The organism is Rhodococcus yunnanensis NBRC 103083 (genome assembly GCF_001895005.1).
Lineage (GTDB): Bacteria > Actinomycetota > Actinomycetes > Mycobacteriales > Mycobacteriaceae > Rhodococcoides > Rhodococcoides yunnanense.
On record NZ_BCXH01000021.1, the window covers coordinates 1 to 57,671 of the forward strand.

The window sequence follows — 57,671 nt, forward strand, 5'->3', positions numbered from 1 at the left end:
CTACCAAACACTCGTGACCTTCACTCCGCGAGAGGTCATGGAAGAGACCGGGCTGAACGAGGGTTCGGATCCGAACTCGTTGAAGGCCGGTGCGGCAATCGGATTGGATGCGAAGACTACGAAAACAGATCTGGAGCTGTACGTTTCCGAACACGAGTCGTCACTCGAGTTCCATGGCAGTTATGCGGCCGAACTGTTCTCGAAATCGCAGATCGATACGTTCTGCGACGCTCTGCGTGCAACGTTCGACTGGCTCGGATCCGCAGCACTGGACAGTCGGCTTTCGGACCTTCCGACGGTCGCGTACCGACCACAGTCCGTCGAATCCCATAGTGCCCGAGAACTGTCCGATCACATCGTGTCATCACTGCGTGCACACGAGGACCAGCGGGCGTTGACGTCGACCGGTGGCGATCGATGGACCTATGGTGATCTGGAAACACACATAGCTGCTTGGCAGTGGGAACTCGCTGCTGCGGGAGTTCGTCCGGAAAGCCGTGTGGGGATCATGTGCGATCGATCCCCGGAACTGGCCGCGCTGATTCTGGCAGTGATCTTGTCCGGTGCTGCCTACATACCGGTGGATCCGCATTATCCGGACGAGCGCATTGCCTTCGTCCTGCGTGACTCACGTCCCGATGTCGTTGTCACGAACGCCGAATATATCGGGCATGTAAGAGATCTCGTGTCCGTACCGATTCTCGCCGCCGAGCATCCACGCACCTCTCCCTCGAACGCAGCCCTCGAGCTCCGTGCAGTCGACGGTTCCGCTGCGGTGAACGTGTTGTACACCTCCGGTTCGACAGGAAAACCGAAGGGAGTGATCGGAACTCGGGCAGCGTTGGGCGCGCGTGTGGACTGGGCTGTGGCGCAGTGGTCAGTTCCGGCGGCGGACGGCGCCTGGCATCGTTCCGAGTACGACCGCCGAATCTGGAAAACCTCGACCAGCTTCGTCGACGGTTCGACCGAGTTGCTGGCAGCGATCTGTGCCGGAGCGTCGATCGTCGTTCCGACCGACGCGGAGGCACGTGATGTGCAGCGTCTGGCAGACCTGATCGAGGAACATTCGATCACCGAGATCACGCTCGTGCCGTCGGTGGCCTCGGCGCTCGTCGACATGGTGCCCGAGAAGTTGACGTCGCTGCGCACCTACGTCCTGAGCGGCGAGGCGCTGTCCGGTGCGCTTGCATCGAGCATCCTCGAGAGGGAGGACGTACGGGTCATCAACTCGTACGGCTCTTCCGAAGTTGCAGGCGACGTGAGCTTTTCGATACTCGACGGGAGCGAGGATGCAAACGTCTCAATCGGGTCAGCGCCCGAAGGCGTCGAACTGATCGTTCTCGACGGTCTGTTGCGGCCGGTGCATCCGGGTGTGATCGGCGAACTGTACGTATCGGGCGTGCAGTTGGCGCGCGGATACAACGACGACCAGCGCAACACCGCAGTGCGTTTCGTCGCACATCCCTACCGGCATGGGTCGCGGGTGTTCCGCACCGGTGATCTCGTGCGTGCCGGAACCGACGGACTTCTCCGGTACGTCGGTCGATCCGACCATCAGGTCAAGATCCGCGGTATGCGCGTCGAGATCGGCGAGATCGAATCGGTACTCACGAGCCTGGAGGTCGTGGCAGGTGCGGTGGTGATCCACGACGGCACCTCGACAACCGGACGGCTCGACGCTTACGTCGTGCGCGAATCGATGGAAGTGACCGCACAGGACGTTCGGGATCGCGCACGTGCCCTCCTGCCGGATCACATGGTCCCGAACATCGTGTTCGTGGACGTAATTCCGCTGACTCCCAATGGGAAGGTCGACCGGAAGGCGTTGCGACTGATCGAAGTCCAACTCCCGACCTCGCGCCCGCCGGAGACGGCACTCGAGCAGCGACTGGCCAAATTCTTCGGGGCCGGGTTGTCCGGTGCGGCGATCGGTGCGGAGGACGACTTCTTCGCACTCGGTGGCGACAGCATCTCAGCGCTTGCTGTTGCTCGTGCGGCGATGCGCGACGGGTTGGCAGTGACCGTCCGAGACATATTCGAGCAGCGGACGATCGCCAAGCTGGCCGACAATCTGGATCGCCGACGCCCGCCTTCGCGGCAGTGGGACTTCGAGCCCGGCATGCTGACCGCGCAACAGCGTGAAATTCTCGCCGGTGCGGCTCGTTACTGGACGGTCGTCGTCGGACTCGGTGCCGACACCGACCGCTCCAGGCTCGAAACCGCCTACGACAAGGTGGTCGGCGAGCAGGAGAGCCTGCGTCTGGTGGTGGTACCCGATCCACCTCGGCTGGACCTGTCCCGTGAGTCGGAGAGAACGCTGTCGTTCGGCGGGCGCGGTGCAGATCCACTCGAGATTCGCGCCGAACACGAACTCACCCTCGGCAGGACCGGACGGACGTCGGTGGCGTCGGTTACCGAGGACGGGTCGCACCTGGTGTGGACGATCCATTCGGCCGTCGTGGATTCCGACTCGTGGACTCTGCTGCTGACCACTCTGCGCGACGCGTACACGAGCGGAGAACTCGAACACCGCGACAGGACGGCCTATCCGTCCTGGATTGCGTTGCAGAACAGCCTTGATCAGGGTGTGGAGGTCGACGCCGCATACTGGTCCCGCGTTGCGGTTTCGTCGTCGGCATCGGCCGCATCAGGTGTGACGTCCACAGTTGCAGGACAGCTGAGCGTTGACCTCGTAGGCGACGTTGTCGCGGCAGCCGATGCTGCTGGGATCTCGCCGCGAGGTGTGTTGAGTTCGGCGTTCGCCGAGGTGCTCACCGGTGGCGCCACGCGTCCGCTGATGATCGCAACGAGCGGTCCCGTGCCGGAGGAAGGTGTCGAAGGGCTACGTGTCGTCGACACGGCAGGTAATTTCACTATCCGGTACGGGCTTGCAATCGCGAACACCGTCGAGAATCCGGGCGGTGGATGGTGGCGGATAGGACTTCTCGACGCCACCGTCACCGCGCATCGTCTCGGACTCGAACACAGCGGCGGGTTCGCATCCTTCGAGAAGGAAAACGAGCAGTACATCTACGACGGTGAATTCAGCTACGAGGAGATCGGCGAGCCGTCGGGATGGTCGATCGAGCATGCGATGGTCGGCGGCGTGCCGGATTCGTTCCACGGTTCGCCGCAGCTTGTCGTCACGGTGATCGACCGCGGCGGTCGGTTGTCTGTGGAGTGGGAGCTGACGGCGAATCATGATCTGACCGAATGCTTCACCGAGAAGTGGACGCACGCGTTGGAGGAACTGTGCGCCGACGTGATGGAACTCGGTAAGGACGCCGAAATAGTCGAAGGTATCGAACATCGGATCGTCTTACCACCGACACCCACGACGCACAGAGTCCGTAGTGAGGCGAAACATGGAGCTGTGGTGCCGTACACGGCCACGTTCTCTGCCTCGGGTGAACTGACTGCGACGATGGTGCGGACTCGCCTGCGCTGGGCGGCGCAGAAGTGGGAGGCACTGCGTTCGGCCGTGACAGTCAAGAATCAGCTCGTGTGGCTGTCCGAGATCACCCCGTTCGCGACCGGGTGGGTGTGCGATGTGGTTCGTGACGTGGAAGATGCCGCGTTGCAGAACAATTCGGACCTCGCGGTTCTCAACGTCGGGGATGGGCGAGGTATCACCGTCGATCTCGTGCGCGGTGACTCGGGCTCGTCGTTGATCGTCGCCGTCCACCCGTTGGTGGCGGATCGACGATCGCTCGACCAGCTGGGTCGCTATCTCGTCTCGGGCGAACGCGACGGGCTCGACTTCGAATCCAGCTTCGCCGAAGCGGTGCGTGCACTGGAGGACGTGTCGAAGTCCGCTGACACGACCGAGCGATTCGAGGAATACGCCGCATACCTCACTCAATACACGACCGAACGTCCTGCCTCGGTGGACGATTCGACAGTCGTCGGTCGTGCGACCATCGACTGGAGGAAGCTCGATCGGCAGCGACTGCTCGAGGTGACGCGTGAGGTCGTCGGGGGAGCGTTCGACTCGTCCGCGATCGAGGCCGAGTACACAGCTCCGGATGCACCCTTCGGATCGTTGACTCGAACATTCCTCTACGACCGAAGTGACGCACCGCAATCGATCACGGAGTACTTCGACATCTGGAAGTACCTGTCCAACAAGTCACGACGAACGCTGAAAAAGGTCGGGAGTCCGGTGCTGCTCGCGGAACTGTACGACGGTGATCGAATGGACTCCGGACGTGAGGGGCTCGAGCGCGGGTATCCGGTGATCGCGCGATTCCGGTATTCCGGAGACGACGTAGTCGAACTCGCCATCATCGGTGCCGGCGGCCGCGGCCAGGAAGTTCTGGACATGTGGGCTGCACGGCTACGAGAGTCGGCGATCTGATGCGCTGCCTCGGCGCGGGTGGCTGCCGCGGGTGGCTGCACTGTCGGACGTCGATCCCGGCGTTCGGGAGCCACATCGCGCAATTGTGGGCTGATACGATCGCACCGATTTCCGTGGGGGCCATATCGAGTAGCTTCCGCCTGAATTCTTGGGAGAATAATGTCGAACTCGTCGTGGCGGGGATATCTCTACGCCGAAGTCGTGTCCGTGCAACGACTCACGCCGCACATGGTGCGCGTGGTCTTCGGTGGGCCCGACATGGCGAACTATGTACCGTCGGGAGCTCCCGACGAGTGCATGGCCGTGTTCTTTCCTCGCGAGGGTGAGGAGCGGCCGCCGGCGATGACGGCGGATGCCGATGGCGTGTGGTGGTATCACGGCATCGCCGACCAGCCCGAATCCCGAAACTATTCGGTGCGCCGATTCGATCGTGATGCGGGCCGGCTCGTCATCGACTTCGTGGCGCACGAGGGTGGGCTGGCCGCGACCTGGGCGCTCGAAGCAAGGCCAGGGCAGGTGCTGCTGCTGGCAGGCGCTCGCTCGTGGTACGACAAACCCGAGGCCGCGGAATGGCAGTTGCTCGTCGCGGACATGACCGGGCTGCCTTCCCTCGGACGGATAGTCGAAGAACTGCCGGCGGGGGCGCGCGCACACGCGATCGTCGAGGTGTTGGAACCGAGCGACGTGCAACAGTTCGAAACGCGCGGTGATGTCACGTACGACTGGCGCGTGGGAACCGGCAACGGCGACTCGGAAAGCGTGCTCGCAGAAGCGGTGCGAGGTTACCCGTTGCCGGACGGTGACGGATACGTCTGGTTCGCCGGAGAGGCATCAGTTACTCGCGCAGTACGCAAGTACTTCCGCAAGGAACTCGACTACAGCCAGGAACGTTTCGAAATAATCGGCTACTGGCGAGCGCAGGCGGAGCGGTGGTTGGAGAAGTACAAGAAGCACGAGAGCTCGGCTCTGGCGGCATACAACGAAGTCATCGACAGCGGGGGTTCGGAGTTCGAAGCAGACGAGCAGTACGACGAGCTGCTCGAAGGCGTCGGCCTGTGAGCGGTTCGGTGTCCGTATCCAAACGAAAAGGTCAGGTGTCGTAGTGGCTGCAGTGATAGACCGTTCCACGTTGTTGAGTGATGTCGCGTCAATTCTCGAGGTGGACGTCCAGGAATTGGACGACGATACCAACCTACTCGACGCAGGGTTGGACTCGATTCGCCTCATGTCACTGGTCGAGAAATGGAAAAGCGACGGCGTGGACAACGTCGACTTTCTCGAACTTGCGGCCGATCCTGTTGTGGGCAGCTGGGTTTCGATCGTGGTTCCGGCGTAACGAGGGACCCACTTTCGGAGCCGACTAGCCTAAACTGGAGACATGTCCATTTCGGAGATTGCGCCCTATTCCCTGCCGGATTTCGCAGATATCCACCCGAACAAGGCGTCGTGGGAACTCGACTCCTCTCGTGCGGCGCTGTTGATCCACGACATGCAGAACTATTTCATCGATGCGTATCGAGTGGACGAAGAACCCATGGATACGGTGTTGCCCAATATCGTCGCCATACGCGCGGCGTGTTCCGAACTGGGTATTCCGGTGGTATACACGATGCAACCCGGTGATCAGCATCCGTCGCGACGCGGAATTCTCGCCGACTTCTGGGGCCCAGGGCTGGCAGTGGGGCGCGATACCGAGGTGGTCGAGCAATTGACCCCTCGTGAGACAGACATTCAGGTGACCAAATGGCGCTACTCGGCGTTCCAGCGGACCGACCTTCGTCAACTCCTCGGCCATCATGGACGTGATCAGCTGATCGTCACCGGGGTATATGCGCACATGGGATGTCTGCTCAGCGCGGCCGAAGCGTTCATGAGCGATGTCCAGCCGTTCTTCGTCGCCGACGCCACCGCAGACTTCACACGTGACGAGCATGCGATGGCACTCGATTACGCGGCCAAGCGCTGCGCGGCAGTCGTCACTTCCGAGTCGGTCGTATCGTCACTCACGCGCGCCGACGCAGTTCGAGGTCGCGCAGAGAGCTCACTGGTTGTACCCGCATACTGATTGAGGGTAGCCTACCCAGACTGACGAACGACGTCGAGGAGGAGCTGGGTCTGCCGACGCCCGACGCGGATCTCTCCCGACGTCGACATACATGAGCACGTGGACGAGGACGAGCAATGACCGACAAAGGTTTCTATTTCGCAGAGGTAGTTGCAACCGAGCAGTTGAGTACGCACATGGTGCGCGTCACGTTCGGCGGTAATGATGTAGCGCAGTACGTTTCGAACGGCGCGCCGGACGAATGCGTGACGATCTTCTTTGCGCGTGACGGCGAAGAACGACCTCCCGCCATGACCGTGGTCGACGGTCAGTGGTGGTACCACGACGTCGAGCCGGTTCCCGAGGGGCGAAACTACACAGTGCGCCGCTTCGACGCTGACGCAGGGCTTCTCGTCATCGACTTCGTCGCGCATGAGGGTGGTGTCGCGGCAACGTGGGCTCTGCAGGCTGCCGCCGGTCAGGTAGTGCTGTGGACCAGGCCGCGCTCCTGGTACGACATCCCGGACACAGCGCAGTGGCAGTTGCTCGTCGCGGACATGACAGGACTACCCGCTCTGGGGCGGGTGATCGAGGAGCTTCCAGCGGGTGCGAAGGTCCACGCGATCGTCGAGGTCCTCGAGCGAGGCGACATTCAGCAGTTCGAGACAGCAGGTGAGGTCACCTACGACTGGCGATTCGGTTCCGGCAACGGCGATTCGGCGAGTGTTCTGGAAGGCGTCGTTCGTGAGTACGTGCTTCCGGAAGGTGAAGGGTACGTCTGGTTCGCCGGCGAAGCAGCCGTTTCTCGGGCGGTGCGTAAGTACTTCCGCAAGGAACTTGGTTATGCGGTAGCGCATTTCGAGATCATCGGCTACTGGCGCGTCAACTCCGAGCAGTGGCTCGAGAAGTACAAGCAGTATCAAGAAGAGGCGATCGCGGTGTACGACGGTGCGCTCGAAGCTGGGCGCAGTGAAGCCGAGGCGAGCGAAGAGTTCGACGCTATGTTGGAGCGCGTCGGCCTTTGATGTCCCTGTGTCGCCACGGCTGCATACTCGACGGGTGAGTTCTTCTCTGGTCGAACCCGGTGTCCCGTTGGCGGTGCTGTGTGTCGTGATGGTGCTGTCGGCTGCGTTGGTCTATCGAATCTCGGCGATCGGCCGAGTGACCACCGTGCCGTCGGCCTCGCTACGAGGTTTCGCACAGTTGGCCGCGGTATCGCTCGTTCTGGCTGGGGCACTGGCTCATCTGTGGTCGTCGCTGCTGGTCCTGCTGGTGATGTTCGGGGCTGCGGCCTTCACGTCGATCCGTCGTTCCGAGGCAGGCAAGTCGGGGCTGTGGTTGGCGGTTCCGCTTGCGGCAGGCGTCGGTGTCGTGGTGCCTCTGTGTCTGATCACCGGAGTTGTGCCGCCGGAGGGCATCGCGATCGTTCCGGTCGGTGGCATCATCCTCGGAGGAACGATGACTGCGACGTCGCTCGCTGCTCGCCGCGCTCTCGACGCGTTGTCAGCTCGTCGCGGTGAAGTCGAGGCCGCACTCAGTCTCGGTCTCACCGAACGTGATTCACGACTCGAAGTCGTCCGTCCCACAGCAGGCGACGCGCTGCTCCCCGGCCTCGATCAGACCCGCACTGTCGGACTCGTGACGTTGCCCGGCGCGTTCGTCGGAGTGCTGCTGGCCAGCGGATCTGCCATTCAGGCCGGGGCAGTGCAAATTCTGGTTCTGACGGGTCTTCTGTTAGGTCAGACCCTCGCAGTCGTCCTCACCGTCGAATTCGTGTCGCGTGGGATGGTGCATCGGCGTTAGGACTTCGTGCTCCGGCCTGGCATGAGAGCCGCGACCGCCAGCATCAGGACAGCCGCACCGAAGACACCGACGAAGACCAGGTGGATGGCGTCGGACAGCTGACTCTGGTCGGGCTCGCCCTGGCCCGAGACTCGGGAGTTGACGATCGCCCCGAAGATCGCGACGCCGACGGCACTGCCGATCGATCGGGCGAACATGTTGGTCGAGGTCGCGACGCCACGTTCGGACCAGTCCACCGAGGACTGCGCCGCGATCAGGGTCGGGCTCGCGATGAGACCCATACCGAGGCCGACGACGAAGCACACCGCGGCGATCATCCAGATCCGGGAACCGTCGCCGATCAGTGTTGCCAACCCGGTGCCGACGACGGCGATGGACCCACCGGTCAACGCCGTCGCACGGAACCCGAACCGGAGATAGAACCTGCCCGACAACGACGCCGCGATGGGCCAACCGAGCGTCAGTGTCGCCAATGCGAACCCGGCCACGATGGCACCGGTGCCGAGAACACCCTGGACGAAGGTCGGAACGTAGGACGTCAGCCCCAACACGACAGCGCCGACGAGCAGGGAGACGAGGCTGCTGACGACGAGTACCCGGCGCGTGAACACCCACAGCGGAAGGATCGGCTCCGCAGCACGGGTCTGCTGCCACGTGAACAGTGCGAGGGAGACGACGCCGAGGGTGAAGATCCCGGTCGACATCCCCGACGCCCATGCCCAGGACTGTCCACCTTCGAGCAACCCGAGAAGCAGCGCGGCAGCTCCGACGGTCAGCAGCCCGGCTCCGAGATAGTCGATCCTTGGCTTCGAACGCGAGACAGGTCCTTCGTGGAACCTCCGAATCAGCATCCACGCAGCCAGCCCGCACAGTGGGATGTTGACGAAGAAGATCCACCGCCACGAGAGGAACTCGGAGAAGACGCCGCCGAGCGCAGGTCCGAGAACTGCGGACATCGCCCACACGCTCGCCAGATACCCCTGGGCTTTTGCACGTTCCTGCAGCGTGTAGATGTCACCGGCGATGGTGACCGACATCGGCTGGACGGCACCAGCGCCGAGACCTTGGACGGCTCGGAACGCGATCAGCGCGGGCATCGACCACGCCAGTCCGCACAGAATCGAGCCCAGCAGGAACACTCCGATGCCCCACAGCATGATCTTCTTACGTCCGAACAGGTCGGCCAGCTTGCCGTAGATCGGCACGGACACCGCCTGGGCCAGCAGATAGATCGAGAACAGCCAGGGGAACTGACCGAATCCGCCGAGGTCGTCGACGATCGTCAGAACGGCCGTCGCGATGATCGTCGAGTCAAGCGCGACGAGTGACGTGCTGAGCATCAGGGCGATGAGGACCGGCCCACGTTCGGAGCGGAAGCCTACATCCGCTACTTCACTGTTCGTTGCCATCACCAACCATTGTTGTCCCAGCGCCGAGACACGACGACGTCAGGCCCAGATAGGGTTGTGCTCGTGCGTCCACAACTCAGCAGCTACCAGCATCTGGCAGGCGGCAAGGTTCGCGATCTCTACATCGTCGACGAGTATCACCTTCTCCTCGTCGCGAGCGACCGCATCTCCGCCTACGACCACGTCCTCGACACACCGATCCCCGACAAGGGCCGCGTCCTGACGGCGATGAGCGTGTTCTTCTTCGAGGAACTGGGAGGTGTCAACCACCTCGCAGGAGACCCGCTCGACGAGCGGATCCCGCAGGAGGTGCTCGGACGCGCTCTCGTGGTGAAAAGACTCGAGATGGTGCCGATCGAATGCGTTGCACGTGGATATCTGACCGGTTCGGGGCTGTCGGACTATCAGCGCACCGGCGCGGTGTGCGGGGTGGCGCTGCCCAGCGGCCTGGTCGAGTCGAGCAAGCTCGACGAGCCGATCTTCACCCCTGCCGCCAAGGCTGCTCTCGGTGAGCACGACGAGAACGTCGATTTCGCTGCCGTCGTCGACAAGGTCGGCGACGAGCTCGCGTTCAAGCTCCGCGAGGACACCCTCGAAATCTACGTCAGGGCAGCGAACTTCGCGCTCGATCGTGGCATCATCCTCGCGGACACCAAGTTCGAGTTCGGCCTGGACGCCGATCGCAATCTGGTGCTCGCCGACGAGGTTCTCACGCCGGATTCCTCGCGCTACTGGCCCGCCGACGGATACACCGAAGGGAAGGTCCAGCCGAGCTTCGACAAGCAATTCGTCAGGGACTGGCTGACCGGTGAGTCCGGATGGGACCGCCACGGCGACACTCCACCGCCCGCGCTTCCGGACGACGTCGTCGCAGCGACGCGTGCGCGATACATCGAGGCCTACGAACGTATTTCGGGCCTGAACTTCGACGATTGGGTACACCCGTGACCATTGCTCCGCCGACTGCCAAGAAGGTCCCGCTCGAGCGGACCCACCATGGAGACACATTCGTCGACAACTACGAATGGTTGCGCGCGAAGGAAGATCCCGAAGTCGTCGCCTACCTCGAAGCAGAGAACGCGTACACCGAGCAGCAGACGGCGGGCCTCGAAGGACTACGCGGGAAGATCTTCGACGAGATCAAATCGCGCACCCAGGAGACCGACCTGTCCGTCCCGACGCGAATGGGCGACTGGTGGTACTACTCGCGGACTCTGGAGGGCAAGTCGTACGGCCTTCAGTGCCGTTGCCCCGTCGACTCTCCCGAGGACTGGACTCCGCCCGAATTGTCCGCGGACGCCGAGGTTCCCGGTGAGCAGATCCTCCTCGATTCCAACGTCGAAGCCGAAGGACACGACTTCTTCTCGCTCGGCGCGTTCTCGATAAGCCAGGACGGGAACCTGCTGGCGTACTCGACGGACACCGAGGGCGACGAGCGATACACCATGCGGTTCAAGGACCTCACCACCGGCGAACTGCTTCCCGACGCGATCGAGAAGACGGCTCCCGGCGCGACCTGGGCGCTCGATCACTCGCACGTCTTCTATCAGACGGTGGACGAGTCCTGGCGCCCCGATACCGTGTGGCGTCACAAGCTCGGGACTCCGACCGAGCAGGACGTCAAGGTCTTCCACGAGCCGGACGAGAGCTACTGGGTCGGCTTCGGATCCACCCGCAGCGAGAAGTATCTGCTCATCTGGGTCGGGTCGAAGATCACCTCCGAATGCCTCGTTCTCGAATCGGACGATCCCGAGGGCGAATTCCGCGTCGTGCTGCCCCGCGTCGAGGGTATCGAGTACAGCGTCGAGCACGCGGTGGTCAAAGGCGAGGATCGATTCCTCATCCTGCACAACGGCTCGGTCGACGGCTGGGGAACCGACGGGGAGAAGGCAGAGAACTTCCTCCTCGCGGATGCACCCGTCGACGATCCGGCGAAGCAGACCACGCTCGTTCCGCACCGGGACGATGTGCGTCTCGAGGACGCTGACGCCTTCGCCGACCACCTCGTACTCAGCTATCGCCGCGAAGCTCTGACGCGTCTGGCGATCTGGCCCCTCGGCGAGGACGGCTACGGCGAATACCACGAGCTGGAGTTCGACGAGGAACTGTATGCCGTCGGATCGGGATCGAATCCGGAATGGAAGCAGCCGCTGCTGCGCTTGGTCTACACCTCGTTCATCACGCCGGGTCAGGTGTACGACTACGAGCTTGCAACGGGCGCACTGTTGCTGCGCAAGTCGCAGCCGGTCCTCGGCGACTTCGACGCGAGCCGGTACGTGCAGCACCGCGAGTGGGCGGTGGCGGACGACGGGACTCGTATTCCGCTGTCGATCGTGCTGCGCAAGGACGTTCCCGAAGGCCCGGCACCGACGTTGCTGTACGGATACGGGTCATACGAGGCGTCGATGGATCCGTCGTTCTCCGTCGCGCGTCTGTCGTTGCTCGATCGCGGCATCGTGTTCGTCGTCGCACACGTGCGCGGCGGCGGCGAGATGGGTAGGCACTGGTACGAGAACGGCAAGACGCTCACGAAGAAGAACACCTTCACCGACTTCGTCTCCGCTGCACGGCATCTGATCGACTCCGGCCGTACCTCACCGAAGTACCTCGTCGCCGACGGCGGTAGCGCAGGCGGTTTGCTGATGGGAGCCGTCGCCAATCTCGCGCCGGAGTTGTTCAACGGAATCCTCGCGAACGTGCCGTTCGTCGATCCGTTGACCTCGATCCTCGACCCGTCGCTGCCGCTCACGGTCATCGAGTGGGACGAGTGGGGTAATCCGTTGGCGGACAAGGAGGTGTACGAATACATGAAGTCGTACAGCCCCTACGAGAACATCGAGGCCAAGGACTATCCGGCGATTCTCGCGATCACCTCGATCAACGACACCCGCGTTCTCTACGTCGAGCCGGCCAAATGGGTTGCGGCTCTGCGGGCTGTCAAGACCGGCGACTCCGATCTGCTCCTCAAGACCGAGATGAGCGCGGGACACGGCGGCGTCAGCGGTCGTTACGAGAAGTGGAAGGAAGCGGCGTTCGAGTACGCCTGGATCGTCTCGCAGACCGGAGCGGCGTAAGCGTCAGCGCCAGACGTAGCGCACCTGCGGGCGTCCGGCTCTGCCGTATTCGGTGTTGCGGACGACCAGACCGTCGTCGGCGAGACGTTCGAGGTATCGCCAGGCCGTCACACGAGAGACACCGACGAGCTTGGCGGCCTCGGAGGCGTTGAGACCGTCCGGTGCGTCGCGGACGATGGCGGTGACCCCGTCCATCGTCTGCGGCGCAATGCCTTTGGGTGTCGATGCCCTCTCGTCCGCGGTACGCAGATGCGACATCGCCCGGTCGATGTCGCGTTGACTCGCCGCGTTCTCACCTGCAGGCAAGGCGTCGTGGAATTCGCGGTACCGCTCGAGCTTGTCGCGGAATGCGGCGAACGTGAACGGCTTCAACAGATACAGCACCACGCCGTGCGCCACGGCCGATCGTACGACCGACAGATCTCGCTCGGACGTGATGGCGATGACGTCGGGACTCGGTCGCAGTCCACCCAGCGCGGCGGCGACGTCGATGCCGTTGGAGTCGGGGAGCCCGATGTCGAGCAGTACAAGATCGACGGGTTCGACTGCCTCGCTCGCCGCCCGCAGCGCGGCCGACCCGGTGTGGGCGACTCCGACGACCGTGAAGCCCGGTACCCGCTCGACGTACGTCCGGTGCGCTTCGGCGATCAGCACTTCGTCCTCGACGATCAGAACCCGAATCACGATGCCGACCCCATGGGAATCGTGGCCGTCAGCACCGAGCCGTACGTGACCTCGGAGGTCAATGTTCCTCGATAACGCGAGACGACCTGTGTGACAAGCGCGAGACCGAGGCCGCGGGAACCGGCCTTGGTGGAATAGCCGCGGGTGAGCGCGTTCTTCAGCACGTCCGCAGGCATGCCTTGCCCGCTGTCCGATACGCGTACCAGCAATTCGGTCGACGAATCACGCACGGTCACCTCGACCCACGGCTGTTCGGATTCTTTCGACGCATCGATTGCATTGTCTATCAGATTGCCCACCAGGGTGACCAATTCGCGGGGGGTCACCACGCCCGCGTGATCGAGTGCGGTGTCCTCGGTGACCGTCAGCTCGACACCTTGTTCGGCGGCCTGGCTCACCTTGCCGAGCAACAGTGCGGCGAGCGCAGGCTCGTTGACCGATCCCATGAGTCGGTCGATGAGATGTTGGGAGAGTTCGAGATCTGCCGTCGCGAACTCGACGGCGTCCTGCGGGCGTCCGAGTTCGACCATCGTGATCACCGTATGGAGGCGATTGGCGGACTCGTGTGCCTGCGAACGCAGCGATTCCGCGAAGCTGCGGACCGAGTCGAGTTCGCCCATCACCGACTGCAATTCGGTGCGATCACGCACGGTCAGCACGTCGCCGAGCCGATGGTCGTCCCACATCACCGGATCCTGATTCACCACGAGCACGCGTGTGTCGGTGACGTGCAGCTCACCGTGCACGACGCCGGACGCCATGTGCTGCAACGATTCCGGAAGATCGGTGCGGCGCACCGGGCCGTCCGGCAGGTCGAGCAGGCGCCTCGCCTCGTCGTTGACGATCTCGGCATTCTCGCCGCGACCGAATACGACGAGTCCCTCACTGATGGAATGCAATACGGCGTCGTGATGCTCGTACATGGTCCGCAGCTCGTCGGGCGCCATGCCGAGTGTCTGCCGGCGCAACCGTCGGCTCAGCAGTACCGAACCGAACGTCGCGACGACGAACGCTGCGAGTACGACGCCGACGATCAACGGCAGACCCTGGAAGAACTGGTCACTGATCCGCGCGCGGGTCACGCCCGCCGACACCAGTCCGACGATGTTTCCGCCGCCGTCGGTGACCGGTGTGACCGCTCGGATCGACGGGCCGAGCGACCCGACGTACGTCTCGGTGAACGTCTCACCGGCGAGAGCGCGATCGATGTTGCCGCTGAAGGGCAGGCCGATCAGCTCGACCGTCGTATGGGTGAAGCGGGTGCGATCGGGGGCCATCACGACGATGAAGTCGACGCCGGTGACGGCTCGGATCCGCTCGGTCTCGGGCTGCAGCAGGGCGGTCGGGTCGGGGGAGGCGATGGCAACCGGGGTGGATGGTTCGTTCGCGATGCTGGCTGCGATCGCGATGACCTCCCTGCGGGTGGCGTCGTCGCTGTTGGTGCGTTCGTTGATGACCGTCAGAATGCCGCCTGCGAGCACGATGACCGCCATGACGACCAGTTGCAGGACGAGAACCTGCCCCGCGACGCTCATGGGGCGCTTGGCCACGTCGACTCGCCTCGTTTCCCTGTGTCGAACCTGTGAACAGAATGAACGTATTCGTGACTGTGATCACGATCTGCACCAGCATCGTCCTCTAGCAAGGCGTGATCCAACTCACTCCATCAGTCACAAAGGACGTACCCATGACTACCAGCATCGATGCTGCCGAGAACCGGAACCCGGCTCCCGAACCGAAGAAGAAGCGCGACAAGACGCACTGGCTCTACATCGCCGTCATCATCGCCGTGATCGCCGGCATCATCGTCGGTCTGACCGCGAAAGATTTCGCGTCCGAGCTGGCCGTCCTCGGAACCCTGTTCGTCAGCCTGATCAAGATGATGATCAGCCCGGTCATCTTCTGCACCATCGTGCTCGGCATCGGCTCGGTCCGCGCCGCTGCCAGCGTCGGCAAGGTCGGCGGCTTGGCTCTGGCGTACTTCATCGGGATGTCGACCATCGCCCTCGGCATCGGCATGGTCGTCGGAAACCTGATCCAGCCGGGCACCGGTCTGGACATCTCGGCCAACGATACGGGCCTCGAACTGGCCAACAAGGCGCACGAGGCTGGCGGGACGATGGACTTCATCGCCGGCATCATTCCCGAGACGCTCGTCTCCGCACTGACCGCGGGCTCGGTGCTGCAGACGCTCTTCGTCGCCATCCTCGTCGGCTTCGCGTTGCAGGCCATGGGCAAGCAGGGCGAAGGCATCCTCAAGGGCGTCGCATCGGTACAGAAGCTCGTCTTCCGCATCCTGACGATGATTCTGTGGCTCGCCCCGATCGGCGCGTTCGGCGCCATCGCAGGCGTCGTCGGCAAGACCGGATTCGACGCCGTCATCCAGCTCGGCACCCTGATGCTGGCGTTCTACATCACGTGCGCCATCTTCGTGTTCGGCTTCCTCGGCATGATCCTCAAGTTCGTGTCCGGTTTCTCGATCTTCAAGCTCGTGAAGTACCTGGCCCGCGAGTACCTGCTCATCGTCGCAACGTCGTCGTCCGAGTCGGCTCTGCCGCGTCTGATCGCCAAGATGGAGCACGTCGGTGTCGAGCGCACCACCGTCGGCATCGTCGTCCCGACCGGCTACTCGTTCAACCTCGACGGCACGGCGATCTACCTGACGATGGCCTCGATCTTCATCGCCGACGCCATGAACATGCCGCTCTCGATCCCCGAGCAGTTCTCGCTGCTGCTGTTCATGATCATCGCCTCCAAGGGTGCAGCAGGCGTCTCCGGTGCCGGTCTTGCCACGCTGGCAGGCGGCCTGCAGAGCCACCGCCCCGAGCTGCTCGACGGCGTCGGCCTCATCGTCGGCATCGACAGGTTCATGTCCGAGGCCCGCGCGGTGACGAACTTCTCCGGTAACGCCGTCGCCACCCTGCTCGTCGGCACGTGGACCAAGACGATCGACGCCTCCCGCGTCAGGACCGTCCTCGACGGCAACCTGCCGTTCGACGAGGAGACCATGGTCGACGACCACCTCCCCGAAGACGACAGGACCGTCGAACTCGAGAAGACCGCCGCGAAGGCGTGACGGACCCCACCTGGTGACGCGCACCCCCCGTCATCAGGTGTGTAGTACAGGAGCGGCCCTCTCACCGAAGAGGGTCGCTCTTGTGTCTGCACGGGGGGTTTCGCCCAGCCAACTCACCGTATGTCGGTGTCCACAGGTAAGTTCGAGTGATGACTGAAGTCCAGAACATCGGCATCAACACGCTGGGCGGTGCGCCCACCTCGCTCGATGAGTACGCAGGCAGGGCGGTCCTGGTGGTCAACGTTGCCTCCAAGTGCGGCCTGACCCCGCAATACGCCGCGCTGGAGAAGCTGGCCACCGAATACGCGGCGCAGGGCTTGTCGGTCGTCGGCATCCCGTGCAACCAGTTCGGCGGCCAGGAACCAGGCACTGCAGAGGAAATCGAGACATTCTGTTCCACCACCTACGGTGTGACGTTCCCGATGATGGAGAAGGTCGACGTCAACGGTGAGAATCGGCATCCGCTGTACGCCGAGCTCACCAAGACCGAGGACGCCGAGGGCAACTCGGGCGACATCCAGTGGAACTTCGAGAAGTTCCTGATCGGTCCGGACGGTGTTGTCACCAACCGGTTCCGTCCTCGCACCGAGCCGGATGCTCCCGAGGTGCTCGCAGCAATCGACAAGATCCTGCCGAAGGAAACCATCGCCGTTTAGCATCACGCAATTTCGCCGTCGAGCCTCGTTCACCCTGGTGTGCGAGGCTCGATTCATGTCTGGTCGACTGATCGTGTCGGTAAGCGGAATCCGTAACGACACGCGTGAACTCGCAGCCGAGTTCGCGCGAGAACTGGACGGTCGGGGAGTGGCGCTGTCGCTGCTCGTCGCGCCGCGGCTGAAGGACAAATATCGGCTCACCCAGGACGAGGACACGCAGGACTGGCTGCGCAGCAGGCGCGAGCGCGGCGACGCCATCGTGCTGCACGGCTACGACCAGGCTGCGACGAAACGGCGACGGGCCGAGTTCGCGACCCTGCCCCGCCACGAAGCCCGGTTGCGGCTCATGGCGGCGGATCGAGTGATGGAACAGACCGGTCTGCGGACCAGGACGTTCGCCGCTCCCCGCTGGTTGGCCTCACCCGGTGCGGTCGCTGCGCTCCCGGAGGCAGGATTTCGAATGCTCGCCGGTGTCAGCGCGATTCACGATCTGGAATCGGGATCGGTTGTGCGAGGCCGTGTCTACGGCATCGGTGAAGGAATCACAGCAGAACCATGGTGGTGCCGAGCGTTGGTGATCGGCGCAGGCCGCACCGCCCGTCGAGGTGGACTGGTCCGATTGGCCGTCAGCGCAAAGCAACTCGGCCGCAGCGGTCCCCGCCAGGCGATGCTCGACGCCGTCGATCTGGCGCTGTACAACGGTGCGACGCCCGGTGTCTACGAACATGTTCGACGCGTACACCGCGCGGCCTGAGGCGGGGTGCTGGCTCGCCCGACTGTAACGGACCACCCTGTCCGGGCCATCCACCCTCGACGTTGCATTCGAGTGGTCGCCCTCTAGATCTGGACGCTGGTCTCTTCGGCGAAGGTCCGGAACTCGGTGACCTCGTCGGCCATGTCCTTGAATCGTCCGTAGTAGACGCCACGAGCCTGCTCGGCGACGACGGCTTGGTGGATCGGGAATGCAGTGCGCGGTGCGACCGCACGGAGGAATTCGATGTTTTCCGACAGCTTCGACCACGGCGCCGCGGTGGGGAGCGCAAGCACCTCGACCTTCTGCTCGGGCACGAACAGCGAATCGCCGGGATGCAGAAGCTGCCCTGGATTCTCCGGTGTGCCGAGCAGGTAGCCAGTGTTGTCGATCACGGGCAGCTCGGGATGAATGACGGCATGTGTGCCGCCGACACCCGTCACCTGAATACCGCCGATGGTGAACACATCGCCCGCATGGGCAGCTGTCCAGCGCTCGCCGAGCTGCGACGCCGTCATCGGATCCGAATACAGCGCAGCGCTCGGATTGCCTTCCACCAGAGCGGGAAGACGCTCCAGATCGACGTGGTCCGGGTGCTGATGGGTGATCAGGATGGCGTCGAGACCGGTGATGCCGTCGAACCCGTGCGAGAAGTTGCCGGGATCGAAGAGCACGGTTGTGCCGTTCAGTTCGACGAGTACACAGGAATGTCCGAAGTGTGTCAGCCGCATGCCTCCACACTAAGCGCAGTTTCGCACCCGCCGCAGGGGCTGCGTAGACTTCCACCTGCCGGTATCGATCGTTTTCGTCGTTTCAAGGAGCTCACACGTGGCCCGAGTTGTTGTCGATGTCATGCCCAAGGCCGAAATTCTCGACCCGCAAGGTCAGGCCATCGCAGGTGCGCTGGGTCGCCTCGGCGTTTCCGGAGTGTCCGACGTGCGTCAGGGCAAGCGTTTCGAACTCGAGGTCGACGACAGTGTCGACGATGCCGAGCTCGAGAAAATCGCCGAGTCGCTGCTGGCGAACACGGTGATCGAGGACTGGAAGGTCACCCGAGAAGCATGAGCGCTCGTATCGGTGTCATCACTTTCCCCGGAACTCTGGACGACGTCGACGCCTCCCGCGCGGTCACGCTGGCAGGTGGTGAGCCCGTCAGCCTGTGGCACGCCGACGCCGATCTCAAGAATGTCGACGCGATCGTCGTCCCCGGCGGCTTCTCCTACGGTGACTATCTGCGAGCAGGTGCGATCGCCCGATTCGCGCCCGTCATGGAATCCGTCGTCGACGCGGCCAAGGGCGGTATGCCCGTGCTCGGCATCTGCAACGGCTTCCAGGTCCTGTGCGAGGTCGGCCTGCTGCCCGGCGCCCTGACGCGCAACGAGAAACTGCACTTCGTGTGCCGTGACCAGTGGCTGAAGGTGGAGAACACCGACACCGCGTGGTCCTCGCGCTACGAGACCGGCGCCGAGATCCTCATCCCGGTCAAGAACGCCGAAGGGCGTTTCCAGGCTCCGCAGAACGTGCTCGACGAGCTCGAAGGCGAAGGCCGAGTCGTGTTCCGTTACAGCGGCGCCAACCCGAACGGCTCGCAGCGAGAGATCGCAGGCATCTCCTCGGCCAACGGCCGCGTCGTCGGACTCATGCCGCACCCCGAGCACGCCACCGAGCCCTTGACCGGTCCGAGCGACGACGGGCTCGGTATCTTCTACTCGGCATTGGACGCGATCGTTTCTGCCTAGCTCCTGGCCTCTAGTTCATGTCGGGGGTCGGGGTTAGAGTGCCTCGCATGACGCTGACTCCGGCCATGATCACGTTCGATTCCGTAGACCCTGGAGAGCTCGCACGGTGGTGGGCCCGGCAGACGGGCGGCAGTATCGAGCAGGAGAACGACGGTTATTTCTACACCGTCGCTCTCCCGTCGGTGCCGTACCTGCTGGCCTTCCAGAAGGTCGATGACCCGACTTCGGGTAAGAACCGTATTCACCTGGATCTGACGACCACCGATCTCGATGCCGAGGTGTCGAGCCTGATCGGTTCCGGTGCGTCCGAGGTCGACCGGCATACGATGGGCGACTTCCGCTGGGTCACGCTCGCAGATCCCGACGGCAACGTGTTCTGCGTGTCGGGCGCGCACTGACCGTCAGCTTCGCTGTAATTCCCGGAGTGTGTCCGTGAACAACTCCGCCGGTGCGTTTCCCGTCACCTGGCAGTACTGCCCATCTCTCCAGAAGTACACGTGGTCGGAGAGTGGGTTGGGCGTGTTGCGCGACAGCCCTTGGGCGACGCCGAGCAGATGCATGGCCGCACGCGCGGTGTCGTCGTACTCTCGCGGAAGGTAGGAGTCGATCTCGTACGCATTCGGGATCGTGAACAGGACGCCGAACGGCGCCTCGCCCAGGTTGCTCGTGATCAATGTCGGCATGTCGGCCACCTTCGATGCCAGGTAGATGGAGTCGCCGCGCCACACGTCGATGACAATGCCGTCCTTGACCATGGACTCGTGCACGTCGAACTTCATCGCACCCGTGTTCTGGCGTCCGAACGCCCATGCGGTGTCGAGGTCGCGGTTGCCCAGGATCTGATCCGTCACCGTCAATGCAAGGTCGGGAAACGTCAGGTTGAGTACCCTTCGCGGTGAGTTCGGTACGTCGACCAGCGGGTGCGAATAGGTGAAGGCGTCGAGAGTCGGTAGGTTGCCCAGCGGCGCGACTCGCTCACGCAACCGCAAGTAGAACTCGTCGTCGGGCAGGCTCATCAGTTGTTCCGGGTCGCTGAGTCGCTGCGATTCCAGCATGGTGGTCACGTGCGCCTCGACGCAGTCCGTCCAGTGCCGGACCGGCGCGTTGAGGCAACGGTCGACCAGGTTGTTCAGCCCCATGTATCCACCCGAATCGAGTCGAAGAGTCAACTCGTCGACCTTGGTCGCGGTGACACCCTGACGCCCGAGTTCGAGCATCACCTTTCTTCGGATGATCGCGACAGTGGTTGCCCGTGATGCTTGTTCGGCCATGTAGCTCATGATGTCCCCCCGGATTGTGTGCTCCTTGGTCTGTTCGACGCAGCTGCTGACACAATGGTTCCCATGTCTTCCAGTGTTTCGACGTCTCACGCGACTGCGGCCGGGCTGTGCAACTTCATCGATGTTTCGCCGTCGCCATTTCACGTATGCCGCACTGTGTCGGTGCAACTCGAAGAAGCAGGATTTCTACGCGTCGAAGAGACCGAGGCGTGGCCCACCGAGCCGGGCCGGTACTACCTGATCCGCGGCGGCTCCCTCGTGGCCTGGAGCACCGAGAGCGACCTTCCCGGCAGCCCGTTCCGGATCGTCGGTGGCCACACCGACAGCCCCAACCTGCGCGTCAAGCAGCACCCCGACCTCGAATCCGCGGGTTTGCAGATGGTCGGTCTCGAGCCCTACGGCGGTGCGTGGCTCAACTCGTGGCTCGACCGCGACCTCGGCATCTCGGGTCGTCTGAGTGTGCGCGACGGCAACGGACTTCGCGAGGTCCTCGTCAAGGTCGACGAGCCGATTCTGCGGGTTCCGCAGCTGGCGATCCATCTGTCCGAGGACCGCAAGGGTGTGACGCTGGATCCGCAGCGACACGTCAATGCCATTTGGGGAGTGGGTAATTCGCCGCGGTCGTTCCTCGGTTACGTGGCCGAGCGTGAAGGCGTCGACCCGTCGTCGGTGCTCGGATGGGAACTCATGACGCACGATCTCGCGCCCAGTGCCGTCGTGGGCGTGGAGAACGAACTGGTCAGTGCGCCGAGGCTCGACAACCAGGGAACCTGTTATGCCGGAACGCAAGCGCTTCTCGCTGCCGTCGAGAATCCGACCGCGGTGACCCCGGTGTTGGCGCTGTTCGACCACGAGGAAGTCGGCAGCATGTCCGACCGCGGGGCGTTCTCGGATCTACTGACCACCGTGCTCGAGCGAATTGTGCTGGGGCGTGGCGGAGGTCGTGAAGAGTTCCTGCGGACCATGGCCGGATCGATCTGCGCGTCGGGCGACATGGCGCACGCGACGCATCCCAACTACCCGGATCGCCACGAACCCGCGCACCGCATCGAACTCGGTGGGGGTCCGGTACTGAAGGTCAACCAGAATCTGAGGTACGCAACGGATTCCGCGGGCGCCGGTGCCTTCGCGCTCGCGTGCGATCAGGCGGGTGTGCCGCTGCAGCGCTACGTGCACCGCGCGGATCTGCCGTGCGGCTCCACGATCGGACCGATCACTGCCTCACGCACGGGTCTGTCGACCGTCGACGTCGGCGCCGCTCAGCTGGCGATGCACAGCTCGCGCGAGCTGATGAGCGCCTCGGACATCACGGCGTATTCCGATGCGCTTGCGGCGTTTCTGATGCCGTCCGGGCCGGTGAGTGCGTAGTTGCGTCGGGCGGAGTCAGCCGCACGCACGCATCGGCCGCGAGCCAGAACAACTGCTCGCGGACCGTGCCCGCCTTGGTCCATCCGCGGTGCTCCCAGTCGGCGGCCAACGAATCGCCCGCGTACAGCAGCTGCGCGAATCTGACGCCGCGGTACTTCGCGACCGCGCAGAATGCCGACGCCTCCATGTCGACAGTCAGGCATCCCTCGTCGACGCGGCGCGTCACTCGGCTGCGGGTCTCGCGGTACAGCGCGTCGGTCGTCCAGGAGCGTCCGGTGACGTGGTCGATGCCCGCTTCGGTGAGCACGCTCTGCAGCACCGCGACGCCGTCGGGATCGGCGTCGACCACACGGCCGGGCGCGAGGTAGTGGAACGAGGTGCCCTCGTCGCGGACCGCACTGTCGACGACCATCACGTGGCCCATCCCGAGCGCGTCCGTCAGCGCTCCCGCACCGCCGACGGCGACGAACTCCGAGCAGCCGAGTGCAATCGCCTCCTCCAGGAACAGGGCAGCGAGCGGGGCTCCGACCCCCGGATGGAAGACCGCCAGGCGTTCGCCTCCACGCTCGATCTCGTACACGGGATGCTCGCCGTGCTCCGAGCGCAGGACCGACAACACCCGTGCGCGACCCTGTCCGGCTATGGATTCGATCACTTCCGCGAAGAAGCACACGACGGCCTTGCGGGGGATGTCGACGCCCTTGACCACCATCTGTGGTGTCAGCACTCCCGGAAAGTTCAGATCGTTCTCCGTCAGAGCGAGAGGAGTGGGGTCTGCGGGAGCATCGGTGGTTCGCGTCATCGGGCAATGTTCGCATGGCAGCACAGAGCTGATTTCGGGCCTGCGGCCCTGCACCGATAGACTTACCCTGGCAATTCGCTCCAGGGAAGGACCCACTCCTCGTGTCCGTCGATACAGTGTCAACCGCAGTCGCCACTCCAGAGCAGGCGCAGCCGTACAAGGAACTCGGACTCAAGGACGACGAGTACTCCCGCATCAAGGAGATCCTCGGCCGTCGGCCCACCGATGCCGAGCTGGCGATGTACTCCGTCATGTGGAGCGAGCACTGCTCCTACAAGTCCTCCAAGGTGCACCTGAAGTACTTCGGTGAGACCACCACCGACGAGATGCGCAAGTCCATGCTCGCGGGCATCGGCGAGAACGCAGGCGTCGTCGACGTCGGTGACGGCTGGGCCGTCACGTTCAAGGTCGAGAGCCACAACCACCCGTCGTACGTCGAGCCCTACCAGGGTGCCGCGACCGGCGTCGGCGGCATCGTCCGCGACATCATGGCCATGGGCGCGCGCCCGATCGCCGTCATGGACCAGCTGCGTTTCGGTGCTGCGGATGCACCCGATACGCGCCGCGTTCTGTCCGGCATCGTCTCCGGTGTCGGTGGTTACGGAAACTCCCTCGGCCTCCCCAATATCGGCGGAGAAACGGTGTTCGACGCCTCCTACGCCGGCAACCCGCTCCTCAACGCCCTGTGCGCCGGTGTCATGCGCGTCGAGGACATGCACCTCGCGTTCGCGTCGGGCCTGGGCAACAAGATCATTCTCTTCGGCGCTCGTACGGGTCTCGACGGCATCGGCGGTGTGTCCGTCCTTGCGTCGGAGACCTTCGATGGCGACGAGACCGGTGCGGAACACGAAGGCGGAGCCGGAGCTGGACCATCGAAAAGCCGTAAAAAATTGCCTGCGGTTCAGGTCGGTGACCCGTTCACCGAGAAGGTCCTCATCGAGGCCTGTCTCGAGCTCTACGCCAACAAGCTCGTCGTCGGCATCCAGGATCTCGGCGGTGCCGGATTGTCCTGTGCCACTTCCGAGCTCGCGTCCGCTGGCAGCGGCGGTATGCACATCGCGCTCGAGCAGGTTCCGATGCGCGCCACCGGTATGACACCGGCCGAGGTGCTCTCGAGCGAATCGCAGGAGCGCATGTGTGCCGTCGTGACGCCCGCGAACGTCGACGCGTTCATGGCCGTGTGCAAGAAATGGGACGTGCTGGCGACGGTCATCGGTGAGGTCACCGACGGCGACAACCTCGAGATCACCTGGCACGGCGAGACCGTCGTCGACGTTCCGCCGAAGACCGTCGCGCACGACGGCCCGGTGTACTCGCGTCCGGTCCGCCGTCCCGACACCCAGGATGCTCTCGTGGCGAATTCGACTGCGTCGCTGAAGCGTCCCGAGACGGCCGAGGAACTGAAGGCGACGCTGCTGAAGATGATCGGCTCACCGCAATTGTGCAGCCGTCGTTTCATCACCGAGCAGTACGACCGCTACGTCCGCGGGAATACTGTGCTCGCCGAGAACGCTGATGCCGGAGTGATCCGCATCGATGAGAAGACCGGCCGCGGAATCGCGCTGGCCACCGACGCGTCGGGTCGCTACACGGCCCTCGATCCGTACCAGGGCGCGCAGCTCGCGCTCGCCGAGGCGTTCCGCAACGTCGCCGTCACCGGTGCAACGCCGAAGGCCGTCACCAACTGCCTCAACTTCGGATCCCCCGAGGACCCGGGCGTCATGTGGCAGTTCCAGCAGGCCGTCCGTGGTCTCGCCGACGGCTGTGTGACCCTCGGGATCCCGGTCACCGGCGGAAACGTCAGCTTCTACAACCAGACCGGCTCCGAAGCGATTCTGCCTACTCCGGTCGTGGGCGTGCTCGGCGTCATCGACGACGTGCACCGACGCATCCCGACGGGCCTCGGTCTCGAGCCCGGCGAGACACTCATCCTTCTCGGAGACACACACGACGAGTTCGACGGTTCCATCTGGGCGCAGGTCGAACACGATCACCTCGGCGGCGTCCCCCCGAAGGTGGATCTCGCTCGCGAGCAACTGCTCGCCGACATTCTTCTCGCCGGATCGCGCGACGGATTGGTCAGCGCCGCACACGATCTGTCCGAGGGTGGTCTGGCCCAGGCCGTCGTCGAGGCTGCGTTGGCCGGCGAAACGGGTTGCCGCATTCTCCTTCCGGAGGGTGCAGATCCTTTCGTCACTCTGTTCTCCGAATCGTCCGGTCGCGTGCTCGTCGCTGTGCCGCGCACCGAGGAGACTCGTTTCACCGGAATGTGCACCGCCCGTTCTCTTCCGTGGACACGCATCGGCGTCGTCGACGAGGGTTCGGACGAAATCGAGGTTCAGGGCCAGTTCTCGGTCAAGATGGCCGATCTGCGTGAGACCTTCGAGGGCACCCTTCCCCGTCTATTCGGGTAGATCCATGCCTGGGGGTGAGGTATCGGAGGTGTCGGAGAGCGAGCTGAGCACGGTAGAACGTGCACACACGCACTATCGCATCCCGATCGAATTCTCCGTACCTTCCCCCGACAAGCATCCCTTCGTCATGTGGCTGTGGGGGCTGCTCAAGCTCGACTTCACCGGCATCGCATTCGGTGCACTGTTCTTCTGTTGGTCGCTCACTCCGTCACTGCTGCCGCGAGATTGGCTGTTCCAAGGGTTGATCGGCGGCATCAATGCCGCGGTCGGATACGGCTTCGGCGTCATGGTGGGGTGGGCGGCACGTAGATGGTTGTTGGCAGGCCGGTCGTGGTGGCCGCTGCCGCGCAAGGTCGAGCTGTGGATCAAGTTCTCGCTCACTCCGATCGCGATCTTCGCTGCGCTGTACATGCTGTACCTGTCGGCAGGGTGGCAACGTGAACTCGCTGCACTGATGGACGCAGAAGGTACGACGACGACCGGCTACTTCCGGACCGGCGCGTTGAGTATCGTCGTCGGCGCACTCTTCATCTCCGGCATGCGTGTGCTTCGGGACCTGGTCCGATTTCTGGCACGTCAGATCAACAAGATCGTCAAGATGCCGCGCGAGGTAGCGAACGTCATCGGTGTGGTTCTCGTGGTGGTCCTGGTGGTCGCGCTCGTGCAGGGTGTTCTCCTGCGGGCGGTGTCCGACGTCACCAACTCGGCATTCAGCCTGCAGAACAACGAAACCCGTGAGGGGGCAGTGCAACCCACACGATCCGAGCGGTCGGGGAGTCCGGAGTCCTTGGCGCCGTGGGACTCACTCGGATTCGAAGGCCGCAACTTCGTCTCGAGCGGATTGACGGGCGAGGAGATCTCGGCAGGACTCGGACGTCCTGCACCCGAACCGATCCGCGCGTATGCCGGACTCGAGACGGCGGACACACAGGACGAGCGACTCGACATCGTCGTGCGCGAACTCGAACGCACGGGCGCTTTCCAGCGGCAGGCCCTCGTCGTCGTACCGACGACGGGGACCGGGTGGGTCAACCCGACCGCCATCGAGGCCGAGGAGTTGATGTTCGGCGGCGATGTCGCCACCGTCGCGGCCCAGTACTCGTACCTGCCGAGTTGGATCTCGTTCCTGGCCGAGCGTGACAAGGCTGCCGCCGCGGGCAAGGCACTCATCGACAAGGTGCGCGAGCGGTGGCTTCAGGAGCCCGAAGCGACACGTCCACGTCTGTACGTCTACGGAGAGAGCCTCGGCACGCAGGCAGGCGAGGGTGCCTTCGACGGCCTCGCCGAGATCCGTGGCAGCGTCGACGGAGTCCTCTGGGTCGGTCCGCCCAACGCCAATCGCCTGTGGTCGCAGTTCGTGACCAGGCGTGACCCCGGCAGCCCTGAGGTCAGGCCCGTGTACGCCGACGGCCTGGTGGTGCGGTTCGCCGACAATTCTTCCGATATCCCGCCCGATGGCGAACCGTGGCTCAGCCCACGCATTCTGTACATTCAGCACGCCTCGGATCCGGTGGTGTGGTGGTCGCCCGACCTGCTGTTCCAGCGCCCGAACTGGCTGTCCGAGCCACCGGGACCCGACCGACTGCCCGACATGCGATGGTTTCCGTTCGTCACGTTCTGGCAGGTGGCTGCAGATCTGACCAACGCAGCGGGAGTTCCCGACGGTCACGGCCACAACTACGGAACTCTCGTCCTCGATGGCTGGGTCGCCGTTGCAGCCCCCGACGGCTGGACCGACGCGGACACCGAAAAAGTGCGTGCAGTCATGGACGAGTACGCAGGCCGCGACGGCCCGGAGAAGTGAGAAGCCTCGTTCTCGAAGCTGTCTCGACGGCATGGAGCACAGCTGTCGTGCCGTCCCTCGGCGTGTCGCCGCGTACTCGTGCGCTGGTCAACGGTGCCTTCGGCGTGACTCTCGCCGCGGTGAGTGGGCAGGGGGCGTCGGACCTGGGTCTGACGCGATGGCGCAGCGGGCTCCGGTGGGGACTGGCAGCGGCGGCCGTACCGGTACTCGGATCAGTGGTCGTCGCCGCGATTCCTGCTCTCGCCGAGCGCGTGCGACCCTCCGACGACGACGTCGCCGAGTGGGTGCTGTTCCGCATTCCGGTGGGCACCGTCCTGTGCGAGGAGCTCGTATTCCGTGGAGTGTTCGACTCGGTGTCACCGAATCGGTCGCCGATCTTCTTCGGCCTGTGGCACATTCACCCCGCACGCGCGGCCGGAGATTCGGTGCCGGGAACTGTGCTGGGCACCGTCCTGGCCGGGGTGTTGTTCTCGTGGCTTCGGCGGCGAAGCGGCAGCGTGCTCGCGCCCGCACTGCTGCACTACGGGGTGAACGCGTCGGGCGCGGTTCTGGCTGTTCGTGCGCGCAACGTGAGTGCCCGATAGTTCGATCCGCAGGGCCGGATATGCCACCCCGAGCCAACTGTCGGGCAATGACGGCATCGCCCTAGGCTGACGAGCATGGCTCCGAGCAAGACCGTCACCCCCGAACAAGTCCGGGCCGCGGTGCTGGCCGTCGTAGACTGGGTGCGCGACGCCTCCCTCGAGAAGCCTCCGCGCGCCGCTCTCGCCGACGCCGTTCGGACGACCGCGCGGACGCTTGCCCAGGTCGCGCCGGGGTCGAGCGTCGAGGTTCGGGTGCCACCGTTCGTCGCGGTCCAGTGCATCACCGGACCTCGGCACACGCGGGGAACGCCGCCGAACGTCGTCGAGACCGATCCGCGTACCTGGCTGGAGGTGGCCACCGGAGTCAGGGCGTTCGCCGATGCGTTGCAGGACGGCTCCATCACGGCGTCCGGTAGCCGCGCCGGGGAAGTCGGGCACTGGTTGCCGATCCTGCGCGCCTGAGCCAAGCCCCCACCCCTACGCCCGCCCCCACCCCGCCCCCACCCCGCCCCTACGCCCGCCCCCACCCACCCCTACGCCCGCCCCCACCCACGCAAACGCACGTGCGTTTGCGTGCGGGGCGTGGTCGCGCCCGTCGTTCTCCGCAAATGCACGTGCGTTTGCGTGGGGGCCGTGGTCGCGCCCGCCGTTCTCCGCAAATGCACGTGCGTTTGCGTGCGGGGCGTGGTCGCGCCCGTCGTTCTCCGCAAATGCACGTGCGTTTGCGCGGGGAGTGGGGGATGCCGGACGGGTCGTCCGGGGAATGCAGCGGGCCCGGGATGCGTTGACTCGACTCGTGTGCCCGTAGACTGGGCCATGCCCCCCGCCCCGTCCCCCAAGGGAGCAGTGCTGTGACCTCAGCCGATCTGTCGGTGACAAGTCCAAACCTTCTGCTAGGCAAGCCCGTCGACGAACCCGAGAACGAACCTCGGGAAGAGTGCGGCGTATTCGGAGTCTGGGCCCCTGGGGAGGATGTGGCCAAGCTTTCTTATTACGGACTCTATGCACTGCAGCACCGAGGCCAGGAAGCCGCGGGAATCGCCGTTTCCGACGGCTCGCAGGTGCTGGTGTTCAAGGATCTCGGATTGGTCAGTCAGGTGTTCGACGAGCAGACGCTCGGCGCGATGCCGGGCCACGTCGCCATCGGGCACTGCCGTTATTCCACCAGCGGGTCGGTGACCTGGGAGAACGCGCAGCCGATCTTCCGGACCACGAAAGCGGGGACGGGCATCGCGCTCGGCCACAACGGCAACCTGGTCAACTTCGCCGAGCTTGCGACGCGTGCGCGTGAGGAAGGTCTCATCAGTGACCGTCTGCAGGGCAACGGGACGTCGGATTCTGACGTCGTTGCAGCGTTGCTGGCGCACAAGGCCGCAGATTGCACCATCGAGCAGGCCGCGATGGAATTGCTGCCCACGTTGAAGGGCGCGTTCTGCCTGACGTTCATGGACGAGCACACGTTGTACGCGGCTCGCGATCCGCACGGGGTACGCCCGCTGTGTCTCGGCCGCCTCGATCGTGGCTGGGTCGTCGCCAGCGAGACCGCGGCTCTCGATATTGTGGGCGCAGCGTTCGTTCGTGACATCGAACCGGGCGAACTGCTCGCGATCGACGCCGACGGTGTTCGCTCTTCTCGATTCGCAGCACCCGAGCCGAAGGGCTGTGTGTTCGAGTACGTCTACCTCGCTCGTCCGGACAGCGTCATCGGCGGACGTTCGGTTCACTCCACTCGTGTCGAGATCGGCCGTCGTCTGGCGAAGGAACATCCCGCCGAAGGTGATCTCGTCATTCCGGTGCCGGAGTCGGGTACGCCTGCCGCGGTCGGATTCGCGCAAGGATCGGGAATTCCGTACAGCCAGGGCTTGATGAAGAACGCCTATGTGGGGCGCACGTTCATCCAGCCGTCGCAGACGATCCGTCAGCTCGGCATCAGGCTCAAGCTCAACCCTCTCAAAGAGGTCATACGCGGCAAACGTCTCGTCGTAGTGGACGATTCGATCGTTCGAGGTAACACTCAGCGCGCTCTCATTCGGATGCTGCGCGAGGCGGGCGCACTCGAGATCCACGTGCGGATCGCATCACCTCCCGTCCGCTGGCCTTGCTTCTACGGCATCGACTTCGCCTCACCGGCAGAGTTGATCGCCAACGGCGTCGACTCCGAGGACGGCATCCTCGAGGGCGTTCGTCAGGCGATCGGCGCGGATTCGCTCGGGTACATCTCGACCGAGGGCATGATCGCGGCATCGGAGCAGCCGGAATCTCGGTTGTGCACCGCATGTTTCACGGGTGAGTACCCGATCGAGTTGCCGGCAGACAACGCGCTCGGCAAGCACGTTCTCGAAGGTATGTTGGCATCGGCTGCAGGTCAGAAGGTCGGGTCGACCAACGCCAACGCGAGCGCACTCAGCAGACCGTAAAGTATGTAACGGAATTCGCCGGAAAATTGTTTGTCGGGTTTCCTGTTTGCCACATATTCGAAACAGCTGATCGGTACTGTCCGGAACAATCGAGGACACAACCGAACAGATTGAGGCACGCAGATGATCCTGTCGCCCGGCAACGGTCGCAGTTCCAAGCACGGTAAGAAGATCGTCGGGGTGGCAGCGGTTTCCGTTGCTGTTCTGACCCTGGCCGCATGTGGCTCGGGTCGCACCGACGAGGGCTCGTCGTCCGGTTCCGACGGTGGTGGTGACACCATCACCGTCGGCACCACCGATCAGGTCACGTCGATCGATCCAGCAGGCTCGTACGACAACGGCTCGTTCATGATCATGAACCAGGTCTATCCGTTTCTGATGAACTTCGCCCCCGGCAGTTCCGAGCTCGAACCGGACGTGGCCGAGAGCTGCGATTTCACCGAACCCACGGTGTACACGTGCACGCTGAAGGACGGTCTGACCTTCGCCAACGGCAACGCATTGACCAGCGAGAGCGTGAAGTTCTCGTTCGACCGCGTCGTGGCGATCAACGACCCCAACGGTCCCGCATCGCTGCTGACCAACCTCGACAGCATCGCAACCCCGGACGCCACGACCGTCGAATTCACACTCAAGACTCCCGACGATCAGACGTTCCCGCAGATCCTCGCCACTCCCGCAGGCCCCATCGTCGACCAGACGGTCTTCCCTGCCGACGCGGTACTCGACGACGCAGCGGTCGTCGACGGAAAGCCTTTCGCCGGCCCGTATTCGGTCGGCAGCTACGACAAGAACGCACTCGTCAGCTTCACTGCGAACGGCGATTACAAGGGCATTCTCGGGGCTCCCGAAACGTCGAACATCTCGCTCAAGTACTACACCAGCTCGGACAACCTCAAGCTCGACATGCAGAACAAAGCCATCGACGTCGCGTGGCGTTCGCTCACCCCGACCGACATCGATTCTCTCGACGCGGTCGACGGGCTGACGGTCCACGAGGGGCCCGGTGGTGAGAGCCGCTACATGGTCTTCAACATGAACACCATGCCGGGGGATACTCCCGAGCAGAAGTTGGCCGTACGCAAGGCAATTGCAGCGTCGGTCGATCGGCAGGCACTGTCCGACAGCGTCTACAAAGGGACGTACACCCCGCTCTACTCCGTCGTACCGGGCAGTCTCGAAGGCGCGACGCCTGCGTTCGGCGACACGTACGGCGAGACGCCGAACAAGGACGAGGCGGCCGGATTCCTTTCGGCGGCAGGCGTTGCCACGCCGGTCCAGTTGAACCTGCAGTACAACCCGGATCACTACGGCTCCAGCTCGTCCGAGGAGTACGCGGCGATCAAGAGCCAGCTCGACGCGACCGGTTTGTTCGCCGTGAACCTGCAATCGACCGAGTGGACGACCTACACCAAGGAACGAGTCGCCGACGCCTACCCGGTGTACCAGCTCGGCTGGTTCCCGGATTTCCCCGACGCCGACAATTACCTGACGCCGTTCTTCGCGCCGGACAACTTCCTGCAGTCGCACTTCGAGAGCCCGGAGATCACCGCGCTGCTGGATCAGGAACGTACGACGGCCGATCCGGCAGCCCGTAACGCGATCCTGGAACAGATTCAGACACTGCTCGCCACGAACTACATCCCGACGCTTCCGTTGTTGGAAGGCAAGCAGATCGCCGTCTCGACCGACGAGATCAGCGGTGTCGACGACACCCTCGACAGCTCGTTCAAGTTCCGCTTCACCCCGCTCGCACGGGGCTGACACGGTGTCGACTACCGCGCCCGTCAGCGAGGTAGAAGACAGTGGCACGGAGAAGCCGTCGCAGCAGGTGAGCGCGCCGTCACGGTACGGCGCGCTCGCCCGCTACCTCGGAATCAGGTTCCTGCTGATCATCCCGACGGCATGGATTCTCGTCACCGTTGTCTTCTTTCTCATGCGCGTGATCGGCGATCCGATCACTGCGGCTCTCGGTGGCAGATTGCCTGCCGAGCAGATCGCGCAACGTAAGGCCGAAGCCGGATACGACCGGCCCATACTGACCCAGTATTGGGAGTACCTGAGAGGGCTGCTCACCGGCGACTTCGGTACGTCCGCGACCGACAATCGAGAGATCGCCGACGTACTCCTCGTCAATGGCGCTGCCACACTGGAACTCGCGTTCTGGGCGTTGCTCGTCGCGTTCACGGTCGGCGTGCCGCTCGGATTCTTCGCTGCGACACATCGAGACAGATTCGGCGACGCGTCACTGCGGATCTTTGCGATCCTGGCGTACGCGGCGCCGGTGTTCTTCGTCGGAATGCTGCTGAAGCTGTTGTTCGCCGTGAAACTGGGGTGGCTTCCGGTCGCCGGGCGGGCGAGTACGAATGTCGAACTGGCACTGCAGAACGTCTCACCCAAGACGAACATCCTGATCATCGATTCGATACTGTACGGCGAGCCCGCCTACACAGGGGATGTGCTGAAACATGCCGTTCTTCCGGCGGTTGCTCTCGGATTGCTCACTGCGGGAGTCTTTCTCCGGCTCGTACGTGTCAATCTGCTGCAGACCTTGCAGTCCGGGTACGTCGAAGCAGCCCGGGCGCGCGGAGTGAGCAGTCGTACCGTGACGCTCAGACACGCGTTCCGCAACGCGATGATTCCGATCGTCACGGTCATGGGGTTGCAGATCGCCACGTTGCTCGGCGGTGCGGTGCTGACCGAGACGACCTTCGAGTGGAAGGGGCTCGGGTACGAACTCGCGCACTATCTCAGCGCGCGAGACTTCGTGGCAGTGCAGGGAATTGTCACCTTCCTGGCGCTCGTGGTGGCCGTCGTCAGCTTCGTGACCGACGCCATCGTCGCCCTCATCGACCCGAGAGTGAGGTTCTGATGAGTACCGAAGTGGTACTGAGCGAGGTCGACAGCGCCCGGCCGCATCGACGCGGTTTCCCCGGTCTGGCGTTCGTCAGATCGACGTCGGGTGTTCAGCGCGCAACACTGATCGTCGGGCTCGTCCTGATGGCGATGTTCTTGTTGGCGGCGGTCTTCGCACCGCTACTGGCGCCGTACGGATTCTCGCAGACAAGTGACGGCGGCACCGAGTTCGCTCGGCAGGCGGCTCCGTCGGCGCAGCATTGGTTCGGGACCTCGGTGCGCGGAGAGGATGTGCTCTCGCGCGTGATCTACGGTGCCCGAACCGCATTGATGGTCATCGCGAGTTCTCTGATTCTGTCCATCGTGATCGGAGTGCCGCTCGGATTGGCGTCGGGATACATCGGTCGGTGGCTCGACCGCGTGCTGGTGCTGTTCATGGACGCGATGTACGCCTTTCCGTCGTTGCTGCTGGCGGTGGTCATCTCGATCGTGGTGGCCGGTGGACAATCGAGCAGTTTCGGCGGTATTGCCTCGGCCGCGATCGCCATCACGGCCATCTTCGTCCCGCAGTACTTCCGCGTCGTACGCAATGCGACGGTGGCAGTGAAGACGGAACCCTACGTCGACGCAGCCCGTGTGACAGGGGCGAGCACTCTCCGAATTCTCTTCAAGCACATTCTCTCCAACGTGGTGCAGACACTGCCGGTCATCGTCACGTTGAACGCAGCCGAAGCGATCCTGACTCTCGCAGGTCTCGGATTCCTCGGGTTCGGCATCGAACCGACCTCGGCGGCGGAATGGGGTTACGACATCAACAAGGCACTACCGGACATCTCCAACGGCATCTGGTGGACTTCGGTGTTCCCGGGCCTGGGCATCGTGCTGATCGTTCTCGGCATGACGATGGTCGGCGAAAGCGCAAGCGAGACCATGAATCCGCTTCTCCGTACCCGTAAGAAGAGGGTGAAGGCATGAGTGCGCTGTCTCTGGACGGGCTGTCGGTTACCTTCGCGACCGACGGAGGTGACGTCGACGCAGTCCAGTCGGTCTCGTTCGACGTGCAACCCGGCGAAGTGCTTGCCGTCGTCGGGGAGTCGGGATCGGGCAAGTCCGTCAGTGTTCGTTCGGCGATCGGGCTGCTGCCGGATACCGCGCGAGTGTCCGGCAGCGTCGTTCTCGGTGGTACCGAGGTCACGGGCCTCGGTGACAAGGCGTGGGAAAAGCTTCGGGGCGAGCAGATCTCGATGGTGTTCCAGGAACCCGGCAGTGCGTTGGATCCGTTGTTCACCGTCGGCTTCCAGATCGTCGAGGCGCTACGCGCACACCCCCGCGACGACGGCAAACGGATGGACAAGAAGGCAGCCAAGGCGCGTGCCATCGAGCTGCTGACGCTGGTCGGATTGCCCAGTCCGGAGCAGCGATTCGGCTACTACCCACACGAACTGTCCGGTGGGCAGAAGCAGCGGGTCATGATCGCCATCGCAATCTCGTGCGAAGCCAAGGTGATCATCGCAGACGAACCGACGACTGCCTTGGACGTCACGGTTCAAGCCGAGATCCTCGGCCTGCTGCGAGATCTCAAGGATCGCCTCGGCTGCGCGATCGTACTGATCACGCACAGCATGGGAGTGGTGTCGGGCCTCGCGGACCGAGTCGTGGTGATGAACCAGGGCAAAGTCGTCGAGGAGGCTCCCGTCCGCGAGCTGTTCGAGAGTCCGAAAGAGGAGTACACGAAGAAACTCCTTGCCGCGGTCCCCACGTTGGCACCCGCAGCATCCGACAAGTTCGTCGACAAGACAGGCGAACCGGTTCTCGAAGTCACCGATCTCGTCGTCCAGTTCGCGGGTGGCGTCGGATCCAAGGCATTCACGGCCGTCGACTCCGTGTCGTTCCGGATCCACCGAGGCGAAACACTGGGACTCGTCGGCGAATCGGGTTCGGGAAAGTCGACGATAGGTAGATGTGTTGCGGCGCTGCAGAAACCGACCAGCGGAACCGTGACGGTGATGGGCCAGGAAATATCGGGTCTGTCGCCGCGCGCACTTCGGCCGTTGCGCAAGAGGTTCGGGTTCGTCTTCCAGGACCCGGCGACATCGCTCAACCCGCGCCTGACCGTCGGACAGTGCATCGCCGAGCCCATGGTCGTGCACAAGTACGGCACTGCATCGGACATGACGGCACGAACGAAGGAACTGCTCGACGCGGTGCAGCTGCCACCCGGCACCGAGAAGCGTTACCCGCACGAGCTTTCGGGCGGGCAGCGTCAACGCATCAGTCTGGCGAGAGCGCTTGTCCTGCAGCCGGACCTGCTCGTCGCCGACGAACCGACGTCGGCGCTGGACGTCTCGGTTCAGGCGACGGTGCTCGACCTGTTCGAGAGTCTGCAGCAGGAGTTCGGCTTCGCGTGCCTGTTCATCAGCCACGACCTTGCTGTCGTCGATCGGGTGTCGCATCAGGTGGCGGTGCTCAAGGACGGCGGGTTGGTCGAAATGGGGACGCCGTGGAAGATTCTCCGGTCGCCGGAAGAGGACTACACCAAGCGACTTCTGGCAGCGATTCCGGTCGTGTGAGGATGCGGCCCTGTGCGTGATGTCGTGCACAGGGCCGCGGCGTCTACAGCGACAGCGAGTGGTCGGCGAGCCACGAGTTGATGCCGATGACTCGCTCGGCGGTGTGCCGAGCCTGTGGGTCGTCGTGTGCGCCCAGGATCTTCTCGACGCCGTCGCGGTCGAGTATGGCGCCGATCGGGGCGTTCGAGTCGTCGAGTACCGAACCGAGCTCCTGCAGAATCGTCTTCGAGTACTGAGGATCCTGGGTGCTCGGGTACGGGCTCTTGACGCGCTGCACGACCGACTGTGGCAGCAGGTCCTTCGTCGCAGCGCGGAGCAGACTCTTCTCGCGGCCGTCGAACGTCTTGAACGCCCAGGGTGTGCCGAACACGTACTGGACGAGTCGGTGGTCGCAGAACGGCACGCGCACTTCGAGTCCGACGGCCATGCTCATCCGATCCTTGCGCTCGAGAAGCAGCGGCAGGAAGCGCGTCAGGTACAGGTACGAGATCTGGCGCATGCGTGCTTCGAGGCCCACATCGCTGTCTCGTGTGGGTACCTCGGCGAGTGCGCGACGGTACTGAGCCTCGTAGTACCCGTTCATGTCGAGTTGTCGCTGTACGTCGAGGGAGAACGGAGACGTGGCGTCACGGCCTTGGGCCATGGATCCCGCGAGCCACGGGAACGTATCCGCCGCAACGACCTTCGGATCGTGGAAGTCGGCGTAGCCGCCGAAGACCTCGTCGGCGGATTCGCCCGACAGCGCGACGGTCGACTGTTCGCGAACGGCCTTGAACAGCAGATAGAGCGAGGTGTCCATGTCGCCGAGGCCGGGGTAGTCGCGGGCTGCGAGTACGGCGGCGCGATGCGCGGGCTCGAGGAGGTCGTCGTTGCTCAGCACGATGTCGCGATGATCGGCAGCCACGTGCTGGGCGACATCCTGCACGAATCGAGTGTCCGGGGCATCGCGAAGCCCGTCTGCGACGAAATTGTCCGCGTAACCCACGAAGTCGACCGCGAACGAACGGACGGCGCCTTTGTCTGCTGCGGCGAGCTGCTGGGCGGCGAGCGCCGTCAGTGCCGAGGAGTCGAGCCCGCCGGACAGTAATGTGCACAGCGGAACGTCGGCGACGAGCTGACGAGAAGCTGTGTCGCTCAGCAGTTCCCGCACGGTCGACACGGTGGTGTCGAGATCGTCCGTGTGTTCGTGGTCGTCGAGACCCCAGTACCTGATCTCCCGCAGTCCCTGCTTGGTGACGCGGACGACGTGGCCGGGAGGAACTTCCTTCATGCCGTCGAACACGGCGTTCGACGGATCGGCGACGAATCCGAGCAGTCGTCGCAAGCCCTCGATCTTCACGTCCTTCGATGCCAGCGGATTGGCGAGGATCGCTTTGGGTTCGGAGCCGAACAGAACGCCGTCTTCGGTTTCCAGGTAGTAGAGCGGCTTGACGCCGAGACGATCGCGGACGAGCAGAAGCTCTTCGGTGCGAGAGTCCCACAGCGCGTACGCGAACATGCCGTTGAGCTGTTCGACGGCTCCTTGTCCCCATTCTTCGTGAGCATGAAGAACGACCTCGGTGTCACTGCCGGTGGTGAAGGTCTGCGGCAGAGTTCCGCGTAGTTCACGGAAGTTGTACGTCTCTCCGCTGTAGACGATGACGGCCTCGGTGTCGTCGGGCCTGGTCAGCGTCATCGGCTGGTGCCCACCCGGGATGTCGATGATCGCGAGGCGCCGGTGCCCCAATGCCGCGTGCTGCGACGTCCACAGGCCCTCGTCGTCGGGTCCGCGCTTGTTCATGGTGTTCGTCATGGCCTGCAGCGTTGCTTTTTCGTTCCGTAGGTCGCGTCCGTAGGACACCCATCCGGTGATTCCGCACATGTTGCCTCCCTTGATCGTGGTCCCCCGACCGACAAGTCGATGCAACAAGAACGTTACGCGAACTAAATACATCTGAAAAGAGCACGCCGGGCGAGTGGCGATCCACGGAACAGCGGATCAGCACTCGCCCGGCGTAGCGATCTACGACGAGACGATCTCGCTGAGCTGGGGAACGAGCTCGGTGGTCGCCCATGGTGCGGCCAGAATGCTGACGTACATCGTCGCGGAAGTGAGCCTGTTGTCGGTGATCCACAGATCTTTTCCGGCTGCGACGACCGGCCACTTCGCGAACAGGGTCTGATCCAACGTCGCGTCCACCTCGGCCTGTTCGCTCGCCCAACCCAGAAAGACGTCCGTCTCGACACGGTCGAGTTCTTCGAGGCTGACGCTGTACGTGAACGAACTTCCGCCTGCCTTTTCGCTACCGGTCACGACGTCCGGCGCAACCGTCAAGCCCAGGTTCTCGACGAACTGGACGCGAGGATCGCCCGGCTTGTAGATTCCGACGTTGGTTTCACCTTCGCGCAGGTAGCTTCCGAAAGCGAAAGTGACGCCTGCGAATTCGGGATGGTCGGATTTCGCCTGGGCGATCGTGTCCTCGGTGCCGCGGACGAGTTCTTCGGTTCGCGCGGGCCGCCCGAGCAGGGTGCCGACGTCGTGGGCGAGATTCTGCCACGAACTCGGTTGGTACGGCTCGCTGTCGTAGGGCAGCGTGGGTGCGATCTCGCTGAGGCGTTCGTAATCCTGCTCGGAGAAGCCGGAATACGGCGCGAGTATCAGATCCGGTGCGACGGAGAGTATCTGCTCGAACATCAACCCGCCGTCCTCCGAGTAGAACGACGCCATGTCGGGCAACGTCTGCCCGGATCGGTCGAGCTCGGCTCTCGTCCACGGCAGGAACCCGTCTTCGTCACCTGCCCAGTCGTTTCTCTGCATCGCAATCGGCGTGACGCCCAGAGCGATTGCGGTATCGGCCGCCGCAGTGTCGAGCGCGAGGATCCGCGTCGGTTCCGCCTCGACGACGGTGTCGCCGAAGGCGTGGTGCACGGTGACCGGGAACGCACTTTCCTCGACCGGTGCCGCCGCGGACGTATCCGCCTCGGCCCGGTTCGACGATTGTGCGCACGCAGTGAGCGGTAGGGCTGCAGCAAGCATCAACGTGACGAGAACTCGCGACCTCCCACTGGTGCGGGTTCCACGGCGGACCAACTCGAACACGGGCACTCCTCGTCGACAACTGGATACGCCTGCCGAATCGTCAGGTCGCTGCTAGTGACGGTAGATCGACGGTGTGCGGCGAAGGGGTCAGCGGATGTCGCCAACAGGTCAGCTCGCACCGACCATTCGGGCCGTGCCCGCGGCGCCAGGTGTGTGCCCGACGGTCTTGCGAAATGCGGCGATGAACGAGCTCGGTGTTCGGTATCCGACACGGCGGCTGACGCTGCTCACCGGCATGCCCGTCCCGAGCAGTCCGAGTGCGGTGCTCATGCGAATCAGCGTGCGCCACTGGACGAAACTCATCGTCAGCTCGTTGGCGAAGATTCGGGTGACGGTCCGTCGGCTGAGATTGAGAGCATCCGCCCACTGGTCGAGCGATCGGTCGTCGCCGGGATCCGACAGCACGCAGTCGACGAGCATCTGCAGGCGAGGATCGCGGGGGATGGGGACATCGAAGTGCGGGACAGCGGCCGGAGTGAGCAGATCGATGCACACCTGCTGCGCCCGAAGCCGTTGCTCTGCGGGCATTCCCGTGTGGGCAAGGTGGATCAACAACACGCGCGCGGCGTCGGTCAACGTGACGATGCACGGTCCGATCCACGTCGGTGTCCACAATTCGGGAGTGAACAGCGTCGCACGAAACGCGACGCGTGGATTCGCCTGCCCTTCGTGAACAACGCCGCGTGGGATCCAGAGTCCGACTCCGGGGGTCACGGTCCACAACCTGTCGTCGATGATCATGTTGATCACCCCGCGATCGGACCAGATCAGTTCGTGTTCGGCATGCCTGTGCGACGGCCATCGCGTGACCTGATCGGTCTCGACGATGTGCGTCGTGAGATGGAACGGCGGCGGCACGACACGGTCCGTCGGCGCAGACGAATCGCCGTGCCGGGAGGATGGTCGCTCGACCGGTGAGGGCGCGGCATCAGGGACGTCGCGTAGGGCGGGGAAGAGCACTTCGGACGACCTCCATCGGAAAGTTAGGCATACCTTACACCCCGATTCCGAGGAGATCTGATCCGTCGCATTGTCCGGGGGCCATGCCCCTCCGGTACCGTTAGAGCGCAATTGCGCGTAAATACGCGCAACGGAGAACGAGTACAAGGCTGGAGCCGCATGACCGAGGAATCCCGACCAACCAGTGCAACCGACACCGGGGACCGGGCAAGAGGCGGTGCTTCCTACGCAGCGGCCGGTGTCGACATCGCCGCTGGTGACCGGGCGGTCGAACTGTTCGCCCCGCTCGCGAAGAAGGCAAGCCGCCCCGAGGTCATGGGCGGACTCGGCGGATTCGCCGGCCTGTTCGCACTCAAGGGCGACTACCGGGAGCCGATTCTCGCAGCCTCTACCGATGGTGTCGGCACCAAGATCGCCGTCGCCCAGGCGCTCGGCAAGCACGACACCCTCGGACTCGACCTGGTGGCAATGGTCGTCGACGACCTCGTTGTCTGCGGTGCCGAGCCGCTGTTCCTGCAGGACTACATCGCCGTGGGACGCGTCGTGCCCGAGATGGTCGCAGAACTGGTCAAGGGCATCGCCGAAGGCTGCATCATCGCCGGTTGTGCGCTGCTGGGTGGCGAGACCGCAGAGCATCCCGGACTGATGGCCGACGGTGACTACGACCTGTCCGCCACCGGAGTGGGCGTCGTCGAGGCGGACGCCGTCCTCGGACCGGACCGCGTGCGACCCGGTGACGTCGTCATCGCCATGGGGTCGTCGGGGCTGCACTCCAACGGCTACTCGCTGGCTCGCAAGGTTCTGCTCGAGATCAATCACATGGATCTCGGCGGCCATGTCGAGGAATTCGGCAGGACACTCGGTGAAGAATTGCTCGAGCCGACCAAGATCTACGCCAAGGATTGCCTCGCTCTCGCCGCCGAGACGGACGTGCGCACTTTCTGCCACGTCACCGGCGGCGGACTCGCCAACAACCTCGGCCGCGTCATGCCTGCTGGACTCGTTGCCGAACTGGATCGCGCAACGTGGAGTCCGGCCCCGGTGTTCTCGTTGATCGCTCAACGTGGACGCGTGGAGCGCGCCGAGATGGAGCAGACGTTCAACATGGGCGTCGGGATGGTCGCCATCGTCGCACCGGAGGATGTGGACCGCGCCCTCGCAGTACTGACGGCACGACACATCGACTGCTGGACTCTGGGCACCGTCAAGAAGTCGACGGACAAGTCGGAGACGACCGAGCGCGCACAGCTGCTGGGCAACCACCCGCGGTTCTGAGATCGCACGTACACGCAGGTGAGGGGGAGCCGCGGTGCGGCTCCCCCTCACTTCTGTGTATCGCTAGTCAGCGTCGCCAGTCCTCGTATTCGTCTTCTTCGACGCGGGAATAGCCGTCCGCGTCGGAAGAAGAGATGCCGCCCGAGGTGATACCGCCACGGTGGGAATTGGACGAACCACCGGAGAGCTCTCTTTGCAGACTCTCCAAGTCCGTTGTGGGCGAGCTGTACTTGAGCTCACGAGCGACCTTTGTCTGCTTTGCCTTAGCCCTGCCTCGGCCCATGGCGTTGCCCCCTCGCGGACTTGCGGGGCGGCCTGGGGAAATTTGGGCGCCCCGTTAGATTTGGTATTTCTTCCTGGCACACACTCTAGCGCGCGAACGGCTCAGATGCTCATACGGAGTCCGTGTGGCGGTTGTCTGGTTCATCTCACCAGGCCCCGAAAGGGCAACAACCTGCACGAATGTCCTGAGTGAGGGTAAGAATCACGATTTGGAACGTACCCCGAGAGCCGCCCGAACATCGCGTTCGACCTTCACTGCGAGATTCGGTGTCTCCAACAACCGCTTCAAGCCGTCCACATCGTTGCCCTCGAACAGGGTCCTGACGGTCACGCCGTGCTCTGGCACCGACTCGACGACGATCGGGTCCCCGGCGGCGAGGAGGCCTGGCTCGACCACTTTGAGATAGGCCCCGACGTCACCGCGTTCGGTGAACCTGCGCACCCAACGCGGTTCGTCGACCCACCGAGCAAACGTGCCGCACGGCCTTCTCGCGATGGTCACCTCGAGCAGCGTCGTGCCGATTCTCCATGAGGATCCGATCACAGCATCGGTGACGGGCACGCCGACGGTTCGCAGATTCTCGCCGAACCAGCCGGGAGGAATCTCGCGACCCAGTTCCGAGGACCAGCGCTGCGCCTCGGCGTCGTCGTAGGCGTACACCGCTTGGTCGATTCCTCCGTGGAATTTCGTGTCGCTGCTGTGGTCGCCGGCGAGCCCCAACTCGTGGACGTCGACGGCGCCCGCCACCGGCCGCTTGTCGATGGCGGAGTTCACGACCGAACGACGCCCGACGGGAACGTCTGCATGCACGACGCAGACCGCCTCGACGAACCCGGTCATCGGCCGCGGAGGCGATCCACGGCCGCACGCCCTGCCTGCACGTCGTCGTAGTCGGGGATGGAGTCGGGATCTATCGACGCGGCGCACGGACCGACCACCAGCTCGGTGTCCACCGGAATCGTCCGCTTCACGAGCGCGAGCGCGATCGGACCGAGCTCGAAGTGGTCGACGACGGTGCCCAGTCGCCCCACTGTGCGGCCACCGGCGGTAACGGGATCCCCGGTGACCGGACGCCCGTCGGCCGACCCGTCGAGGTGCAGGAGCACCAGGTGCCGCGGCGGACGACCGAGGTTGTGGACCCGCGCCACGGTTTCCTGCCCCCGATAGCACCCCTTGTCGAGATGCACCGCGCCGAGTTCGGCCGTCCCGCCGATCCAGCGGACCTCGTGGGGGATGGTCTTCTCGTCGGTGTCGACGCTGATTCGTGGGCGCAGAGATTCCACCCGGAGGGCGTCGTAGGTCCAGGTTCCGGCGGGGGTGGCGCCTGCGTCGCGCAGCTTGGTGAACCATTCGGTCAGCGAGGTGCGGGGGACGAGCAGGTCGAATGCGTCCGGCCCGGGCCACGGCATCCGGCGGACGAAGCCGCCGCCGTCGAGTGCGACGGCGTCGTAGATCCCCTCAGGAATCGGCGCATCGACCGACGTCAGTACGTCACGAGCGCGGGCACCCAGCAGGCTCAGCACAGCCAGTTCGCTGCCGTCGCGGGGCTCGGCCTTGGACCAGAACACCATCTTCTTCAGAAATGCCAGCAGATCGGGCCCGGACTCTGCCTCGGTGTCGATCCAGGTGACCCCGTCCAGATCCGTCTGCACGAAGTGATGTTCGACGCGGCCGTTGACGTCGAGCGAGAGGTTCTCGGCAGATCCGCCGTTCGGTAGACCGGAAACGAGCTGGCTCGAGATGGTGTTGAGCCAGGTCAGTCGTTCTTCACCGCCGATGGCGATGACGAATCGGTGGGATCGGTCGATGATCGCAGCTCCGGACGCCGCGTCTCGTTGTTCCCCGAACGGGTTGCCGTAGTGCCATGCCACAGCGTGGTCGGCCGAATCTTCGGGAGCACGCACAGCGCCGGGGAGTGTGAGAAGAGGACTCGGTGAGATCGCGACGGTATCGGACACGGTTCCATAGTAGAACTCCAGCCAGGACAGGAGCGGAGCCGGCGGAGTGACCCAGCCAGGACAGGAGCGGAGCCGGCGGAGTGACCCAGGTAGGACAGGAGCGGAGCCGGCGGAGTGAGCAACTAAGCTGCGGGCATGTCGGAGCGAGTAGTAGTGACCCTCGACGGGCAAGTTCACGATCCGGATACGCCTCTTCTGTGTGCCGATGATCTTGCTGCCGTTCGGGGGGACGGAATTTTCGAGACCATTCTGGTGCGGGGTGGGTCGCCGTGTGGCGTCGAGCTGCACTTGGCCAGGTTGACGGCGTCGGCGCGGGCGCTGGAGCTTCCTGTTCCTGATCTCGATGTGTGGCGGTTGGTCGTGGGGTTGGCCGTCGACGAGTGGGTCAGGACGTCGCAGGAGGAGGGTGTCCTTCGCCTCGTGCTGAGTCGGGGACGTGAGAGCGGCGGCGGTCCGACGGGGTATGCGACGGTCGGTCCGTTGCACGAGCGAGTGGCGAAGGCGCGCTCGGAGGGCGTGGCCGCGATCACGTTGGCGCGGGGATTCTCGGTCGATTTCGCCGCGACTGCGCCGTGGCAACTGTTGGGCGCGAAGACGTTGTCGTATGCCACCAACATGGCGGCGTTGCGGCATGCGGCGCGCGCCGGCGCCGATGATGTCGTCTACACGAGCAGTGAGGGGCGTGTTCTCGAAGGCCCGCGCTCGACTGTGATGATCGCCCGCGGTAAGACTCTCATCACACCGCCGGTCGAACACGGCATCCTCGCGGGTACCACTGTCGACGCGTTGTTCCAGGTGGCGGCCGACAAGGGTTACACGTGCGTGCGGGAGGATGTGTTTCCCGCGGATCTCATTGCGGCAGATGGTGTTTGGCTGATCTCGTCGGTCACTCTCGCGGCGCGTGTGGTGACGCTGAACGGCGTCGTGCTCGGGGTGCCGGAGATCGCGGACGACGTACGGGACATGGTCGATCTGGCGGTCGAAACGGTGGGTGCGGAGGTAGTCGACGCTTGAGCTACTACTACGCGTAGTAGTACTGTCGAACTCGCTGCGGCAGCCCCTGTGGCAGCGGTGATCTCTCAGTGATCGCCTCCCGCGTTTCGCGCGAGTTCGGAGCAGTTCATGGACGCCTTGGACGTCTCGAGGTGGCAGTTCGGCATCACCACCGTCTATCACTTCATCCTGGTGCCGCTCACGATCGGTCTTGCACCGATCATCGCGGCCATGCAGACGATGTGGGTCATCACCAAGAAGGACTCCTGGTACCGACTCACCAAGTTCTTCGGCAAGCTGTTTCTCATCAACTTCGCACTCGGTGTCGCTACCGGCATCGTGCAGGAATTCCAGTTCGGGATGAACTGGAGCGAGTACTCCCGCTTCGTCGGCGACGTGTTCGGTGCGCCGCTCGCGCTGGAGGGACTCGTCGCGTTCTTCCTCGAATCGACGTTCCTCGGTCTGTGGATCTTCGGGTGGGGCCGGTTGCCCAAATTCGTTCACCTGGCGACAATCTGGCTGGTGGCGATCGGCGTCAATGCCTCGGCGTACTTCATCATCGCCGCGAACTCGTGGATGCAGCACCCGGTGGGTGCGCGCTACAACCCCGAGACCGAACGTGCCGAGCTCACCAGCATCTGGGAGCTTCTCGCCAACAACACGGCGTTGGCCGCGTTCCCGCACGCGGTTGCCGGCGCCTTCCTGACCGCAGCGACATTCGTCGCCGGTATCTCGGGCTGGTGGATGGTCCGAGAGGCGAGGAAGGGTGGAGACAAGAACTCGCGCAGCATGTTTCGGCCAGCCGCGCGTCTGTCGTTCGTCGTCATGATCGTCGCGGGTGGCGCGCTCGCGATCACCGGTGACATACAGGGCAAGCTGATGTTCGAGCAGCAACCGATGAAGATGGCATCGGCGGAGTCGCTGTGCGACACCGAGACCGGGGCGTCGTTCTCGCTGCTGACCGTGGGAACGCACAACAACTGCGAATCGGTCGAGCACCTGATCTCGATTCCCGGACTCACCTCGTTCCTCGCCGAGAACGATTTCGGCGCAACGGTTCAGGGCGTCAACCAACTGCAGGAGCAGTACGAGCAACAGTTCGGTCCAGGAAACTACAAGCCGAACCTGTTCGTCACCTACTGGGCGTTTCGCATGATGATCGGCCTCGCCGCCGGATCGGCGCTGCTGGCGCTGGCAGGTCTGTGGGTCACCCGCGGAGGGCGTGTGCCCGATCAGAAATGGTTCTCGTGGCTCTCTCTCGCGGCGATTCCCACGCCGTTCCTGGCCAACAGCGCGGGATGGATCTTCACCGAGATGGGACGCCAACCCTGGGTCGTCGCGCCCAATCTGACTGGAATAGACCAGATCCGGCTCACCGTCGATCAAGGTGTCTCGGACCATCCGGTGACACTCGTTGTCGCGTCACTGGTGACGTTCACGCTGCTGTACGCCGCGCTCGGATGCGTGTGGTTCTTCCTCATCCGCCGCTACGTGATCGAGGGTCCACTCGAACACGACGCGCATCCGCACACCGACGACGAGTCCGACGAAGACGACGAGACCGCACAACTTTCGTTCGCGTACTGAGGAAGAGACCATGGGACTACAGGAAATCTGGTTCGTTGCGATCGCATTTCTGTTCGTCGGCTACTTCGTCCTCGAAGGCTTCGACTTCGGTGTCGGCATGCTGATGCCGGTGTTCGGACGCCATGCGAACGCCGAGATCGGGGAGAAGCGGCGGCGTGCTGTGCTCAACACCATCGGCCCGGTCTGGGACGGCAACGAAGTCTGGCTCATCACTGCAGGCGGGGCGCTGTTCGCAGCCTTTCCCGAGTGGTACGCGACGCTGTTCTCCGGCTTCTATCTGCCCCTGCTGCTGATACTCGTCGCGCTGATCGTGCGCATCTGTGCCATCGAGTACCGCGGCAAGATCGATGATCCGGTGTGGCGTAGACGCTGTGATCTCGGAATCGGGATCGGATCCTGGGTCCCATCCGTGCTGTGGGGTGTTGCATTCGCGAATATCATCAGCGGGGTGGCGATCAACGAGGACAAGAAGGTCACGGCCGGGTTCTTCGATCTGCTCGGTCCGTACGCGCTGCTCGGCGGTGCAACGATGGCGCTGGTGTTCGCATTGCACGGCGCGGTCTTCATCGCGTTGAAGACCTCGGGCGACGTACACGAGGATGCCGTGAAAATGGCTGTCCGACTGTCTGTTCCGGCCGTCGTCGTCGGCGGCGGCTTCGCGCTGTGGACGCAGCTCGCCTACGGTAAGAACCGGACATGGATCCTGGTGGGGCTCGCAGCGGTCGCACTGATCGCCGTCGTGGCCCTGACCGCACGGGTGCGCGAGGGGTGGGCATTCGTATTCACCACGATTGCCGTCGCAGCTGTGGTGGTGCTGCTGTTCGGGTCGCTGTTCCCGAACGTGATGCCCTCGACGACCGATGCCGCGTTCAGCCTGACCATCGACAACGCATCGTCGAGTCCGTACACGCTGAAAGTGATGACGTGGGCCGCGGCGTTCATGGCCCCGATCGTCATCGGATACCAGGCGTGGACGTACTGGGTGTTCCGTCAGCGGATCTCCACCGCCCAGATCCCCGACTCGATCGGATTGTCGCTCGGCCGGCCGTCATGACCACCGTGCAGACACAGCCTCGGGGCCCGGTCGACCCGAGGCTGTGGCGGTACTCGCGATCGGCGCGGCGCTATCTGGCACTGACCGTCGTGCTGGCGGTGATCGACACCGCGGGCGTCATCGTCTCCGCCGTGATGATCGGTGAGATTCTCGCTGGTGTCATCACCACGGATGCGCGCTCGATCGGAGACTGGTCGGGCCAGGTGTCGATCCTCCTCGGCGCCGTCGTGGTCAGGACAGTGACGACGTGGCTGCAGTCCAGGTACGGCCACCGTGCCGCCTCGCGGGTCGTCGAGGAGCTGGAGAACGACGTGCTCGACGCTGCATCGCGCGCCGATCCGCGTCGACTCTCGTCCGAGCGGGACGAGGTCGCCGCGGTGGTCACGAGGGCGCTCGGTGGCCTCGTGCCCTACCTGACGGGGTACCTGCCGTCGTTGATTCTCGCCTGCACGCTCACACCGCTGACACTGGTCGTCATCGTCTTCCAGGATCTGACGTCGGCACTGATCATCGTCGTCACGCTGCCGCTCATTCCGATCTTCATGATTCTCATCGGATTGCTCACCAAGGGCCGGGCGGCGAGGACACTCGAATCGATGACGCGGCTGTCCGCGCAACTGCTCGATCTGATTGCGGGACTGCCCACGCTGCGCGCGCTCGGACGTGAACACGGACCCGCAGCACGCATTCGAGCACTCGGCGAAGCGCACCGCAGAGCGACCATGCGTGCGCTGAAGATCGCCTTTCTGTCCTCGATGGTGTTGGAACTGCTTGCGACACTGTGTGTCGCGCTCGTCGCAGTGAGCATCGGACTGCGTCTGGTCTTCGGTGACATGGCACTCGAAGCAGGCATCGTCGCACTCGTTCTCGCACCCGAGGTCTACGTACCGCTGCGCCGCGTCGGTGCCCAGTTCCATGCTGCAGAAGACGGTGTCGCCGCGTCGGAGAAAGCATTCGGGGTGCTGGATCGACGCATCTCGGAGCCGGCCGGAACCCGCACGATCGATGCGCACGGAGCCTCGATCGTGTTGTCGGGTGTCACGGTGATCGCACGGAACGGCTCGGCGCCGTATCGTCTGGACGCGGCGTTCGAGCCGGGCGCGGTGACGGTACTCGCGGGACCGAACGGATCAGGGAAATCGACTGCGCTGCAAGTACTTCTCGGTCTGACGCCTCCATCGGACGGCGCCGTCACGATCGGGGGAACTGCACTGTCCGACGTCGATCCGACGTCGTGGTGGAGCCAGGTCGCATGGCTGCCACAACACCCCGTACTCGTGCCGGGCACCCTCGGCGACAACCTGATGCTGACCGGAAGCAAGCCCGACCCCGACGTCCTGCGATCGATATGCGCTGCAACAGGATTCGACGAGGTTCTCGCCGAACTCCCGGAAGGATGGGACACGGTCGTCGGGACCGGAGGCGAGGGGCTGTCGCTCGGTCAACGACAACGGCTGGCGTTGACCCGGGTCCTGACGACGTCGGCGCCGGTGGTTCTGCTCGACGAGCCCACCGCGCATCTCGACGCCGCCAGCGAAACAACCGTGCTGCGTACGGTGCGCGGCCTCGCACGCCAGGGCCGGACCGTCGTGGTGGTCGGGCACCGGCGTGCCGTGCTCGACTGCGCCGACGTCGTCGTGGAGGTGCATCACCATGATGTTCGGTGACCTCGGGCGGGCATCGAGGTTGCTCGAGCTGCAGCCGAAACGCGTCGCTCTGTCCGTCGCGGCCGGAGTCGCGACGCTCGGCAGCGCGCTGACCTTGGCCGCGGTGTCGGCATGGCTCATCACCCGTGCCTGGCAGATGCCGCCGGTGCTCGACCTGACCGTTGCGGTCGTCGCGGTCCGTGCGTTGGGAATCTCGCGCGGTGTGTTCCGCTATCTCGAGCGGCTCTCGACGCACGACACGGCCCTACGCGGAACGACGTCGGCGCGAACACGGTTGTACGAGCGACTGGCGAACGGCAGACCGTCTGCCGCGGCCGCACTTCGGCGAGGTGACCTGATGACGAGGACAGGCTCCGACGTCGACGTCCTCGGTGACGTGGTGATCAAGGCGATCGTGCCGATCCTGGTATCGGTCGTGCTGATGGTGTCAGCGGTTGCGTTGCTGGCCCTCGTGTCTCTGTCGGCGGCGTCGATCCTCCTCGCGGCGTTGCTCGTAGCCGGTGTGCTTGCGCCCGTGCTCTCCGCGAAGTCGGCGTCGATCGCCGAATCCGAGGGCGTCCGCTCACGCGCCCATTTCGCCGAGGCAGCGGTCCGCGCGCTCGATCACGGCGCCGAACTGCGGGTGGCGGGACGCCTCGAGGAGACCCTCGCCGAGGCGTCGGCGGCGAACCGCCGCACCGTCACCGCGCGAGACCGCGCCGCGATACCCGGCGCGTTCGCCGACGCCGCACTTCCGCTGTCGATCGGGGCAGCGGTTCTCGGATCCCTCCTCGTCGGCATCGGGCTCTACGGGCCTGCGGGCGGTACCGACGGCGCAATGACGCCGATGGCGTTGGCGATCATCGTGCTGGTACCGCTTGCCGCGTTCGAGGCCACGTCGGCACTGCCCGGGGCGGCTGTGGCTCTGACGAGGGCACGGCTGTCGGCGGCACGCATCATGGCACTGCTCGACGACGCCGAGGCGCCTGAGGGCACACCGGTTTGGCCGACACCGCACGGGGCGCATCTGAGGGCCGTTGGGATGAGGTGCGGTTGGCCAGGGGCACCGGCGGCGACCTCCGCGGTGGATATCGACCTTGCCGCAGGCGGCCGCAGTGCGATCGTCGGGCCGAGCGGAGTCGGAAAGACGACCCTGCTGATGACGCTGGCAGGACTGTTGCCTCCGGTCGCAGGCACCGTCGAGACGGGCGGTGCGGTGTTCTTCGCCGAGGATGCGCACCTGTTCGAGACCTCGATTCTCGAAAACCTACGGGTCGCCCGAGGAGACATCGATCAGGGCGAGGCCGAGCGTGCGCTGGCGCAGGTAGGGCTCGGCGAGTGGTGCGACGGACTGCCGGACGGCGTCGACACCACGCTGATCGGAGGTGCAGCGGCGGTGTCGGGCGGCCAACGCAGACGAATTCTGCTCGCGCGAGCGTTGTTGTCGAAGGCCCCGATCCTGCTGTTGGACGAGCCGACCGAGCACCTCGACGACGCAGGGGGAGCGTTGTTGCTCCGCGCCCTCCTCGACCCGGGCTCCGGTCTCGTGGACCCAGCACGCACGGTCGTCCTCGTCACCCACCAACTGCCGGAAGGCACCCCCGCTGACCTGGTGTTACGCATGCAGAATTCGCCGGAAGAATAATCCGTTGCCGACCCCGGATTCTCCGCGTACGTTGTCGAGTACACGAGAGAGGAGGTGGTCTGAAGTTGATGAACTCTAGGACGCGTGAGGTGGCTGCCAGCTAGCCGCTACCGCTGACGGATTCATCCCCGCGCGAGCGGCGAGCGAATCCCAGGCAGCTACCCGGCCCTCGAGCCCTCGGTCGTGTCCGACCGAGACCTGAAAACCAGGTATGGCTCGGGGGCCGTTCGCGTGTGCCTCCAAGCCTGTGTTCTGCTCCAAGCCGTGTGTTCTGTGACAGCCAGCGCTGAAAAATGTCAGCCGATGTAGCGGCTGAGCCGGGCGGAGAGCCGGGGGGCGAGTTCTCCGTCGGCCGCGATGCGCTCCTCGACGTAGGCGAGATCGGCACCTTCGACGATGCCGTACAGACGCTTGGCGCCGCCGACGAGAGTGCCGGACGTCGACCGGATCACGACATCGGTGGCGAGCTCCCACGAGGACTGATTGAGAGCGTGGCCGTAGTACAACTCGACGATGCCCGTGCTGTGCGCGAGGAGCAACTCGATGACTTCCTCGTTGTCGCTACCTTTGACGCCGTCGCCGGTGACACGCCAGAAGCCGGTCTCGCGGAGATCCGGGTGGGCGTAGTTTCCGTCGGAATCGAGCCGCCACGATCGCGACTCCCAACCCAGGTACGCGCCACCGTCGTGCGAGACGACGATCTGTTGCCCGAATCGGTACTCGTCGCCGGATTCCGGGTCGCGCCCCTCGCCTTCGCCACGCCACACTCCGACGAGCGGAAGAAGGGCCAGCAGCGCGGGATTCAGATCCGGACCGAGCCGCAGGTTCGCGGTGTCCTCCGGGTGCGGCAGATCGGGCAGCGTCGGAATGTTGCGCGTCGATGTCGACGCGAACTTCTCGGCTGCCTCGGCGATCGCCTCGTTTGCGGAACGGATGTCGTTCGGCTCGTCGGCGGCGCGATCACTCACGATTCGTCGGTGACCAAGCGGTAGACGACGTAGAGCGAGAACGCGATGATGGCAACTGCGGCGAGCGCCAGCAGGACCTCGAAGAAGATGACCACGGCGCCAGTTTAGACCCCGCGCTGTCGATGCTCGAATCGTGGTCGGCGATCGCTCGCCGCGATAGTGGCATTTCCCAAGATCGCGACGTGTACATAGTTCTGCGCACATTGATTTCGAACAGATTGCTTTGGACAAGGTACCTTTCCATCGAAGCGCGAGGCGGGGGAGAAACTGCCCGGCGCTCTCTCGTGTTCGAACTCTTTTGGTTCAGGGGAAGGAATTTTTCATGCCGCGGCGTTTGCGTGCTGGCTCGTTGCTGTCCACATCCATAACCATCGCGGCAGCGCTGCTGCTGGTGGTTCCTGCAGCGGCATCGGCCGCGCCCGGCTCGGGGTCGTCGACGACCGGGTCGGCCGAGAGCGGGTCGTCGGGCTCGTCGAACGGGCCCGATATCGACCGAAACAACTACGCGCAGGAATGCCCCGACGTGCTGATGCTCGCGGTCTCGGGCGCAACGGATTCCGACGCCGACCGCGACCCGCTGAACGAGGAGTCGAGGTCGCCGATCTCGAACTGGGTCGGCAACGTCACGCTCCCGGTGGGACAGGCCAACAGCGCCACCCCGGGTTCGGTGGGCTGGCTGTACGTCCCCTACCCGTCCACCTACGGTCTCGACGTGATCAGCGACGTTCCGCCCTACCAGGAGTCGGTTGCCGCGGGCGTAGCGGCCACCAACCGTTTGCTGGACGAGTACAAGACCAAGTGCGGCGACGGCACCAAGTTCGTCCTCCTCGGATACAGCGTCGGCGGCGAGGTCGTCGAACGTGTGTCGATGGAGCTGGGTCACCGCGATCCCGATGCACTCGTCACCGGCGACGACGTCGCAGGCGTCGTACTGATCGGTGATCCTTACCGTCCCGCCGGAGCCCCGAACTTCGACGAGCCGGGCCCGACGCGAGGTGGCTTCCAGTCACCCGACGCGAAGGACTACGGCACGTTGAACGAGAAGATGACGTGGTCCTGCCGTCCGTACGATCTGGCATGCGATGCGCCCGACAACATCGTGGCTCTGCAGCTGGCTCTCGGTGTCCTCGGCCAGATGCGCATCACGCTCCTCAATCCGATCCAGACCGTCTCCGACTTCGCTCGTACGGTCACCTCGATAGCCAGCCGCGCGATCGTCGACATCGCCACCAACAAGAACTGGCTCGAATCCGACGAGACTCTACTCGAGGTTCTGTTGAAGGTCTCGGACCAGACCTACCAGGTCGACGAAGCACAGGCCCACGCGAACCTGACCCCTGATCAGCTTCTCGCAGACCTGAACTGGGCCATCGGTCCCGGCTCGGAGACGGTGCGCGCGAAGCTGCACGCCGAGGGCGAAGGGCTCGTCGAGAACAACAAGGGCATCGTCGACGTGGTGCTCGGGCCGTACATCTTCATCGGGTTCCTCCAGCATCTCCTGTACTGGAACAACAATCCCGGCGACGGACGTGAGTGGGAAAGCGAGAAGATCGTCGCCTGGGTAACGGATCTGGCGGAGGCCGAGCGCGAGAAGAAGAACGCCGACGACGCTCCCGTTCCGGAGACCGTAGTGGAGCCTGCGGATGCTCAGCCGTTGCCGGAGGCCGTGCCTGCGCCCGAGACTCGGACGCTGCCGACTCCGGGCACCGTCACACGCGACAGCGACCTCGGCGCGTTCCTCGAATCGCTCGGCATCGTGCCACCCGGAGTTTTCTCGCCGCAGCTGTCGACGGTCCCGGAAGCTTCGCAGGGCTGATACAGATCCGGGCGGCGTCGCCGCACGAAAAACCCCGCAGCTGCGAGCACGCTGCGGGGTTCTTGTATTTCTACGCGGTCGATCAGACTCCGACGGTCACGTTCGCCGAGTGGATGCCTGCGCCTTCGGGCGTGATGTCCGCCTGGCCGTTGCCGGAGGCGGACAGTGCGCGCAGCGTCCAGCTTCCGGGAGCGGCGAAGAAGCGGAAATCGCCGGTGCCGGATGCCACGACCTCGGCCGTGAACTCGCCGGTGCCGTCGAGCAGACGCACGAATGCGCCGCCCACGGGCTCACCGTCGCCTGCCAGGACGCGGCCGGTGATGACCGTCTCCTTCTCGACGTCGACGCCTGCCGGAATGGCCTGTCCTTGTACGGGTGCTGCACACATGGTCAGTGAACCTCCAACTCGATCGGTGCTCCGACGAGGGAGCCGTACTCCACCCAGCTGCCGTCGTAGTTCTTCACGTCGGACTTGCCGAGAAGTTCCTTGAGCACGAACCAGGTGTGGCTCGAACGCTCGCCGATACGGCAGTAGGCGATGGTCGCCTTGCCGTCGTCGTAACCCTTTTCCTTGTACAGCGCTTCGAGGGCGTCGTCGTTCTTGAACGTGCCGTCCTCGTTGGCGGTGGTGCTCCACGGGATGTTGATCGCGGACGGCACGTGGCCACGCTGCTGAGCCTGCTCCTGCGGAAGGTGCGCGGGAGCGAGGATCTTGCCGGAGAACTCGTCGGGCGAGCGCACGTCGACGAGGTTCTTGTTGCCGATGGCGTCGATGACCTCGTCGCGGAATGCACGGATCGACAGGTCGGGAGCCTCGGCGCGGTACTGAGTCGCCTCGCGGGTGACGACGTCCTTGGACAGGGGACGGCCGTCGAGTTCCCACTTCTTGCGGCCACCGTCGACGAGCTTGACGTCCTTGTGGCCGTAGAGCTTGAAGTACCAGTACGCGTATGCGGCGAACCAGTTGTTGTTGCCGCCGTACAGAATGATCGTGTCGTCGTTCGCGATGCCCTTCGCCGACAGCAGGTCGGAGAACTGATCCTGATTCAGGAAGTCGCGGCGAACGGCATCCTGGAGGTCCTTGCGCCAGTCGAGCTTGACCGCGCCTTCGATGTGGCCGCCGTCATAGGCGCTTGCGTCTTCGTCGACCTCGACGAAGACGGTTTTCGGAGCATTCAGGTTCTGCTCGGCCCAGTCGGCAGAGACCAGGACGTCGGAGCGAGCCATGGGTTTCCTTTCGATCTTTCTTAACTTCGGTCAGGGGTGGGTCGAGCGGTCAGGCACCTGCGGATTGTGTCCGCAGTCGTGCCACGAGTGGGTAGATCTGGCAGCCGAGGCAGAACGCGAAGGCTGCGTTGAGGAAAGCGGCGAACAGGGCGAAACCGGTTGCGACAACGCCGAGTACAGGCGCGCCGACTGCGAAGCCGACAACGCCGACCGCCGCGAATACGAAGCCGACCAACTGGGCGAACTTCAGCGGTGCGACTGGCTCACGCTCGGTGACGGGCGCGATCCGCGGGACCACCAGTGCAGCGAAAATGCGCCCGTACGGGCTGCGGCGTGGTCCTTGGACTGCGCCGATCGCGAATACGACAGCCTGTACGGCCAGCAGGATCGCGGCCACGGTGGCCTGGAAGGTCGACAGAATCAGTACGGCCGCGAGAACGACCGTGGTGATCCACGCAGCGAACCGTGGACCTCGAACGTCGACCTGTTCGATGGTGGGGGCATCAGAGGACATGGTGTGTACGTGCTCCAGCGTTCGATTCGTGAACGGGTATCTGCAGGCAAAGCGGAACGTAGTCCGCTGCGGTCATCTCGAACTCGGGCCAGGGTGCGTGGTGCACCGGCGTTCGGACGATCAGCGGCAGCGACAGCAACAACCGCCGAGTCGACACAGATCGACTGTGCGGCGACTGGTGAGCAGCAGCTCATGGCGGGAGAACACATCGAGCATCCTACCGGAGAACACGACCAGCGGGAACTACAGGTCGACCAGGGCCCCGCGAAGCGTCGCCGCGGTCGGGACGCCGGCGATCCGAGCGCGCTGTGCGAGTCGCCCGTCCAGTACGAAAGTCGTCGGAAGAGACAGAACTCCCAGCTCGCGGGCGAGAGCGGGATGGGCGTCGATATCGAGCTCCAGCTCGACCGGTCCGTCGAGGTCGTCCACCACCTGCCCGACGACTCGCCGCACGGCTGCGCACGGCCCGCACCAGTCCGCCGAGAAGTGCAGAACCGTCGCCCTGCCCGTCTCGGCTCCGGCGGCGAGGAGGAGGGAGCGAACCTCGGACGAATCCTGACTCGATTCCGTCGTCCGTACTTTCCCGGCGCGCGCGCGGAAAACGACGCCGAGGACTGTCGCGGCGACCAGAGCGACGACGAGAACTGTGATTCCGATCATTGTTTCTCGATCTCGTCCAGGGAGATCGTCACGTTGCTCGCGGAGCCTTCGATGACGATCTGCGAACCTTCCGCGTACACGTCCGTCGGCAGGATTCCGAACGGGAGCGTCTGCCGATCGATCGTCTTGGTGAACAAGCCGAGCACCGCGGATTTGGCGAAGTCGGGGATCGTGAAATCGGCGCTGCCCTCGGGCCCGAAGTAGAAGTCGCTCGCCACGATCTTCACACTGTCTCCCTCCAGGATCAGATCGGCCTGGACGCTGACCGATGTCTCGATGGGGCCGACCGGAACGGTGCCGGTCAGCACGACACCGCCGTTGGTCGTCATACCGGATCCACCCGACCCGCCCGTGCCGTCGGACTTGTCCGCCGGGGGAGCGGAAACCTGCAGGTCGACGATGCCGAGGAACCGGCCGAGATCCGTCGCCTCGATGCGCACTCGGCCGTCGAGATCATCGACGGGGACGGTGTGGACCGAGCCGTCGGCGAGCTCGGACAGTGGGATGGACACGCCACGCAGATTGGCTTCGATGGTCGTCGCGCGCACGTACTCGTTGGGTACGTCCTGCGCCCGGATCTCCACGTTCTGATACTTGCCGTCGACCGCCTGCGTCAGGAAGGGAAAGCCGTGAATGGTCACCTGTGGGTCCGACGGGAGATCCCCGCCCTCGCGGATGGCGCGAGACACTCGGTACTCGGAGTAGGCGGCAACTCCGAAGTCGACGACGAGGGCGAGAGCCAACAGGCTCACGAGACCGATGATCAGTTTCCGCATCCGACCATTGTGACCGACGAATCGGGCACTGCGTTGAACGGAGGGGTGCGCAGGCACGCTAGTCTTGTCGCTTGAACAAGCAGTCGACTTCGCTTCCGAAGGCGGCGGTCCTTTCGAAGAATGTCGACACTCGTCGGCATCGGCACGACAGCGGCAAGAATGGAGGCTGTGTGGAGCTCCTGCTTCTGACCTCCGATCCCAATCCGGAGGCTGTTCTACCGTCGCTCGCGCTGCTCGCGCATCACGTGAGGCCTGCACCGACAGAGGTGTCGTCTCTGCTGGAAGCAGGCTCGGCGGATATCGCGCTGGTCGATGCCCGCACCGATCTCGCTGCCGCGCGTGGGCTGTGTCGATTGCTCGGCAGCACCGGATCGGCGATCCCCGTCGTTGCCGTGCTCACCGAGGGCGGCCTCGTGGCAGTCAACTCCGAGTGGGGTCTCGACGACATTCTTCTCCCCGGCACCGGTCCCGCCGAACTCGATGCGAGACTGCGATTGCTCGTGGGTAGATCCGGCGGCGTCGCGAGCCCGGAAGCGTCGGGCAAGATCACGCTCGGTGAACTCGTCATCGACGAAGGCACGTACACCGCTCGCCTTCGTGGTCGACCGCTAGACCTCACCTACAAGGAATTCGAACTGCTCAAGTACCTGGCACAGCATGCAGGCCGCGTGTTCACGCGCGCCCAGCTGCTCCAGGAAGTGTGGGGATACGACTTCTTCGGTGGCACCCGTACGGTCGACGTGCATGTACGACGCCTCCGCGCGAAGCTCGGCACCGAGTACGAGTCGCTGATCGGGACCGTGCGCAACGTGGGATACAAGGCCGTCCGGCCGAGTCGTACTGCCAAGGGTGGTGTCGTCGCGGCAGATTCCGACGGCCCCGACTCGGAGGACGTCGAATTCAGCTCCGCAAACGGAAGCACGGCTTGATCAGATGACCGTATCCTTCGACATCTCGCGGCTCGAGTCCGCAGCTGTCACCCCGGAGTTGTCCGAGCAGATTCATGCGATCCTTGCGCGCGCCACGTCGGCGGACGGCACGGCGCCCCTGTCGGAACAGGCAGTCAAGTCCGTGTCTGCTGATTCCGGTGCCATCCACCTCGTCGCCACCGATGGAACGCGGATAGTCGGGTACGCCGGAATCGAGCCGGCGGGCGACGGATCGCCCGCGATGGCCGAAGCTGTCGTCGATCCCGATTCACGGGGCGCGGGCACGGGCACTCTGCTCGTCGAGCGTGCTCTCGCCGAAGGCGGCGACGACGCTCGTGTGTGGGCACACGGAGATCTGGCGCCTGCGCGGGCGGTCGCGTCGAAACTCGGGTTGACGATCGCGCGGGAGTTGCTGCAGATGCGACGGCCGCTCGCTGTCCCCGCTCTTCCCGATGTGGTTGTACCCGAATGGATTTCGCTCCGGACCTACCGTGGACATCAGGACGATGCCGAGTTGCTGAGGGTCAACAACGCCGCTTTTTCCTGGCATCCCGAGCAGGGTGGATGGACCGAGAAGGACATCTCGGACCGTCGAAACGAAGCATGGTTCGAC

51 protein-coding genes (1 of these 51 running past the window's edge) are annotated in these 57,671 nt (G+C 64.2%); 33 read left to right on the plus strand and 18 right to left on the minus strand.

Annotated features, from left to right (window positions below; translation table 11 throughout):
* Nucleotides 1-13 precede the first annotated feature (13 nt).
* The 6 genes from RY1_RS24990 (at nucleotide 14) to RY1_RS25015 (ending at nucleotide 8,204) form a co-directional block, all read left to right on the plus strand.
* Nucleotides 14-4,357, plus strand: a complete 4,344-nt coding sequence (locus tag RY1_RS24990) for a non-ribosomal peptide synthetase (protein ID WP_139279984.1) — start codon at nucleotides 14-16, stop codon at nucleotides 4,355-4,357.
* A gap of 159 nt (nucleotides 4,358-4,516) precedes the next feature.
* Complete coding sequence (locus RY1_RS24995) at nucleotides 4,517-5,416, plus strand: siderophore-interacting protein (RefSeq protein WP_072806759.1); 900 nt, start codon at nucleotides 4,517-4,519, stop codon at nucleotides 5,414-5,416.
* A gap of 43 nt (nucleotides 5,417-5,459) precedes the next feature.
* Nucleotides 5,460-5,693 carry a phosphopantetheine-binding protein gene (locus RY1_RS25000; protein ID WP_072806760.1) on the plus strand — a complete coding sequence of 78 codons (234 nt, stop codon included), beginning with the start codon at nucleotides 5,460-5,462 and terminating at the stop codon, nucleotides 5,691-5,693.
* A gap of 42 nt (nucleotides 5,694-5,735) precedes the next feature.
* A complete protein-coding gene (locus RY1_RS25005) occupies nucleotides 5,736-6,422 on the plus strand; it encodes an isochorismatase family protein (protein ID WP_072806761.1) in 687 nt (228 codons plus the stop codon).
* 116 nt (nucleotides 6,423-6,538) lie between these two features.
* The gene (locus RY1_RS25010) at nucleotides 6,539-7,426 is read left to right on the plus strand and encodes a siderophore-interacting protein (RefSeq protein ID WP_072806762.1); all 888 of its coding nucleotides are present in this window, start codon (nucleotides 6,539-6,541) and stop codon (nucleotides 7,424-7,426) included.
* A gap of 34 nt (nucleotides 7,427-7,460) precedes the next feature.
* Entirely contained in the window at nucleotides 7,461-8,204 is a 744-nt protein-coding gene (locus RY1_RS25015) for an ABC transporter permease (RefSeq protein ID WP_072806763.1), read from the plus strand.
* On the opposite strand, the gene RY1_RS25020 is transcribed toward RY1_RS25015, so the two are convergent.
* On the minus strand, nucleotides 8,201-9,613 hold the full coding sequence (locus RY1_RS25020; protein ID WP_072806764.1) for an MDR family MFS transporter: 1,413 nt from the start codon (nucleotides 9,611-9,613) through the stop codon (nucleotides 8,201-8,203). The genes RY1_RS25015 and RY1_RS25020 overlap by 4 nt on opposite strands.
* Nucleotides 9,614-9,676: 63 nt before the next feature.
* On the opposite strand from RY1_RS25020, the gene RY1_RS25025 reads away from it, so the two are divergent.
* Nucleotides 9,677-10,561, plus strand: coding sequence for a phosphoribosylaminoimidazolesuccinocarboxamide synthase (locus RY1_RS25025; protein ID WP_072806846.1), 885 nt, complete (start codon nucleotides 9,677-9,679; stop codon nucleotides 10,559-10,561).
* Nucleotides 10,558-12,687: a S9 family peptidase gene (locus RY1_RS25030; protein ID WP_072806765.1), complete on the plus strand. Its 2,130-nt coding sequence runs from the start codon at nucleotides 10,558-10,560 to the stop codon at nucleotides 12,685-12,687. The genes RY1_RS25025 and RY1_RS25030 overlap by 4 nt, the downstream gene beginning before the upstream one ends.
* 3 nt (nucleotides 12,688-12,690) lie before the next feature.
* Here the strand turns inward: RY1_RS25030 and RY1_RS25035 are convergent, their stop codons facing one another.
* Both RY1_RS25035 and RY1_RS25040 read right to left on the minus strand, forming a co-directional pair.
* Nucleotides 12,691-13,371 (minus strand): response regulator, encoded by a 681-nt coding sequence (locus tag RY1_RS25035; RefSeq protein WP_072806766.1) that lies wholly within the window; start codon nucleotides 13,369-13,371, stop codon nucleotides 12,691-12,693.
* The gene (locus RY1_RS25040) at nucleotides 13,368-14,906 is read right to left on the minus strand and encodes a sensor histidine kinase (RefSeq protein WP_072806767.1); all 1,539 of its coding nucleotides are present in this window, start codon (nucleotides 14,904-14,906) and stop codon (nucleotides 13,368-13,370) included. The genes RY1_RS25035 and RY1_RS25040 overlap by 4 nt, the downstream gene beginning before the upstream one ends.
* A gap of 152 nt (nucleotides 14,907-15,058) precedes the next feature.
* Here RY1_RS25040 and RY1_RS25045 point away from each other — a divergent pair, with 152 nt between their 5' ends.
* The 3 genes from RY1_RS25045 (at nucleotide 15,059) to RY1_RS25055 (ending at nucleotide 17,857) form a co-directional block, all read left to right on the plus strand.
* Nucleotides 15,059-16,447 (plus strand): cation:dicarboxylate symporter family transporter, encoded by a 1,389-nt coding sequence (locus RY1_RS25045; RefSeq protein WP_072806768.1) that lies wholly within the window; start codon nucleotides 15,059-15,061, stop codon nucleotides 16,445-16,447.
* Between the two features lie 146 nt (nucleotides 16,448-16,593).
* Nucleotides 16,594-17,103: a glutathione peroxidase gene (locus RY1_RS25050; protein WP_072806769.1), complete on the plus strand. Its 510-nt coding sequence runs from the start codon at nucleotides 16,594-16,596 to the stop codon at nucleotides 17,101-17,103.
* Nucleotides 17,104-17,158: 55 nt separating this feature from the next.
* Entirely contained in the window at nucleotides 17,159-17,857 is a 699-nt protein-coding gene (locus tag RY1_RS25055) for a DUF2334 domain-containing protein (protein ID WP_072806770.1), read from the plus strand.
* 83 nt (nucleotides 17,858-17,940) lie between these two features.
* On the opposite strand, the gene RY1_RS25060 is transcribed toward RY1_RS25055, so the two are convergent.
* Nucleotides 17,941-18,585 (minus strand): MBL fold metallo-hydrolase, encoded by a 645-nt coding sequence (locus RY1_RS25060; protein WP_072806771.1) that lies wholly within the window; start codon nucleotides 18,583-18,585, stop codon nucleotides 17,941-17,943.
* A 97-nt stretch (nucleotides 18,586-18,682) separates the two neighbouring features.
* Between RY1_RS25060 and purS the strand changes: the two genes are divergently transcribed.
* The 3 genes from purS to RY1_RS25075 are packed head-to-tail and all read left to right on the plus strand — an operon-like array spanning nucleotide 18,683 to nucleotide 19,991.
* Nucleotides 18,683-18,919 (plus strand): phosphoribosylformylglycinamidine synthase subunit PurS, encoded by a 237-nt coding sequence (gene purS / locus RY1_RS25065; protein ID WP_072806772.1) that lies wholly within the window; start codon nucleotides 18,683-18,685, stop codon nucleotides 18,917-18,919.
* On the plus strand, nucleotides 18,916-19,593 hold the full coding sequence (gene purQ, locus RY1_RS25070) for a phosphoribosylformylglycinamidine synthase subunit PurQ (RefSeq protein ID WP_072806773.1): 678 nt from the start codon (nucleotides 18,916-18,918) through the stop codon (nucleotides 19,591-19,593). Before purS ends, purQ begins: the two co-directional genes overlap by 4 nt.
* Before the next feature lie 47 nt (nucleotides 19,594-19,640).
* Complete coding sequence (locus tag RY1_RS25075) at nucleotides 19,641-19,991, plus strand: VOC family protein (RefSeq protein ID WP_072806774.1); 351 nt, start codon at nucleotides 19,641-19,643, stop codon at nucleotides 19,989-19,991.
* Between the two features lie 3 nt (nucleotides 19,992-19,994).
* Here the strand turns inward: RY1_RS25075 and RY1_RS25080 are convergent, their stop codons facing one another.
* Nucleotides 19,995-20,864, minus strand: a complete 870-nt coding sequence (locus RY1_RS25080) for a hypothetical protein (RefSeq protein ID WP_245819941.1) — start codon at nucleotides 20,862-20,864, stop codon at nucleotides 19,995-19,997.
* A gap of 63 nt (nucleotides 20,865-20,927) precedes the next feature.
* Between RY1_RS25080 and RY1_RS25085 the strand changes: the two genes are divergently transcribed.
* Nucleotides 20,928-22,241 (plus strand): M18 family aminopeptidase, encoded by a 1,314-nt coding sequence (locus RY1_RS25085; protein WP_072806776.1) that lies wholly within the window; start codon nucleotides 20,928-20,930, stop codon nucleotides 22,239-22,241.
* Here the strand turns inward: RY1_RS25085 and RY1_RS25090 are convergent.
* A complete protein-coding gene (locus tag RY1_RS25090) occupies nucleotides 22,180-23,043 on the minus strand; it encodes a nucleoside phosphorylase (protein WP_245819942.1) in 864 nt (287 codons plus the stop codon). The genes RY1_RS25085 and RY1_RS25090 overlap by 62 nt on opposite strands.
* 101 nt (nucleotides 23,044-23,144) lie before the next feature.
* Here RY1_RS25090 and purL point away from each other — a divergent pair, with 101 nt between their 5' ends.
* The 9 genes from purL to RY1_RS25135 all read left to right on the plus strand — a co-directional run bounded on the left by purL (nucleotide 23,145) and on the right by RY1_RS25135 (nucleotide 35,688).
* Nucleotides 23,145-25,457, plus strand: a complete 2,313-nt coding sequence (gene purL, locus RY1_RS25095; RefSeq protein WP_072806777.1) for a phosphoribosylformylglycinamidine synthase subunit PurL — start codon at nucleotides 23,145-23,147, stop codon at nucleotides 25,455-25,457.
* Nucleotides 25,458-25,461: 4 nt separating this feature from the next.
* Entirely contained in the window at nucleotides 25,462-27,261 is a 1,800-nt protein-coding gene (locus RY1_RS25100; protein ID WP_072806778.1) for an alpha/beta hydrolase, read from the plus strand.
* Nucleotides 27,258-27,845: a CPBP family intramembrane glutamic endopeptidase gene (locus tag RY1_RS25105; RefSeq protein WP_072806779.1), complete on the plus strand. Its 588-nt coding sequence runs from the start codon at nucleotides 27,258-27,260 to the stop codon at nucleotides 27,843-27,845. The genes RY1_RS25100 and RY1_RS25105 overlap by 4 nt, the downstream gene beginning before the upstream one ends.
* Before the next feature lie 75 nt (nucleotides 27,846-27,920).
* Nucleotides 27,921-28,307, plus strand: a complete 387-nt coding sequence (locus RY1_RS25110) for a sterol carrier family protein (RefSeq protein WP_072806780.1) — start codon at nucleotides 27,921-27,923, stop codon at nucleotides 28,305-28,307.
* 389 nt (nucleotides 28,308-28,696) lie between these two features.
* Nucleotides 28,697-30,262, plus strand: a complete 1,566-nt coding sequence (gene purF / locus RY1_RS25115; RefSeq protein ID WP_072806781.1) for an amidophosphoribosyltransferase — start codon at nucleotides 28,697-28,699, stop codon at nucleotides 30,260-30,262.
* Between the two features lie 123 nt (nucleotides 30,263-30,385).
* Nucleotides 30,386-32,026, plus strand: a complete 1,641-nt coding sequence (locus RY1_RS25120) for an ABC transporter substrate-binding protein (RefSeq protein WP_072806782.1) — start codon at nucleotides 30,386-30,388, stop codon at nucleotides 32,024-32,026.
* Nucleotides 32,027-32,030: 4 nt separating this feature from the next.
* A complete protein-coding gene (locus tag RY1_RS25125; protein ID WP_084727837.1) occupies nucleotides 32,031-33,134 on the plus strand; it encodes an ABC transporter permease in 1,104 nt (367 codons plus the stop codon).
* Complete coding sequence (locus tag RY1_RS25130) at nucleotides 33,134-34,093, plus strand: ABC transporter permease (protein WP_072806783.1); 960 nt, start codon at nucleotides 33,134-33,136, stop codon at nucleotides 34,091-34,093. The genes RY1_RS25125 and RY1_RS25130 overlap by 1 nt, the downstream gene beginning before the upstream one ends.
* Complete coding sequence (locus RY1_RS25135; RefSeq protein WP_072806784.1) at nucleotides 34,090-35,688, plus strand: ABC transporter ATP-binding protein; 1,599 nt, start codon at nucleotides 34,090-34,092, stop codon at nucleotides 35,686-35,688. Before RY1_RS25130 ends, RY1_RS25135 begins: the two co-directional genes overlap by 4 nt.
* A gap of 43 nt (nucleotides 35,689-35,731) precedes the next feature.
* Here RY1_RS25135 and asnB read toward each other — a convergent pair whose 3' ends face one another.
* From asnB to RY1_RS25150, 3 genes are all read right to left on the minus strand, one after another.
* On the minus strand, nucleotides 35,732-37,549 hold the full coding sequence (gene asnB, locus RY1_RS25140; RefSeq protein WP_072806785.1) for an asparagine synthase (glutamine-hydrolyzing): 1,818 nt from the start codon (nucleotides 37,547-37,549) through the stop codon (nucleotides 35,732-35,734).
* A 141-nt stretch (nucleotides 37,550-37,690) separates the two neighbouring features.
* A complete protein-coding gene (locus RY1_RS25145) occupies nucleotides 37,691-38,767 on the minus strand; it encodes an ABC transporter substrate-binding protein (RefSeq protein ID WP_245819943.1) in 1,077 nt (358 codons plus the stop codon).
* Between the two features lie 108 nt (nucleotides 38,768-38,875).
* Nucleotides 38,876-39,727, minus strand: coding sequence for a helix-turn-helix transcriptional regulator (locus tag RY1_RS25150; RefSeq protein WP_072806786.1), 852 nt, complete (start codon nucleotides 39,725-39,727; stop codon nucleotides 38,876-38,878).
* A 159-nt stretch (nucleotides 39,728-39,886) separates the two neighbouring features.
* On the opposite strand from RY1_RS25150, the gene purM reads away from it, so the two are divergent.
* The gene (gene purM, locus RY1_RS25155) at nucleotides 39,887-41,002 is read left to right on the plus strand and encodes a phosphoribosylformylglycinamidine cyclo-ligase (protein WP_072806787.1); all 1,116 of its coding nucleotides are present in this window, start codon (nucleotides 39,887-39,889) and stop codon (nucleotides 41,000-41,002) included.
* 67 nt (nucleotides 41,003-41,069) lie between these two features.
* Here the strand turns inward: purM and RY1_RS25160 are convergent, their stop codons facing one another.
* The 3 genes from RY1_RS25160 to ygfZ all read right to left on the minus strand — a co-directional run bounded on the left by RY1_RS25160 (nucleotide 41,070) and on the right by ygfZ (nucleotide 43,243).
* Nucleotides 41,070-41,285, minus strand: a complete 216-nt coding sequence (locus RY1_RS25160; RefSeq protein ID WP_072806788.1) for a DUF3073 domain-containing protein — start codon at nucleotides 41,283-41,285, stop codon at nucleotides 41,070-41,072.
* Nucleotides 41,286-41,486: 201 nt separating this feature from the next.
* Complete coding sequence (locus RY1_RS25165; protein WP_072806789.1) at nucleotides 41,487-42,125, minus strand: MOSC domain-containing protein; 639 nt, start codon at nucleotides 42,123-42,125, stop codon at nucleotides 41,487-41,489.
* The gene (ygfZ, locus tag RY1_RS25170) at nucleotides 42,122-43,243 is read right to left on the minus strand and encodes a CAF17-like 4Fe-4S cluster assembly/insertion protein YgfZ (protein ID WP_072806790.1); all 1,122 of its coding nucleotides are present in this window, start codon (nucleotides 43,241-43,243) and stop codon (nucleotides 42,122-42,124) included. The genes RY1_RS25165 and ygfZ overlap by 4 nt, the downstream gene beginning before the upstream one ends.
* Nucleotides 43,244-43,378: 135 nt before the next feature.
* Here ygfZ and RY1_RS25175 point away from each other — a divergent pair, with 135 nt between their 5' ends.
* From RY1_RS25175 to cydC, 5 genes are all read left to right on the plus strand, one after another.
* Nucleotides 43,379-44,257 carry an aminodeoxychorismate lyase gene (locus RY1_RS25175; protein ID WP_072806791.1) on the plus strand — a complete coding sequence of 293 codons (879 nt, stop codon included), beginning with the start codon at nucleotides 43,379-43,381 and terminating at the stop codon, nucleotides 44,255-44,257.
* Between the two features lie 108 nt (nucleotides 44,258-44,365).
* A complete protein-coding gene (locus RY1_RS25180) occupies nucleotides 44,366-45,823 on the plus strand; it encodes a cytochrome ubiquinol oxidase subunit I (RefSeq protein ID WP_072806792.1) in 1,458 nt (485 codons plus the stop codon).
* 10 nt (nucleotides 45,824-45,833) lie between these two features.
* Nucleotides 45,834-46,877 carry a cytochrome d ubiquinol oxidase subunit II gene (cydB, locus tag RY1_RS25185; protein WP_072806793.1) on the plus strand — a complete coding sequence of 348 codons (1,044 nt, stop codon included), beginning with the start codon at nucleotides 45,834-45,836 and terminating at the stop codon, nucleotides 46,875-46,877.
* Nucleotides 46,874-48,544 (plus strand): thiol reductant ABC exporter subunit CydD, encoded by a 1,671-nt coding sequence (cydD, locus tag RY1_RS25190; protein WP_072806794.1) that lies wholly within the window; start codon nucleotides 46,874-46,876, stop codon nucleotides 48,542-48,544. The genes cydB and cydD overlap by 4 nt, the downstream gene beginning before the upstream one ends.
* On the plus strand, nucleotides 48,534-50,168 hold the full coding sequence (cydC, locus tag RY1_RS25195; RefSeq protein WP_072806849.1) for a thiol reductant ABC exporter subunit CydC: 1,635 nt from the start codon (nucleotides 48,534-48,536) through the stop codon (nucleotides 50,166-50,168). The genes cydD and cydC overlap by 11 nt, the downstream gene beginning before the upstream one ends.
* A 296-nt stretch (nucleotides 50,169-50,464) precedes the next feature.
* Here the strand turns inward: cydC and RY1_RS25200 are convergent, their stop codons facing one another.
* On the minus strand, nucleotides 50,465-51,103 hold the full coding sequence (locus RY1_RS25200) for a heme-binding beta-barrel domain-containing protein (protein ID WP_174565474.1): 639 nt from the start codon (nucleotides 51,101-51,103) through the stop codon (nucleotides 50,465-50,467).
* A gap of 355 nt (nucleotides 51,104-51,458) precedes the next feature.
* Here RY1_RS25200 and RY1_RS25205 point away from each other — a divergent pair, with 355 nt between their 5' ends.
* Nucleotides 51,459-52,952, plus strand: coding sequence for a cutinase family protein (locus tag RY1_RS25205; protein ID WP_072806796.1), 1,494 nt, complete (start codon nucleotides 51,459-51,461; stop codon nucleotides 52,950-52,952).
* 82 nt (nucleotides 52,953-53,034) lie between these two features.
* Here RY1_RS25205 and RY1_RS25210 read toward each other — a convergent pair whose 3' ends face one another.
* The 5 genes from RY1_RS25210 to RY1_RS25230 form a co-directional block, all read right to left on the minus strand.
* Nucleotides 53,035-53,340 (minus strand): DUF1416 domain-containing protein, encoded by a 306-nt coding sequence (locus RY1_RS25210; RefSeq protein ID WP_072806797.1) that lies wholly within the window; start codon nucleotides 53,338-53,340, stop codon nucleotides 53,035-53,037.
* Nucleotides 53,341-53,342: 2 nt separating this feature from the next.
* Nucleotides 53,343-54,179 (minus strand): sulfurtransferase, encoded by an 837-nt coding sequence (locus RY1_RS25215; RefSeq protein WP_072806798.1) that lies wholly within the window; start codon nucleotides 54,177-54,179, stop codon nucleotides 53,343-53,345.
* 49 nt (nucleotides 54,180-54,228) lie between these two features.
* Nucleotides 54,229-54,693, minus strand: coding sequence for a DUF4395 domain-containing protein (locus RY1_RS25220; RefSeq protein ID WP_072806799.1), 465 nt, complete (start codon nucleotides 54,691-54,693; stop codon nucleotides 54,229-54,231).
* A gap of 243 nt (nucleotides 54,694-54,936) precedes the next feature.
* Nucleotides 54,937-55,353 carry a thioredoxin family protein gene (locus RY1_RS25225; protein WP_072806800.1) on the minus strand — a complete coding sequence of 139 codons (417 nt, stop codon included), beginning with the start codon at nucleotides 55,351-55,353 and terminating at the stop codon, nucleotides 54,937-54,939.
* A complete protein-coding gene (locus tag RY1_RS25230; protein ID WP_072806801.1) occupies nucleotides 55,350-56,129 on the minus strand; it encodes an LmeA family phospholipid-binding protein in 780 nt (259 codons plus the stop codon). Before RY1_RS25230 ends, RY1_RS25225 begins: the two co-directional genes overlap by 4 nt.
* A 170-nt stretch (nucleotides 56,130-56,299) precedes the next feature.
* Between RY1_RS25230 and RY1_RS25235 the strand changes: the two genes are divergently transcribed.
* Both RY1_RS25235 and mshD read left to right on the plus strand, forming a co-directional pair.
* The gene (locus tag RY1_RS25235) at nucleotides 56,300-57,058 is read left to right on the plus strand and encodes a winged helix-turn-helix transcriptional regulator (protein ID WP_072806850.1); all 759 of its coding nucleotides are present in this window, start codon (nucleotides 56,300-56,302) and stop codon (nucleotides 57,056-57,058) included.
* A 4-nt stretch (nucleotides 57,059-57,062) separates the two neighbouring features.
* Nucleotides 57,063-57,671, plus strand: the 5' portion of a protein-coding gene (gene mshD, locus RY1_RS25240) for a mycothiol synthase (protein WP_072806802.1). The gene runs 309 nt beyond the window's last position; only the first 609 of its 918 coding nucleotides appear in the window; its start codon is at nucleotides 57,063-57,065; the stop codon falls past the right edge of the window.

Excerpts from the sequence above, each read along its gene's own strand:
- RY1_RS24995 (WP_072806759.1), top strand. The coding sequence starts at position 4,517 with ATGTCGAACTCGTCGTGGCGGGGATATCTCTACGCCGAAGTCGTGTCC.
- RY1_RS25005 (WP_072806761.1), top strand. The coding sequence starts at position 5,736 with ATGTCCATTTCGGAGATTGCGCCCTATTCCCTGCCGGATTTCGCAGAT.
- RY1_RS25010 (WP_072806762.1), top strand. The coding sequence starts at position 6,539 with ATGACCGACAAAGGTTTCTATTTCGCAGAGGTAGTTGCAACCGAGCAG.
- RY1_RS25020 (WP_072806764.1), bottom strand. The coding sequence starts at position 9,613 with ATGGCAACGAACAGTGAAGTAGCGGATGTAGGCTTCCGCTCCGAACGT.
- RY1_RS25040 (WP_072806767.1), bottom strand. The coding sequence starts at position 14,906 with ATGAGCGTCGCGGGGCAGGTTCTCGTCCTGCAACTGGTCGTCATGGCG.
- RY1_RS25045 (WP_072806768.1), top strand. The coding sequence starts at position 15,059 with ATGACTACCAGCATCGATGCTGCCGAGAACCGGAACCCGGCTCCCGAA.
- RY1_RS25055 (WP_072806770.1), top strand. The coding sequence starts at position 17,159 with ATGTCTGGTCGACTGATCGTGTCGGTAAGCGGAATCCGTAACGACACG.
- RY1_RS25060 (WP_072806771.1), bottom strand. The coding sequence starts at position 18,585 with ATGCGGCTGACACACTTCGGACATTCCTGTGTACTCGTCGAACTGAAC.
- purQ (WP_072806773.1), top strand. The coding sequence starts at position 18,916 with ATGAGCGCTCGTATCGGTGTCATCACTTTCCCCGGAACTCTGGACGAC.
- RY1_RS25075 (WP_072806774.1), top strand. The coding sequence starts at position 19,641 with ATGACGCTGACTCCGGCCATGATCACGTTCGATTCCGTAGACCCTGGA.
- RY1_RS25080 (WP_245819941.1), bottom strand. The coding sequence starts at position 20,864 with ATGGCCGAACAAGCATCACGGGCAACCACTGTCGCGATCATCCGAAGA.
- RY1_RS25085 (WP_072806776.1), top strand. The coding sequence starts at position 20,928 with ATGGTTCCCATGTCTTCCAGTGTTTCGACGTCTCACGCGACTGCGGCC.
- RY1_RS25090 (WP_245819942.1), bottom strand. The coding sequence starts at position 23,043 with ATGACGCGAACCACCGATGCTCCCGCAGACCCCACTCCTCTCGCTCTG.
- RY1_RS25100 (WP_072806778.1), top strand. The coding sequence starts at position 25,462 with ATGCCTGGGGGTGAGGTATCGGAGGTGTCGGAGAGCGAGCTGAGCACG.
- RY1_RS25110 (WP_072806780.1), top strand. The coding sequence starts at position 27,921 with ATGGCTCCGAGCAAGACCGTCACCCCCGAACAAGTCCGGGCCGCGGTG.
- RY1_RS25120 (WP_072806782.1), top strand. The coding sequence starts at position 30,386 with ATGATCCTGTCGCCCGGCAACGGTCGCAGTTCCAAGCACGGTAAGAAG.
- RY1_RS25130 (WP_072806783.1), top strand. The coding sequence starts at position 33,134 with ATGAGTACCGAAGTGGTACTGAGCGAGGTCGACAGCGCCCGGCCGCAT.
- RY1_RS25135 (WP_072806784.1), top strand. The coding sequence starts at position 34,090 with ATGAGTGCGCTGTCTCTGGACGGGCTGTCGGTTACCTTCGCGACCGAC.
- asnB (WP_072806785.1), bottom strand. The coding sequence starts at position 37,549 with ATGTGCGGAATCACCGGATGGGTGTCCTACGGACGCGACCTACGGAAC.
- purM (WP_072806787.1), top strand. The coding sequence starts at position 39,887 with ATGACCGAGGAATCCCGACCAACCAGTGCAACCGACACCGGGGACCGG.
- RY1_RS25160 (WP_072806788.1), bottom strand. The coding sequence starts at position 41,285 with ATGGGCCGAGGCAGGGCTAAGGCAAAGCAGACAAAGGTCGCTCGTGAG.
- RY1_RS25165 (WP_072806789.1), bottom strand. The coding sequence starts at position 42,125 with ATGACCGGGTTCGTCGAGGCGGTCTGCGTCGTGCATGCAGACGTTCCC.
- RY1_RS25175 (WP_072806791.1), top strand. The coding sequence starts at position 43,379 with ATGTCGGAGCGAGTAGTAGTGACCCTCGACGGGCAAGTTCACGATCCG.
- RY1_RS25180 (WP_072806792.1), top strand. The coding sequence starts at position 44,366 with ATGGACGCCTTGGACGTCTCGAGGTGGCAGTTCGGCATCACCACCGTC.
- cydB (WP_072806793.1), top strand. The coding sequence starts at position 45,834 with ATGGGACTACAGGAAATCTGGTTCGTTGCGATCGCATTTCTGTTCGTC.
- cydD (WP_072806794.1), top strand. The coding sequence starts at position 46,874 with ATGACCACCGTGCAGACACAGCCTCGGGGCCCGGTCGACCCGAGGCTG.
- cydC (WP_072806849.1), top strand. The coding sequence starts at position 48,534 with ATGTTCGGTGACCTCGGGCGGGCATCGAGGTTGCTCGAGCTGCAGCCG.
- RY1_RS25205 (WP_072806796.1), top strand. The coding sequence starts at position 51,459 with ATGCCGCGGCGTTTGCGTGCTGGCTCGTTGCTGTCCACATCCATAACC.
- RY1_RS25210 (WP_072806797.1), bottom strand. The coding sequence starts at position 53,340 with ATGTGTGCAGCACCCGTACAAGGACAGGCCATTCCGGCAGGCGTCGAC.
- RY1_RS25215 (WP_072806798.1), bottom strand. The coding sequence starts at position 54,179 with ATGGCTCGCTCCGACGTCCTGGTCTCTGCCGACTGGGCCGAGCAGAAC.
- RY1_RS25220 (WP_072806799.1), bottom strand. The coding sequence starts at position 54,693 with ATGTCCTCTGATGCCCCCACCATCGAACAGGTCGACGTTCGAGGTCCA.
- RY1_RS25225 (WP_072806800.1), bottom strand. The coding sequence starts at position 55,353 with ATGATCGGAATCACAGTTCTCGTCGTCGCTCTGGTCGCCGCGACAGTC.
- RY1_RS25230 (WP_072806801.1), bottom strand. The coding sequence starts at position 56,129 with ATGCGGAAACTGATCATCGGTCTCGTGAGCCTGTTGGCTCTCGCCCTC.